Raw genomic sequence first — 57,671 nt, forward strand, 5'->3', positions numbered from 1 at the left:
GTTTTTTTGTTGCACTATATTTTACAATTTATCATACTTAAAAAGGTTATTCTTTACTAAAGAAGAACGGGGGTGCAAATTGTTTTAATTTGTTAAAACAGTCTTGTGCTTTTTGATTGTCCTCGCAGATAATTAAGCAGACATCATCACCGCAGACCGTTGCGACAATTTCGGAAAATTCTAGAGCATCTAAGATAGAGCCGAATGATTGTGCCAATCCAGGAAGAGTTTTCATGACAACTTGATGTTGAACAGGACGCAACATAATCAAGGCATCTTCCATATAGAGACGCAGGCGTTTTTCCCAGCGTGAAGGTGCCATGCTATTGATAATATAATAAGAAATATCTGCTTCGTGTACTTTTACTAAGTTCAAAGCTTTAATGTCTCGAGAAAGTGTGGATTGCGTCACTGTAACGCCATTTGCTGAAAGCAAATCTTGTAATTCTTGTTGTGTGTGAATTTTTTTCTCTAGGACAAGCGAGCGAATGAGTCGATGACGGCTTTCAATTTTATTCATATTTCACCTATTATTTTATAAACATAGCATCTCCAAAGCTGAAAAAGCGGTATTTTTCATCAATGGCATGTTGATAAGCGGAGAGCACCAATTCTCGCCCTGCAAAGGCTGAAACGAGCATGACGAGAGTGGACTTTGGAAGGTGGAAATTGGTAGAAAAAGCATCTACGATTTTCCAATCGTAGCCAGGTTTAATAAAGATGTTGGTCCAACCAGAGTCAGCTTTGATTTCCCCGTTAAACTTTGAACCAATTGTTTCTAGTGTACGGATAGAAGTTGTTCCAACTGCAACGACATGATGTCCACTAGCTTTGACTTGTCGAAGCGTGTTAGCTGCTTCTTCAGACAATGTATAGAATTCTGAATGCATCTCGTGTTCGTCTACATTGTCTACAGAGACAGGACGGAAGGTTCCTAGACCAACATGAAGCGTCAGATAGACTAATTTTACGCCTTTAGCTTCAATCTGAGCCAGCAGCTCTTTGGTAAAATGAAGCCCGGCAGTAGGAGCAGCCGCTGAGCCATTTTCTTTAGCATAAACAGTCTGATAGCGTTCACGGTCTTTTAATTTTTCATGAATATAAGGTGGCAAAGGCATTTCGCCCAGACTTTCAAGCACTTCCAAGAAAATCCCTTGGTAATGGAAACGTACAATTCGTCCGCCGTGTTCTAATTCTTCTAAGACAGTTGCTGTTAAGCGCCCGTCACCAAAAGATATAGCTGCTCCGACTTTTAAGCGCTTGGCTGGCTTCGCTAGCACTTCCCAATCATCTCCTGCGATGTTTTTCAACAGTAGTAATTCAACATGTCCGCCTGTTTCAGACTTTTCACCATGAAGGCGTGCTGGCAAGACGCGCGTATCATTCATAACCAAAGCGTCTCCAGGATGTAATTGATCAATAATGGCATCAAAGTGCGTATCTTCCATTTGACCAGTTTCGTGATTGACGATTAAAAGGCGGGAAGCATCTCGCTTTTCTAAAGGGGTTTGTGCAATTAATTCTTCTGGTAAATGAAAGTCAAAATCAGCAGTATTCATACATTCTCCTTAGGCTGTAATTAAAATCCATAACGAATAACAACAAGCAACAAGTGGCAGGCACATGAGTAAAATGCCTAAAATCAATAGGGTATAATACCAGATTCGCTTGGTTTTGAAAAGGAGCGCAGCGATAACAAATGCAACTCCCAGTAAAAATAAACAGAGTAAATAGACTAACATTCTTCTATTATAGCACGATTTTTCGTGCAAACAAGCTCGGATTTTTTAAAAAGAAACAAATTCTCTTGACAAAAATCGGTCTATACCATATAATGTAATTAAATAAGGAAAAGGAGTTTAGCGATGAGAATTATTCAAGTGGAAAATCAAGTAGACGGCGGTAGAGTAGCCTTTGAATTATTAAAAGAAAAATTAGCTGAAGGAGCTAAAACGTTAGGCTTAGCGACAGGGAGCAGTCCTTTGAGTTTTTACGAGCAAATTGTTGAAAGTGACCTTGATTTGTCAGGCTTAACCAGTGTGAATCTAGACGAGTACATAGGATTAAGTGGGGAAAATCCTCAGTCTTATCGTTATTTTATGCAAGAACATTTATTTAATCAAAAGCCTTTTAAAGAAAGCTTTTTACCAAATGGTGTTGCTGAAGATGCGGAAGCAGAAGTGAAACGCTACAACCAAATTTTGGTAGAACATCCTGTTGATTTGCAAATTTTGGGAATTGGTACAAATGGTCATATTGGGTTTAATGAACCAGGGACGAGCTTTGATAGCACGGTTCATGTAGTGGATTTGGAGCAATTAACTATTGAAGCGAATGCTCGTTTCTTTGATAAAATAGAAGATGTACCGACGCAAGCTTACTCAATGGGGATTCGGAATATTCTCGATGCAAAATCTATTATTTTATTTGCTTATGGTGCTTCAAAAGCTAAAGCGATTGCAGGAACAGTAGAAGGACCGATTACAGAAGAACTACCAGGAAGCGTCCTTCAAAAACATGAAGATGTTGTCATTATCGCAGATAAAGAAGCTTTAAGCATTTTGAAAAAATAAGAATCTATTTCCTATCTAATTTTTAGGTAGGTTTTTTGACATTTTGAAAAAAGTTCGTTATCTTATGGATAAAGTGTGCTATACTAGAAGATAAGTGAGAACTTAGGAGGATTCTAGTGAAAAAGCTGTTAGCTATTGTTTGTCTTTTTGTGTTGTATGTGGGAGTAACTGCTGCTCGTGCAGATGAGTTGGTTGATATGGCACAAAAAATGTATCCAAACGAGAAGATCAATCCAATCAATCGACCTAAATCGTCCTTGATTGTAGATGCTAATACGGGAAATATCCTTTGGCAAGACAATATTGATGAAGTTCGTGATCCTGCCAGTATGAGCAAATTGATGACCTTGTATTTAGTTTTTGAAGCAATTCAGCAAGGAAAGTTGAGCGAAAATACAGTTATCAAAGCAACACCACGTGATGAAGCAATTGCCAAAATTTACGAAATTTCCAATAATAAAATTGTGGCGGGAGTAGATTATACTGTCTCTGAATTGATTACGATGACAGCTGTTCCATCTTCAAATGCGACAACTGTTATGTTAGCCAATTATTTATCTAACAATGATCCAGATACATTTTTGGACATGATGAATGCCAAGGCAAAAGAATTAGGTATGACCAATACAAAATGGTTCAATGCTAGCGGAGCTGCAGCTGTTTCTTTCAAAGGCTTGTATACTCCACAACGGTATGATAACAATGCAGCCAATCAGACAACGGCGCGCGATTTAGCCATTTTAGGGTACCATTTCGTCAAGAATTATCCAAATATTTTAAATTACACCAATAAACCAGTCGTAACGGTAAAAAAGGGAACGCCGTATGAAGAAACCTTTGAAACCTATAATTACTCACTTCCCGGTGCCAAATATGGCATTGAAGGCGTCGAAGGTTTAAAGACGGGGTCAAGTCCACGAGGAGCTTTTAATTACATCGCAACGATTAAGCGAGGGGAACAACGTTTGATTAGTGTTATCATGGGAGTTGGGAATTGGTCTGACCAAGACGGAGAATATTACCGCCATCCATTTGGCAATGCCTTGATTGAGAAAGCTTATGCTGATTATGAGTACAAAAAAATTTTCAAGGCTGGAGAACAAACAATCAATGGAAAAAGATATAACCTGTCAAAAGATTTCTATGCAACAGTGAAAAAAGACACAGCAGCAAAAGCAGTTGTGGAAAATGACGTATTGAAAAATGATAATGGTTTGGAGCAACTTTCTTCGCTTATTTCAAACGGAGATAATGTCACAGAAGTAAAGAATACAGCAATTAAAAACAGTACAGCTAAATCAACTGTAAAAACTACAACAGCAAAATCTAGCGGAAAAAGTTTGAAGCAACTCTTTTTAGATTATCACATTCTGGTCGCAGTTCCGTTGCTTATTCTTTTGCTCATTGTCGTTTTTGAAGCAACGAAACGTAAGCAAAGAAGAAAACAGCGTACGACTAACGATACACAATTATCTCGTCGTCAGAAACGTTAATTACTCATTTGTAGAATAGAAAGCTCGATTGGTTGATCCAATCGGGCTTTGTCACCTTTTTAGGGAGAAGGAAAAATCATGTTTAGGAAATTTCAAAATAGCTATTTTGTTTATTTTTTGATGTATAATTTTTATTTTTTATCATACTCATTGTTTTCAACTTTAATTTCAGTTTATATGCTGGATAAGGGGTATTCGGCTAGTCAGGTTTCACTTGTTGTCTCTGCCTCGTTCTTTTCTTCAATGCTTGTACAGCCTATTATGGGTGTTTTGAATGACGCGATTGGCATTAAAAAAGTAACCATTTATAGCTTTCTTTTCATCATCGTTGGAGCAATTTTTTTCATGCAAGCCAATAATCTCTTGCTCTTGACAATTTGGTACGGCGCTGTTTTAATGCTAATCAACGGTGTGAATCCTGTTATGGACGTTCTAGCTGCTAGAAGCCCTTATACTTATGGGAAAATCCGTATCTGGGGGACTTTTGGCTATGCAATGGGCTCACAATTAGCAGGGCTGATTTATAAGTTCATCTCTCCGCAAGCGATTTTCATCGTGTTTATCGGTATGATGTGTGTGAGTATTCTTGGAGTGCTGGGAATTGAGCCAAAACAAGATCAGCGTCCTAAAAAAACGACACAAACGAAAAATGATTCCTATATTGGACAGATTTTTAAAAATAAAACATATTTGTTTTACCTCGTTATTGTAGCGCTCTATTCTGGAGTCGGGAATACTGGTCACACTTATATACCATCTATGTTAGAGCATAGTGGTTTAAGTGTCAATGTGGCGACGACTGTGGTAGCTATTTCTGTTATTTGTGAGTCGCCCTTGATCTTCTTTTCTTATCTTTTTATGGATAAACTTCCGATTAAAAAATTGCTTTATATTCCCCTGCTCATTTTGCTCTTACAGTATGTGATTTATGGTCTGGATTTGGGATTGACTTCCAAGATTCTTTTGACCTTGATGTCAAAGCACGCCACAGGAATGTTGTTGATTATGGTGACTTTAAAGATTGTTGCTAATGTAGTAGATGAAAAATATATGGTGACAGCTATTGCCCTTGTTCAAACAGCCCGAAATTTGGGAACCATTCTTATCCAAAATATTGCAGGAGACATTATTGACAAATCTGGCTATGAAATGATGAGCTTTTTCTTAGCTGGTGTGATGATTGTAGTGCTTGTTTTAGCCTTCTTTTTGAAAGTGCCAAACAAGCCAAATCAGAAATTATTCGGTTAAAATAAGAGAGGTATAAAAAATCTGGATTGAAAGTCTCCAGCTTCATAGCATATTGTATAATAAAGCAATGACGAATTAGTTACCGGATAAGGCTCATGAAACGAGTCTTAACCTTGTTTGCTTTTTAAGCTCGAAAAAACACTTTTGATGAAAACGTCGTTTTTGCCATTCACCATCTCAACAGTCTCTCAGGCTGTGGAGTGAGACAGAACTAAAAATTTTCAAATTTTAGTTCTGTTTCACTCTTTTTAATTTACTCATTTAGTTTTTTCTTAAATAAAAAGAGCCAAACATAGGCAATCAGGCTGACACATCTATAAACGACTAAAAATGGAAGTGTAATACTAACAGGCTTGATACCAAGTAGAAAAAGTCCTGTTTTTAAAACTCCGTCTATAAAACCAGCAAAGATAAAAGTAGAAACTTTCTTTTGCTGAAAGAAAGGAGGTAAGCTAAAAGGAAAAGTAAAGAGGGAAAGATAAAACGGGCGTGAATCAATGGGTAAAAAGTACAATAAAAAAGCTATCATAGTACAAGTTATAGCAATAATAGGTATATAAATCAAAAACTTTTTGTAATCATGAAAGAATTTTGTAATCATAGCGGAATGAGATGACCTTTCTTAGATAGAGAAACATAATGTAGATTTTATATTCTTTTCCTTCATTATAGAAAGAAATGAGCCGAAAAAGCAACCGCTTTCACAATCTTTGGATTTATTTTCCGCATTGCTGTGGCAAAAATATGGGTTTTAAAAGCGCTTTCTTAGGAGTATAATAAAAGTATCAAAATCAGGAGGACTTTAGACATGTCAACATTTAAAGACGGATTTCTCTGGGGTGGAGCAGTTGCAGCTCATCAACTAGAAGGTGGTTGGCAAGAAGGCGGCAAGGGCATTAGTGTGGCTGATGTGATGACAGCAGCTCGCCATGGGGTTCCGCGTGAAATTACGGCTGGAGTGTTGCCAGGCAAATACTACCCAAATCATGAAGCAATTGATTTTTATCATCTTTATAAGGGGGACATTGCTCTGTTTGCGGAAATGGGTTTCAAGTGCTTCCGAACTTCTATTGCTTGGACGCGGATTTTTCCTAAGGGAGACGAAGAGCAGCCCAATGAAGCTGGTTTGCAGTTTTATGATGACCTTTTTGATGAATGTCTCAAATACGGGATTGAGCCAGTTATTACTCTGTCGCATTTCGAAATGCCTTATCATTTGGTGACCGAGTATGGTGGCTGGAAAAATCGTCAGGTGATTGACTTCTTTGTCCGTTTTGCAGAAGTTGTTTTTGAGCGTTATAAGGATAAAGTCAAATACTGGATGACTTTCAATGAAATCAATAACCAAGCTAATTATCAGGAGGATTTTGCTCCCTTCACTAACTCTGGGATTGTCTACAAGGAAGGCGATGATCGCGAAGCAATCATGTATCAGGCGGCTCACTATGAGCTGGTAGCTTCTGCGCGAGCAGTTAAAATCGGTCATGAGATCAATCCTGACTTCCAAATCGGTTGTATGATTGCCATGTGTCCGATTTATCCAGCTACTTGCAATCCTAAGGACGTCCTCATGGCGATGAAAGCTATGCAGAAGCGTTATTACTTTACAGATGTGCATGTCTTTGGCCGATATCCTGAGCATATTCTCAAATACTGGGAAAGGAAGGGAATCAAGGTGGACTTTAGCGAGCAGGATCAAAAAGACTTGCTAGAGGGCACTGTTGACTATATTGGTTTTAGCTACTACATGTCCTTTGCTATTGACTCCCATCGGGAAAATAATCCTTACTTCGACTATATAGAGACTGAAGATTTGGTTAAAAATAACTTTGTCAAGGCTTCTGAATGGGAATGGCAGATTGACCCAGAAGGCCTGCGCTATGCTCTCAATTGGTTTACGGATCATTATCATCTACCGCTTTTCATTGTGGAAAATGGCTTTGGAGCTATTGACCAAGTGGAAGCAGACGGTATGGTACACGATGATTACCGGATTGACTATCTGGGTGCTCATATCCGCGAGATGAAAAAGGCCGTGGTAGAAGATGGTGTGGATCTCATGGGCTACACGCCTTGGGGCTGTATTGACCTAGTATCAGCAGGTACGGGTGAAATGCGCAAACGCTATGGATTTATCTATGTCGATAAGGATGACGATGGCAAGGGGAGTTATGAACGTTCACCGAAGAAGTCCTTTAACTGGTATAAGGAAGTCATTGCATCAAATGGAGAAACTGTAACTAGATAAGGGATTTTATGAGTAAAAAAATAACCTATGTCATCAAATTTTCTAAAGGAGTCGCTGTGCCAGACTTGGCTGCCAATCCAGCTATCACTCAGCATTTGACGATTAAGTTGAAAAATGCAGACGGCTTTTTCGTAGACAGTGACATCAATGATGCCAAGATTCGCGAATTGATTATGGAAATCTATGGTTTGGAAAAGAAGGATGTCCAGGTCCTGTTAAAATATCCAGGTATCATGAATGCCTACATCTGATGGAAAGACACTGATCCCAAAAGGAGTGGAAGAGGAATGGAGATTTTTCTTCCGCCCATTTTCTTTGAGAGGAAAATGTACTTTTCTTCGTCAAACTCTTCAAAATAGATGGTTGGTGGGTATTTCCAGTCAATAAAATTTGATACAAGTTGAAGAGTTTTTCGTAGACTATGCGTCACTTGGCCATAGGCTCATCAAGAGCGCTGGTCGTTACTTATTATTCAGGAGATAAACATGATTGGCAGTATTGCTGCTATTTTAACAACCTTTGCCTTTTTGCCCCAGGTTTTCAAAGTCATCAAGACCAAGGACACAGAGTCTATTGCGCTTGGCATGTATCTGATGCAAGTTGTTGGTATTGCTTTGTGGCTGTTTCATGGCTTGGTGATTAACGATCTGCCTTTGATTATGGCTAACAGCGTTTCTTTGGTTTTATCAGGAACTATTCTCCGTTATAAGTTAAAATATAAGTAAAAAAAGTGACTAAGGAAATGTTTCCGTTTAACTAAGGAAAAAAATAAGATGGAAGTTGAAATCGTTTTCATCTATAATGAGTTTATAAAATAAATTTTATTTATAAGGAGAAAATCTTATGGCTAAAGCATTGATTATCTGTGCAGCAGGTATGTCATCTTCTTTGATGGCAAAGAAAACAACGGAATTTTTAAAGAGCAAAGGGCATGACATTGAAGTAGATGCTATTAGTGCGACAGAAGGTGGAAAAGCCATTGCTGCTGCTGAATTTGATCTTTATCTCATTAGCCCTCAAACAAAAATGTATTTCAAGCAATTTGAGGATGCTGGAGCAAAAGTCGGCAAACCTATTGTACAAATTCCTCCGCAAGCCTACATTCCTATTCCAATGGGAATTGAAAAAATGGCAAACCTCATCTTGGAAAAGATTTAAATTTTCAGCTCAAAAAGGGTAAAATAGTTCTTATAAATGCGGAAGGAGAACTGTATTGCTACATCAGAAAGAAAAATTGATTCTTCAATCTTTGTTGGAAAATAAAGATCATTATATTACAAGTAAGGAATTAGCTAGTCAGCTTTCTTGCTCTGATCGTACGATAAGAACTTACCTGAAATCATTGATGGATTGGAAGCCTGATGAAACTGGTTGGAAGATTACAGCCAAGCAAGGTTATGGTTATCGACTTGAACTTCAAGATAAAGCTCTCTATCGAAACTTTATAGAAACAGAATTTTTTACAGAGCAAAACTCTGCTAAGACTGAAAATATAGAGGATCGTTACAATTACATTTTAAATAAATTGCTCTTTGAGCAGGAAAAACTTTATTGTGATGACTTAGCAGAAGAGCTGTTTGTCAGTCGTTCAACCTTGTCAGCGGATTTCAAGAAAATCAGACAAGACTTGGCAAAGTATGATTTACAAATCGAGAGCAAAGCCAATCGTGGTGTTTATGTAAAAGGCAGCGAACGCAATAAACGACGTTTTATCATGGATTACTTTTTTCGTGATAATTTCTTTCAAAGTTTGCACAATTACATTAACATTGAAGTTCTAGGACGGCAAATCAGCTTAGAAGAATTGACGATTATCGTATTGGACGAATGTCGTGAAGGTCACTTAAAGTTGTCAGATTTTGTGATTCAAAATTTAGTCATTCATATTGCCTTATCGTTTAAAAGGATTGCAGAAGGCTTCCAAATTAGCAAGATTGAAGACTGGGAACAAGGTAATTATCTGGCAGAACGAAAGATTGCTGAGAAAATTTTACACAGAGTGTATTTGGCAACTGGGCTGGAATTTCCCAAAGAAGAAGTAGACTATATCACGCTCCATTTGATTTCAAAAGCTTCTTGTCAAGAAAGCCAGAATACCAAAATAGACACCAATCAAGAAATTCGCAAGCAGCTACTAGAGGCGTTAGAGCAAGTCGAGCATGTCAAGGCTTATCAATTTCAGCATGATTTTCAATTAGTTGAAGGAGTTGTTGTTCATTTATCTACTTTCTATGTGCGTTTGCAAAATCATGTGATGCTTGAAAATCCCCTTTTACAGGATATTCAACAGCAAGCACCAGCAGTTTTGGAAATGACACGAGAAATTTTGCAGGAAATGCCGATTTTTTCTAAGGAAGACTTATCAGATGATGAAGTGGCTTATGTGGCACTGCATTTCATGGCTGCTTTGGAGCGATTAAAGGAAAAGCAAAAGTTTAACATTTTGGTGATTTGTGCTACGGGTTATGGATCGGCATTAATGCTAAAAAATCGGATTGTCAATGAGCTGGGTAACTTAGTTCACATTGTAGATGTGATTGGTTATTATGAGTTGGATGATGAACGTTTGAAAGATATTGATGTCATCATTTCGTCTATTGACTTGTCAAATTTAGTCTTTAGTGTTCCTGTTTTTACTGTTAGTATCTTTTTAAATGCAGAGGAATTAAAGTCCATCAAGCAAAAGGTCAGTCAGTTAAAGCCGATTGGAACCTGTTTGCCAGTTAAAGCGATGATAACATTTGATAAAGATAGTGAAAGGATTTTTGATGAATATTTCTCTCCATCTTGTTTTATTCTCATGCAGGATGCGACAAAAGAGCAGATTTTGCAAGAATTATTAACAAAAATGGAGCAGGGAGAAGAAAAGGATTTTGTTACACATATGCAAGAGCTAATCAAGCAGCGTGAAAAGATGAGTTCTGTCGTTTTTTCAGAACAAGTTGCGGTGCCTCACCCGATTAAGCCCCTTGCAAAGAATCATAAAATTGGTGTTGCCATTGTGAGAAATGGCGTGCAGTGGAATGAAGAAAGTCCTAAAATTCAACTCATTTTTCTCCCTTCTCCGTCCGTTTATGGGAATGAAGAAATGGCAACGTTGACATCAAAGATTGTTGATTTGTTAGAGCAGCCTGACCTGCAAGCAAAGATATTGAGCTGTCAGTCGTTTACAGAATTTAAAGCATTATTTTTAAACATAAAGTAAAGGAGATTGTCTATGAATCAGGAAGAATTACAAGTTGCAGCTTTTGAAATTATCCTGCATAGTGGTTCAGCAAGAACAACAGTTCATGAAGCATTTGCAGATATGCGCGAAGGGCATTATGATGAAGCTGCTGAAAAGTTAGAAGCTGCCAATGCAGAACTATTGGAAGCTCATCATGCACAAACAAATTTGCTACAAGAATACGCAAGTGGAACGGAAATCAAAATTGAAATTATCATGGTGCATGCTCAGGATCATTTGATGACAACTATGACCTTGCGTGAGGTAGCACTTGAAATGCTCAGTCTTTATCGAAAGATTGAAAAGTAAAAGATGAATGAAAGGGGAAAACATGACTGAAAAAGAGAAACAAGAACTAGAAGCAAGACGAAAAGAAGCAGCAATAAAAAACATGTACTACACGCGTTTCTTTTCAGTCCGCTACGCGACAGCATTTTTCTTCTTTGCTAATCTTTATTGGATGCTAATGCTGTATCTTTCAAAGGCTGGTTTAGTTTTGCTGTTGCCTTTGTTGCTAACTGTTCTAGCGGCGTTGGCAATGTGGGAACAAACACGAATGTACAGCGTTCATCAAAAAGAAGCGACATTAACGCGGTTCTTTTACAATATTTCTGCTTTAGCAAATGTTTTGCTACTGATAATTGTTTTTGTGGGACAGTATCATTTCCTCTTTCCATTTTTTTCGATTAGTACAACCACTGTAACCGTTTTAACGGTTGTACTTTTATTGGGGCTACTTTTAGCCATTCTAATGTTAAGAAAATTAAGTCGGATTCATCACCATACAGATAAGCAATATAAACGCATTCAAGAATATATTGCCACTGTTCAACGTTAGTTTATAAATTATATTTCAAACATCATAGGAGGATATATTATGAATAAATTGTTTGAATTTCTAGAAAAGTACCTCATGGGACCAATGGGGAAAGTCTCTACTTGGCGTCCTGTTCGTGCTATTGTTGCTGCCGGGATGGCCAGCATTCCCTTTACAATCGTAGGGTCTGCTTTCTTGGTTCTTAGTGTTATACCGCAAGCCTTTAATCTTCAATTTATTGTTGATTTGTGGGCGAATTCATTTGATAAGATTCAAGCTCTATACTTGTTAGCTTATAAGTGTACAATGGGGATTTTGTCTCTCTATTTTGCCATCGTTATTGGGTATGAATACACAAAAATTTATGTCGAAGAAGAAGGGCTCAACCTCAATCCACTCAATGGTGGTCTCTTAGCGGTATTTGCTTACTTTTTGACCATTCCTGAATTAACTTATTCTAAAGGAGTGATTTCAGCCGTTACAGGAAAAGCAACAATTGGTGGTTGGACTGTTGGCGGAGATAGTTTGACACGTTTATCTACATCAGGTATGTTTACTGCGATTCTGATGTCCATTCTCGCTGTGCAACTATATCGCCTTTGTGTGCAGAAGAATTGGGTCATCAAGATGCCTGAAGCTGTTCCAGAAGGAGTTGCTCGTTCATTTACAGCCCTCATTCCAGGTTTTGTCATTGCATTTGCAGTACTCTTCATTAACGGTATCTTTATCCTATTTGGTACAGATATTTATAAAGTTATTGCAATTCCGTTTGCCTTTGTTAGCCATATCACTAATACATGGCTAGGTATCGTTGTGATTTACTTATTGGTTCATGCTCTTTGGATTGTCGGTATTCACGGTGCTAATATCGTTATGGGACTGGTTAATCCGATCTTGCTTGCTAATATGGCACAAAACGTTGACGGCAAATTCATTGCTTATGCAGGTGAATTTACCAACTCTTATGTAACAATCGGTGGTTCTGGTGCGACCTTATTGCTTTGCTTCTATATTGCTTTCCGTGCGAAGTCAGATCAATTACGTATGCTTGGAAAAGCAGCTATGGGTCCAGCTATTTTCAACATCAACGAACCCCTTATCTTTGGTCTACCAATTGTGTATAATCCAATGTTGACCATTCCGTTTATTTTGGCTCCAATTGTCTCTGCTTCAATTGGTTACTGGTCTGTCCGACTTGGACTAGCTGGTAAAGCAATTGCCCAAACACCATGGCCAACACCTATTGGTCTTGGAGCTTATGTTGGTTCAGGTGGTAATATTGGTGCTTTCGTAGTTGCACTTGTCTGTGCTCTGTCTGCCTTTGTGATTTGGTATCCATTTATTAAGATGTATGATACGAAGTTGTACAAAGAAGAAATGGGCGGCGCTGAAGCGATTCAATAATTTTGTTTCCCCTTATAAAAAATTTGAAGCTGGAACGAAAGTCTCCAGCTTCAATTTATATAGTGCAATAAACCAAGGTCGCAGTAGCTGTTTGCTCAAAGCACTACTTTGAGGTGGAGGATGAGAGTGGGGCAGAAATCAGTAGTTTTGTAGAAACTTGATTTCATCGTCCCACCTCCGCACGGTTGAGTAGGGCTGTAAAAGTTGATTTATCAACATATTAGAGTCCACTCAACTACTGTGTCTTATAATTCTAACTATATAAACAAAGGAAGCTGAGCACTTTGCCCCACCTTCAAAGTTCTTCATTTTTCAAGCTCAGAAAAGCACTTTTGATAAAAACTTTGTTTTCTTTATCCACCAGCTCAACAGTCTGGAAGACTGTTGAGCAACTTTGCGGGGGTGAAACAGAACTTAACTTAAAATTTTTAAGATGAGTTCTGTCTCACTCTTTTTTTACGAATAATTTAAGTAAAAGGGGAAAATAATCTATGTTAATGGCTTGTCAGGAAAACGGAAAAATGCTAAATGCTGTGGAAGATACGGTAAATCCGTTGGATAGGTTTCTCTGCCCGGCTTGTAAGGAAGCGGTGCGATTTAAGAATGGCAAGGTGATGCGATCGCATTTTGCTCATATTTCCTTGAAAAACTGCCATTTTTCTACGGAAAATGAAAGTGCAGAGCACCTAAATCTGAAAACTGCTTTGTTTACTTGGGCTAGAAAATCCAATCATGCGATTCAAGTAGAAGCTTATTTACCAGAATTGCAGCAAATCGCAGATTTGTTAGTTGAAAAACAAATTGCGCTTGAAGTTCAGTGTAGCTCGCTTAGTCAAAAACGCTTAAAAGAGCGTACGGACAGTTATCGTCAGCATGGTTATCGCGTCTTTTGGCTCTTGGGAAAGAAACTTTGGCTGAAAGATTCCTTGACCAATTTACAAAAGGACTTTCTCTATTTCAGTCAAAATATGGGCTTTCATCTATGGGAATTAGACGAACAGCAACAGCTTTTGAGGCTTAAATACTTGATTCATGAAGATTTGCATGGCAAGGTTCAGTATAAGGAGAAAAGTTTTGCTTTTGGTAAAGGAAACCTTTTAGACATCTTTCGTCAGCCATTCTGCAAGCAGGAAATGACGAGTTTTCTGGCAAAAGAAGATAAAAATATTTGCAGTTATGTGCGCCAGCAGCTCTATTATCAGCAGCCCAAATGGATGAAATGGCAGGCAGAATTGTATCAAACGGGTGATAATTTATTAACCAAAACGGCTAGTGACTTTTACCCGCAAGTCCAACCTGTTCGTTCCAGCTCTTTCTGCCAGATTTTTCAAGATCTCACACCTTATTACCAGCAATTTTCAGCTTATTATGAAAAAGAAAAAAATAAAAATTTCCAAATTCTCTATCCTCCAGCTTTTTATGCAAAGATTTTTGGCAATATTTATGATAGAATAGGAAGGACGGAGGAAATTTTATGGCAAAACAAAGAAATGAAATTGAAGAAAAATACACTTGGGACCTAACAACGATTTTCACAACAGATGAAGCTTTTGAGGCAGAGTTAACTCAAGTTTCAAAAGAATTAAAAGAAGCCAGCAGCTTAGCAGGGCATCTTTTGGACTCATCTGACAGCCTTTTAAAAACAACAGAAATCCAATTGGACTTGATGCGTCGTATCGAAAAACTCTATTCCTATGCTCACATGAAAAATGACCAAGATACGCGCGTGGCAAAATATCAAGAATACCAAGCCAAAGGAATGGCCATTTATAGTGAGTTCGGACAGGCCTTTGCTTTTTATGAGCCAGAATTTATGGCAATCACAGACGAGCAATATCAGACTTTCTTAGCTGAAAAGCCCGAATTGCAAATCTATCAGCATTTCTTTGATAAGCTACTGCAAAAGAAACCTCACATCCTTTCTCAACGTGAGGAAGAATTGTTAGCAGGAGCTGGTGAAATTTTTAGTGCTGCGGGTGAAACTTTTGGAATCTTAGATAATGCTGATATTGTCTTTCCAACCGTGCACGACGAAGAAGGAAATGAAGTGCAATTGACGCACGGAAATTACATTAGTTTAGTGGAGTCGAAAAATCGTACAGTCCGCAAGGAAACTTATGAAGCGCTTTACAGCGTCTATGAGCAATACCAACATACTTATGCTAAGACACTCCAAACGAATGTTAAAGTTCATAATTACAATGCCAAAGTTCGTAATTTTTCTTCTGCGCGTGAAGCTGCTTTGTCTGCTAACTTTATTCCAGAAAGTGTTTATGATAGCTTAGTGTCTGCGGTCAACAAACACTTGCCACTCTTACATCGCTACATTGCCCTACGTGCAAAGATTTTAGGCCTTTCTGATTTGAAAATGTATGACCTCTATACACCATTGTCAGAAGCAGATTACAAATTTACTTATGAGGAAGCCTTGATGAAAGCAGAAGAAGTCTTAGCTATCCTTGGAGAAGATTATCTAGGTCGAGTAAAAGAAGCCTTTTCAGATCGTTGGATTGATGTTTATGAAAACCAAGGCAAGCGCTCTGGGGCTTATTCTGGTGGTTCTTACGATACCAATGCTTTTATGTTGCTCAACTGGCAAGATACGTTGGACAATCTTTTCACGCTGGTTCATGAAACAGGTCACAGTATGCATTCTAGCTATACTCGTGAAAATCAGCCATACGTTTACGGAGATTATTCTATTTTCTTAGCTGAGATTGCTTCTACGACCAATGAAAATATCCTGACGGAGAAATTATTGGAAGAAGTAGATGACGATCAAACCCGCTTTGCGATTCTGAATCATTTCTTGGACGGTTTCCGTGGAACTGTTTTCCGCCAAACTCAATTTGCCGAGTTTGAACATGCCATTCACAAAGCTGACCAAGAAGGTCAAGTCTTGACGAGTGAATTTTTGAATGATTTGTACGCAGATTTGAATGAAAAATATTATGGTTTGACGAAAGAAGACAACCCACAAATTCAATACGAATGGGCACGGATTCCGCATTTCTACTATGATTACTATGTTTTTCAATACTCAACCGGTTTCTCAGCTGCTTCTGCCTTAGCAGATAAGATTGTTAACGGAACGCAAGAAGATAAAGAGAAGTATCTCAACTACTTGAAAGCAGGAAATTCTGATTATCCGCTAAATGTCATTAAAAAAGCTGGTGTAGATATGGAAAAAGAAGACTACCTCAATGCTGCTTTTGCAGTCTTTGAACGTCGTCTTGATGAATTTGAAGCACTCGTAGAAAAGTTAGGACTGGCATAAAATGGTTGAATCCTATAGTAAAAATGCCAATCACAATATGCGTCGTCCCGTTGTCAAAGAAGAAATCGTCGATTTTATGCGGACACGGCAAAAGCAAGTTTCGGGCTCCTTAAAAGAGCTCGAAACTTTTGCTCATGCAGAAAATATTCCCATTATTCCTCACGAAACAGTTGCCTATTTTCGTTTTCTGTTAGAAACTTTACAGCCACAGAAGATTTTGGAAATTGGGACAGCCATTGGTTTTTCAGCTCTTTTAATGGCAGAACATGCACCGCACGCACAAATCACAACGATTGATCGAAATCCAGAAATGATTGCTCTTGCCAAAGCGAACTTTTCCAAGTTTGATAAGCGCAGGCAAATTACATTGCTGGAAGGAGATGCAATGGATATTCTTCCTCATTTGAAAGATTGCTATGACTTTGTCTTTATGGACTCTGCTAAGTCCAAATACGTTGTCTTTCTGCCGGAAGTTCTGAAGCGTCTTGCTTCAGGAGGGATTATCATCATAGACGATGTTTTCCAGGGTGGTGATATAGCGAAAGACATTAAGGAAGTTCGCCGAGGTCAACGAACGATTTATCGAGGGTTGCACCAATTATTTGATAAAACACTGAATCAGCCTGAATTGACTTCAACCTTGCTACCACTTGGCGACGGCATTCTGATGATTAGAAAAAAATGAGATTCTTAATATTTTCCTAAATTTTCAAAGTTTTTAGGAAAATTTAAGATATTAAATCTATTTTATGGTACAATAAGAAAGTGAATTAAAAAAAGGAGTTTTCATAATGAAGAAAAAAATTCTAGCAGGAGCCATTACGCTTTTGTCAGTTGTAACATTAGCGGCATGCTCGCAAGCTGGTGGTAAAGATATTATCACGATGAAAGGAAATACAATTACTGTCAATGATTTCTATGACAAAGTAAAAAATAATGCAGCTGCTCAACAAGTACTTCTCAATATGACCATTCAAGAAGTTTTTGAAAAGAGCTATGGTAAACATGTTACAGAAAAAGAAGTCAATGAAACGTTCAATAAGAGTAAGAGCACTTACGGAACTGCTTTCCAACAAGTATTGGCAAGAGCAGGATTGACGGAAGATACTTATCGTGAACAAATCAGAACCAATAAATTGGTCGAATATGCTGTCAAAAAAGCAGCTGAAAAAGAATTGACAGATGCAAACTATAAAAAAGCATACGAATCTTATACACCAGAAGTGACTGCTCAAATCATCAAGGTAGATAGCGAAGATAAGGCAAAGGAAGTATTGGAGAAAGCAAAAGCTGAAGGTGCTGATTTCGGACAAATTGCCAAGGAAAATTCTACGGATACGAAGACCAAAGATAAGGGTGGGGAAGTGAAGTTTGACTCAGCTTCAACAGATGTTCCAGATGCTGTTAAAAAAGTGGCTTTTTCCCTTGAAGCAAACGGTATTTCTGATGTTATCACCGTTAAATCATCAACCTATTCTTCAAGTTATTATATTGTGAAACTAAATAGTAAGTCTGAAAAATCAGCAAACTGGAAAGACTACAAGAAACAACTGAAAAATGTTATCTTGACACAAAAACAAAATGATCGAACCTTTATCCAAAAAATTGTTGCCAAAGAATTACAAGCAGCCAATATTAAGGTGAAAGATCAAGCTTTCCAAAATCTGTTCTCACAATATGTCAAGTCAGATAGCAAATCAACATCTAGCTCGTCATCTTCATCAAAATAAGTTGACGAAAAGCTCATAAGTGAGTATAATAGGACTATTGAGAATTGATTTTTGACCTCTTAGTTCAGAGAATTGGCGGTGCTGCAAGCCATGTAAGAACGAAAATCATGCTACTCAAAGGAAAAATTGCATATATAATGAGAATGACAAGTTCATTGAATGAAGGTGGTACCGCGGTTTTTCGCCCTTCGTCTAGTGGACTTGTCTTTTTGCGAGGAACCGTCATGAAGACTTATCTTGTAAAACAAAAATTTCGCTTTGGTGGTGAGAAATTTGACATCAAAGATGATCGTGGGAACATTGATTATCAAGTGGAGGGAAGCTTTTTAAAAATTCCCAAAACTTTTACGATTTATGATGACAAGGGTGAAGTGGTCAGCCAAATTCAAAAGACTGTGCTAACAGTCTTACCTCAATTTGAAATTCAATTGCGCAATGGTTCGAGTTTTTATATCCGTAAAAAATTCACTTTTTTACGAGATAAATATGAATTTGATAACTTAGATCTGCGCATCGAGGGGAATATCTGGGATTTAGAATTTCGTCTGCTGGATGCGCAGGGACAAGTGATTGCAGAGATTTCAAAAGAACTCTTGCACCTGATGTCCGCTTATCAAGTTGTAGTTTATGAAGATGCCTACGCGGATTTAGTGGTTTCATTGTGTGTGGCTATTGACTATGTAGAAGCTCTTGAAAGTAGTTCTTAAAACTCACATGGGCAATAGAAAAATCAGTTAGAGAAATGTTTTAAGGAGAAGAAAATGAAACAATTATCAAGTGCTCAAGTACGCCAAATGTGGCTAGATTTTTGGGCCTCAAAAGGACATGCTGTCGAACCGTCTGTTAGTCTAGTACCGGTCAATGACCCGACTCTACTCTGGATTAACTCTGGCGTTGCAACATTAAAGAAATATTTCGACGGGACTATTATTCCAGAAAATCCACGGATTACCAATGCGCAGAAAGCGATTCGGACGAATGACATTGAAAATGTCGGAAAAACAGCACGTCATCATACTATGTTTGAAATGCTGGGGAATTTTTCTATTGGTGATTACTTCCGTGATGAAGCGATTGAATGGGCATTTGAGCTCTTGACTAGTCCTGATTGGTTTGATTTTCCAAAAGACAAGCTCTACATGACTTACTATCCAGATGATCATGATTCTTATAATCGTTGGATTTCAGTTGGTGTCGATCCAAGTCATTTGATTCCAATTGAAGACAATTTCTGGGAAATTGGTGCAGGACCTTCTGGACCAGATACAGAAATCTTCTTTGACCGTGGGGAAGCATTTGACCCTGAACATCAAGGAATTCGTTTGCTTGCAGAAGATATTGAAAATGATCGTTATATTGAAATTTGGAATATTGTTTTGTCCCAATTCAATGCTGATCCAGCTGTTCCAAGAAGTGAATACAAGGAGTTGCCGCACAAAAATATTGATACGGGTGCAGGTCTAGAGCGCTTAGTAGCTGTTATTCAAGGGGCAAAGACCAACTTTGAAACAGACCTTTTCATGCCGATTATTCGTGAAGTAGAGAAGTTATCTGGTAAGAATTACAATCCAGATGGTGACAATATGAGCTTCAAGGTCATTGCAGACCATATCCGCTCTCTGTCATTTGCTATTGGCGATGGTGCGCTTCCAGGAAATGAAGGACGTGGCTATGTTCTGCGTCGTTTGCTCCGTCGTGCTTCGATGCATGGTCAAAAATTAGGAATCAATGAGCCTTTCCTTTATAAACTTGTTCCAACTGTCGGAAAAATTATGGAAAGCTATTATCCAGAAGTGCTTGAAAAGCAAGATTTTATCGAAAAAATCATTAAAAGTGAAGAAGAATCTTTTGCTCGCACGCTTCATTCAGGTCAACACTTTGCACAAAGTATTGTAGAAGAGTTAAAGGTAAAGGGACAGTCTGTTATTTCAGGAACGGATGTCTTTAAACTGTACGACACCTATGGTTTCCCAGTAGAATTGACCGAAGAAATTGCCGAAGAAGCTGGTATGACAGTAGACCGCGAAGGCTTTGAAGCTGCTATGAAAGAGCAGCAAGAACGCGCACGGGCTAGTGTGGTTAAAGGTGGATCTATGGGCATGCAAAATGAAACCTTGCAAAACATTACAACTGAAAGCCACTTTAACTATGAAAAAGAGGCTTTATCTGCGGAGTTGGTTGCGATTGTGGCAGATGATAAAGAAGTAGAAGAAGTGGCTTCTGGTAAAGCTTACCTCGTTTTTACAGAAACGCCATTTTATGCTGAAATGGGCGGACAAGTAGCAGACCACGGACAAATCTTTGACCTTGCAGGCAATCTCGTTGCACAAGTCGTAGATGTTCAAAAAGCGCCGAATGGACAACCGCTCCATACGGTAGAAGTGGTGTCACCACTCACGCTAAACCAAGAATATAAGCTTGAAATTGACCACAATCGTCGTCACCGTGTTATGAAGAATCACACAGCAACACACTTGCTTCATGCGGCTCTTCACAATGTTTTAGGCAAACACGCAACGCAAGCAGGTTCTCTCAATGAAGTAGAATTTCTTCGATTTGACTTCACTCATTTCCAAGCAGTTACAGCAGAAGAGCTACGTCGCATTGAGCAAGAAGTTAATGAAAAAATTTGGGAAGCGATTGACATCAAAACGATTGAAACAGACATTGATACGGCTAAAGAAATGGGTGCGATGGCTCTCTTTGGAGAAAAATACGGAAAAGAAGTTCGTGTGGTGACAATTGGAGATTACTCTATTGAGTTGTGTGGCGGTACTCACATGAAGAATACTTCTGAAATTGGTCTTTTCAAGATTATCAAAGAAGAAGGAATTGGCTCAGGAACTCGTCGTATCCTCGCTGTGACGAGCAAAGAAGCATTTGAAGCTTACCGTGAGGAAGAAGATGCTTTGAAAGCTATTGCAACGACACTGAAAGTCCCACAAATGAAAGAAGTTTCGCATAAGGTTGAAGCCTTGCAAGAACAACTTCGCCAATTGCAAAAAGAAAATGCTGAACTGAAAGAAAAAGCAGCAGCAGCAGCTTCAGGTGAAGTCTTCAAGAATGTTCAGGAAGCTAATGGACACAGCTTTATTGCCAGCCAAGTTTCTGTATCTGATGCGGGTGCTCTACGCACTTTTGCAGACACTTGGAAACAAAAAGACTATTCAGACGTTCTTGTCCTTGTGGCAGCCATTGGTGAGAAAGTGAATGTCCTTGTGGCTAGCAAGACAAAAGATATTCATGCTGGCAATTTAATCAAGGAACTTGCTCCAATCGTAAATGGTCGTGGTGGTGGTAAACCAAACATGGCTATGGCTGGAGGAAGCAACCAAGCAGCTATTCAAGAATTACTTGCAGTTGTTCCTGAAAAAGTATAATGTCATATACTTTAAGTGAGATAGATCTGTGCTTGTCTCTACAAGGATTTCAAAAAATGAAATCTAAGAGAGTTGCATAAAAATCATACAAAAAACGAACAGTTTCGATATTCTGTTAGTCAGAACATCGGAATTATTCGTTTTTTTATTTATACGATTAAGTTCTGGCGTTTTATAAATCCAAAAATAGCTTTCATATTTTTGATAGTTACAATTTTATAAAAATATGGTAAAATAGTTTTGGAGATAAAACGCTTTCATACAGCTAATTATGTTGCGATAAAAAGACAAATATTGCCAGTTAGCGTATGATTTTTTGTAAAAATTTACAAATTTATGATAAAGGAGATGATGTCGTTCAGTAGTACAGTTTAAGGTAGCGGAAACATGCTTTTTAAAGAGAGAAAGGAGATTCTTATGGGACTCATTAAAGCAGGAATTGGTGCCGTAGGCGGCGTATTGGCTGACCAATGGAAATAATTCTTTTACTGTGATGCCATGGACAAGTCCGTCATGGTGGTCAAAGGACAAAAGCAAGTATCTGGACGTTCATCTAATACGAAGGGCAGCGACAACATTATTTCGAATGGTTCTGGAATTGCTGTTGCAGATGGTCAGTGTATGATGATTGTTGAGCAAGGAAAAATTGTTGAAGTCTGTGCTGAGCCTGGTCAATTCACTTATGACACTTCTAGCGAGCCGAGTATTTTTACAGGTAATTTAGGTGATTCCATTAAGAAGACCTTCAAACAAATCGGAAAACGGTTCACTTATGGTGGTGACACAGGCAAAGATCAACGTGTTTATTATTTCAATACAAAAGAGCTGATTGATAATAAGTTTGGCACACCAAATCCGATTCCGTTTCGTGTGGTGGATTCAAAAATCGGCTTAGATGTGGATGTTTCTGTCCGTTGTTCTGGTGTTTATTCTTATAAGATTGCAGACCCACTTCTTTTCTATACCAATGTCTGTGGCAATGTCGAAAAAGAATATTTGCGTGAAGAATTAGAATCACAGCTAAAAACCGAATTTATCAGTGCCCTCCAACCAGCTTTCGCTGCATTATCTGATCTAGAATTGCGGCCAAATCAAATCGTTAGCCACAATACAGAACTTGAAAATGCTATGAATGAAGCACTCTCTAGCAAATGGGGCGAGCTTCATGGCTTGAAAGTCGTCAGTGTAGCTCTTGGTTCAGTAACTCTTCCAGACGAAGATGCTGAAATGATTAAGCAGGCTCAACGTGTGGCTATTATGAAGGACCCAACCATGGCAGCGGCTACCTTAGTCGGTGCACAGGCAGATGCTATGAAAGCAGCGGCTGAAAATCCAGGCGGTGCGATGACTGGCTTTATGGGAGTAGGAATGGCAGCGGGCGCAGGCGGCATGAATGCTCAAAATCTTTTTGCGATGGGATAAGAGCAAGCAGCTAGTCAGCAAACGCAAACAGCGAGTGCAACCTCTCAAACCCAAACTACTGCAGATAAATTGACTTGTCCAAATGGACATGAAGCTTCAGGTAAATTCTGTCCTGAATGCGGTTCACCAAAACCTGTGAGTGACAGCTGGACTTGTACTTGTGGGACTGTCAATAATGGTAAATTCTGTTCAAACTGTGGTCAACCGAAACCAGAAACCCGCCGTCAATATCGTTGTAGCAATTGTGGCTGGCAACCAGAAGATGCTTATAATCCACCTAAATTCTGCCCTGAATGTGGCAATGTATTTGATGAAAATGACCTTGTTTAAAAGCTTTTCTAACTATCTCATAGCTCGATGACAGTAGAAAGGAGGTCATCATGGCTGATTTACAAGAATATAAATGTCCAAATTGTGGTGGTGCTCTTGAATTTAATAGTTCAATCCAGAAAATGAAGTGCCCTTATTGTGATTCCGAATTGGATATGTCAAGTTTGAAGGAATTGGATGAACAATTAAAAACCCAGACTGATGAAAATATGACCTGGAGTACGCAGGCTGGTGGTGAATGGGATACGGGCGAGATTGATCAGCTATCAGTTTATGTCTGTAAATCTTGTGGTGGTGAAATTGTTGCTGACGAGTCAACAGCAGCCACTTCGTGTCCATTCTGCGATAATCCTGTTGTTATGATGGGGACGCTTTGCTGGTGATTTAAAGCCAGATTATGTGATTCCATTCAAATTAGATAAAAAGGCAGCAAAGGCGAATCTGAACAAGCATCTCATGGGGAAACGTCTCTTGCCAAAAGTTTTTAAAGACCAAAATCATATTGATGAAGTAAAGGGGGGGTATGTTCCGTTCTGGCTTTTTGACACAGAAGCAGATGCGGATGTTCATTATAAAGCAAGCAGGATTAGAACATGGAGTGATAGTGAGTATGACTATACCGAAACAAGCTATTTTTCAGTTATTCGTTCCGGTCAGTTAGCGTTTGAACATATCCCGGTAGACGGTTCAAGTAAATTGGATGATCAATTAATGGAATCCATTGAACCCTTTGATTTTTCAGAAGCTGTTGATTTTCAGACAGCTTACCTAGCAGGATACCTAGCAGATAAATATGATGTCGGAGCCGAGGAGAGCATTACTCATGCTAACAGCCGTGTCAAGCAAAGCACGGAGGAAGCCTTTGAAGATACAGTTACGGGGTTTTCTACCGTTACCCCAGAATCTTCGAATATTCGCTTGATAAATGGTTCAACTAAGTATGTTCTCTATCCAGTTTGGCTCTTAAATACGACTTGGAGGGGCAAAAAGTTTGTCTTTGCGATGAATGGTCAGACTGGTAAATTCGTCGGAGATTTGCCCTTAGACAAGCAAGCTTATAGACGTTGGCTAATCGGACTGGGCGTGGCGGCAAGTATAGTTAGTTATGCGGCTGTATGGCTGATTCACTTACTGTAAGAAGGGAGGATGAGATTATGTTGAAGAAATTCATAACATTACTGACAACTCTTCTTCTCTCCTTTCTCATGATTGGGACTGTCTGTGCAGAAGAAACCAGCTATATTCGTGATGAAGTCTCAGCCTTTTCAAGCAAGGAAATAACAGAGATTAACAAAGCGGCTAAAGCTATTGAAGAACAATATCATTTTAAAGTTTACTTTTTGGCAGCAAAATCAGTAGGTGAAGATGGTATTTTGTCTGATGCTGAAAAGGTTTATCAAGAATCTGCAGGCACAGCTGAAGGTATTCTCCTTGCTGTTGATAAAGAAAAAAAGAATGGATCCTATATTATGCCGGAAACGCTAAAGAAAAGCTAGGAGCAAAGAGTGACGACATACTTTGGAAAGCTTTTGAGAGTGGGAAAAATATTTATAGCGGTGTTCGGTATTATCTCAATAAAGTAACCAAATTGCTCAATGCATCGGCCAATCCATTACTGGTAGATGAAGCGGACTTGCTGAAGCCGGATCAAGAAAAAGCCTTGTTAGCAAAGCTCAAAGATGTTAGCAAACGCCAAAAATGTGATGTCGTTGTCGTGACCGTTAAGAGTCTGGAAGGAAAAAGTGCTCAAGACTTCGCAGATGACTACTTCGACTACAATGGCTACGGTCAAGGAAAAAATCATGATGGGGTGCTTTTCTTAATCAGTATGGCAGAACGGAAGTGGCATATTTCAACGACAGGCTACGGCATCACTGCTTTTACCGATGCTGGCTTAGACTACCTATCAAAGCAGTTCTTGCCTGATTTAAAAGATGGTGACTACAATGCTGCTTTTACAACCTACGCTGAGCAGTGTGATGAATTCCTCACTCAAGCACGAAAAGGGCAGCCTTATGATGTAAAAAAGTCTCCCTAAGGAGCCTTTAAGTTGGTACTGGATTCCTGGAGCATTGGCTATTGGCTTTGGTATCGCCTTTCTCATCGTAACAGGAATGAAAGGTCAGCTCAAATCTGTCTATCATCAAACCGGAGCCACTGATTACATCAAGAAAAATAGTCTCCAGATTACCAATGCTCAAGAATTCTTCCTCTACTCAAATGTAGATAAGAAAGCAAAACTGGAGCCTAGCAGCTCCAGTGATTCTGGGGGTAGTAGCACACATACATCTTCATCAGACAGAAGTCACGGGGGCAGTGGTGGAAGTTTTTAGATGGATAATAGTGGAAGTTAAAAAAGGTCAGGATATTTATGCTAGCCTTTTTATTACACTTCATTTTACAACGGGGCGAATTTTAAAATTTTCAAACGATGTTGTCCACAATAATTTTATTGCTAGTGAAATTCAACGAGGAATGGTAAAAGATATCAATTTGCTTTACATCATTTTCCAAGTCAGAAAGAATATCTTCATTTTTTGCACTTAGATTGTAAATTCAAGTACAAAAAAGTAGCAAACATCTTTCCTTTTATATTTGCATTGAAATCTGCAATGACTTTTGCATAAAAATAGCGTTTGCCTGCTAAACCTAAGACAATCAGCATATTTCCAAGAATTCCCAACATCAAGATTTGCCAGAGAATTTTTAAATTTTTCGTTTGAAAACTATCAATAATCATCCGAACGAGCGTTGGGTTTAAAACTGACTCAATCCATGTCAGCACGATAAACAGAAAGTAAATCGCTAGTAGTTTTTTTGAAATAAATCGTTTCAGCATATTTGATAAGTCCTATCTAAAATACGAATATTTAAAAACTCTCAAAAAGCTGTTTGAGAGTTTTAAGCGCGCCGTAGCAGTTTTTTAATCAAACTGAGAATTTTAAATTTAAGTGGTTGTGGATAATAGCGGAAGGTGCCCATTTTGCGAACAATGTAGCCATTGAAATTTTGCTTGAAACGGAGCACGCCGTCTGAGCCATCGAAAATTCCTGTAATACCAAGAAAATTGTAAAAGGGAATATGTCGCTTGATAGCTTCTTTCATGACATATTCTTGGAGAAGCGCTGGGGCATAAAATTTGTTAAATTCAGGATAGGAACCACTAAAGAGGTAGGTCGCTTCTTGTGGTGTATAGAGGAAGAGGCTGCCAGCAAGCACTTGGTCTTCCATTCCATATTTATCTATCAATTCTTGTGCTCCGGCTTTACGTGTTTCAAAGCTTTCAAATTGGCTGGAGAATTCACGCAGTTGATTGTGTTTTTTCTCTGACTGAGGATTTTTTTCTAAATCCGCTTTTAATTTTTTAATTTTTTGTTTTAGTTTTTCTTGATCATGTTGCAGATGTTGCAGATAATCTTGAAAATTAAGCGTTGCAATCATAAAGTCCGCTTGATTGCCAAAAGCATCGTAGAAATCTTGGTAATAATCCAAAGGTTTGTCACTATATTCACGCCGTTCGGAAGTGGCAGAAGTGATTTCCTTGAAAATATTTAATTCATCTCGCTTCAATTTTTTTAATTGAATGCCGAAAGTATTGGCTTTTTTTACAGTCGATTTACCATTTTTGCTGAAGGATTTGAGCAGATCTTTTTCAGTTAGTTCAGTCAGGTCTTTGACATAGTGCCAATCAGGTTCGCCGCCTGGATAACCTGTCTGCAATCCATCAAATTCATAACCTAAGTCTGTCAACTCTTTTATCAATTCTGTTTTTTCGGGCGAAGTAGGTTGACCATTGCTGTCAAATGTTTGATAAGTTTCATAAGGTTTGATAATTAGCTCTAAAGCACCATTTTCTTTGGCGTAGGTCTTGAGTTCACGGTAAAAAGCTTGTAGGTCGTGAGGATTTGTTGAAACAGGACCGCAATTGATTTCCATGTGCAGTCCGCCTGTCATGGGCATACTGTAGAGCACGGCTGAAACGGTTAATTCACCGTGTTCATCTGTGTGACCGACATATTGGCAAGTAAAACCGCGTTTCGCTAAGAGCATTTCCATTTCTACTGTTTGCATAAAAGAACGTTGAGTGCAAGACGCGCTATGGTTTACAAATTCTTCCTGACTAAGTCGTTTGAATGTCATACGATTCCTTTCTTAGTGTTTGCTGCGGAATTTCTTTCTCAAAGTATAGGCAAGGTTAGAGAGATGATAGAGTGGATTGGTTGGCAAGTTAAACTCACCGACAAACTCTTCAATGGTTGGATTGAACTTGGACTTAAAGTGATAAAGTCCGCCGTCTAAATCATTTTCAACACCACCCATGTTTTGCCAGTTCGCCCCACGGTCAAAGGCGTGCTTTGCTGTTTCATACCAAGTGAGGAGAGCTGGCTGGTAGCGGCGGTATTCTTCATCCATTCCAGCATAGATATTTTCAGAAGTGGCACCATATTCGAGAACCAAAGTTCCAGAGAGAGGAACAATAGTTGCTCCCTGTGCTATTTTTTCTGACAAGAAATCCATTTCTTCTTGCAGTCGTTTTTGTTCTTGCTTATTGTTTTCAATTTTACCAGGTTTAGTTTTTTCAGTGAATTTGCTGGCTTCTTTTTCAGCTTTGGCTTTTTGAGCTTGAAGACTTTCTAGACGCTCATTTAGGTCAATGCTTGCAAGTGTGATATAGGAATGCTCTGGGTAAGTATCAAGGAGTTTTTGATAATAGTCCTTCCCCCGCAAGTGAATACTCTTTCGATTCTCGGTTTTTTTCATCAAAGCAGAGAAATCATCCAAAAGTTCTTTGCCACCAAACTGGACTTGAATGCCTTTGTTTCGTGCAGTGCGAATGGCTTGGCGTGTACTTTTTGATAAAAGTTCTTCGCTGAAATTATCCTTATAAATATTTGCTTGAAAACGTGGCTGAATCGTTTCATCAAGTGATTCTGTTCGCCCCACCCAAATAGCTCCCGCTTTCTGGAGATTTTGAATCACGTCAAGTGTTTCTTGCTGTTCTTTTCTGTTTTCTCCGATTTGAGCCTGCACGAGGAAAAGACTCGGATCAAACTTGATAAAAAGGGCTTTTTTAGTTTTAGCAAATTGTTTCAAGGAAGTCAGGACAAATTGCAGTAATTCTTGATTCTGATAATCCATAATAAGACCGCGAGGAATATAAAGCATAGTCATACCGAGCGGCAAAGGCTTAATGAGAATACTAGCAGAAGCCACTAATTGGTTATTTTTGTAAAAGCCAATTCGTTCATTGTCCCAATTATCTTTGACCTTTGCCCAAGAAGCACTTTGAAGCAAGTTGGTTTGAGAACTTTTCTTAACAAAATCATCGTGTTCTTGAGCAGATATTCCTATTTTATAAGTGTACATTAGTTTAAAACCCACTCTCTAATAGCGTATGCAACGCCGGATTCATCGTTTGATTTGGTGATATATTTGGCAATTTTCTTCAACTCGTCAGTCCCATTTTCCATTACAACAGGATTTCCCACAACTTCTAGCATCGCACGGTCATTTTCTTCATCACCAATTGCCATGGTTTCCTCTTTTGTCAATCCTAATTTTTCCGCTAGATGCACGACTGCAGCCCCTTTATTGACGGATTTTTTGACAATTTCTAAGTAAAAAGGTGCAGATTTCACGAGTGTGTATTTGTCATACAATTCTTTAGGGAGTTTGGCGATTGCTTGATCTAAAATTTCTGGTTCGTCAATATACATGATTTTGACGATTTCTTTGTCTACCATCTCTTCTGGAGTGCGGTAGTAGACTGGCATATTGACCAGTCCGGCTTCGTAAACGGTATATTTTCCAATGTTACGGTTAGCAGTATAAATACCGTCCTTGGTGATAGCGTGCATGTGAACCCCTAATTTGCGACTGAGACATTCAATATCCAAATAATCATCGTAGGTTAGAGTTTCTTTGATATATTCTTCCCCTGTAACTGTATCTTGAACCAGCCCGCCATTGAAGGTAATGACATAATTACCTGGCTCGTTTAGGTGTAACTCTTCAAGTAAATTTCTCACTCCTGGAATGGGGCGTCCAGTTGCAATGACAATCTTTACTCCAGCAGCTTTGGCATCTTGTACAGCAGAAAAAACTTCTGGTGTGACTTCTCTTTTGGTGTTTAATAAGGTTCCGTCAATATCAACGGCAACTAGTTTAATACTCATGTTCGTATGCTTCTCCATATATAAATTGGTCGTTTTTGATATACGACAAGAAAGTTTTACTATTTTCACTAAAAAGTCCAGCTTCTTTCAGCATTTCTTTTGGGAAATAGAAACGGTTGTCGCCGTGCCTTGTGCCTGCTAATGTTTCGACGATAGGGGATAAAGTGGACAACTCCGCGAGACTGCCATCCTTTTGGATAATTTCAATCTGAGTGCGTGGTTTTTCGACATCTGGACGGTAAAAATCATAAGGTAAGTCAAAATTACGATGAATGGCAGTGTAATAATCAGGGTCAAAGCCAACTTCCGCAACTAAGCTCCGCATGACATTCAGATATTTCTCATTTTCTTTTGAAAAAATAATAGATTTAAAGACTTTGCGGTTGATGAAACGCTGTGCTAAGTCAGATAAAATCGTATCAGGACTCGTCATCCAGACCTGAAAATAAGTATTCATCACGCCGTCATCCAGTGCTAGATAATCTTTCAAGGTCACTCGCTTTTCAAAGAAAGGAATGAGGTTGGGAGAAGAGAGTGCAAAATAGTCTTTCTGCTTTTCGTAGAGAAATTTAGCTCGCTTGAGCAAGTTTTGCAAGAGCACTTCCATTGCCCGACTAGCAGGATGAAAATAAACCTGCATATACATCTGGTACCGACTGACGACATAGTCTTCCACGGCATGCATGCCGTGGCGTTTGAAAGCAATGCCATTTTCAACAGGACAAATAACGCGCAAAATCCGTGTTAAATCAAATTGTCCATAAGAAGCGCCTGTATAGTAGGAGTCTCGCAAGAGATAATCCATGCGATCGACATCAATCTGACTGGAAATAAGTTGCACCACCTGTTTGTTTGGATAGGTGTGGTTGATAACGCTGGCTACTTTTTCCGGAAAATCAGGCGAAACTTGAACCAGAACTTTGTTAATCTCTGTTTCAGGGTTTGTGATAATCTGGCGTGTAATTTCCTCGTGGTCGGTATCAAAGAGACGCTCGAAAGTATGTGAATAAGCGCCGTGACCGACATCGTGCAAGAGGGCTGTTGCCATGACAAGTAAGCTTTCATGACAATCCCAAACCTCTGGATATTTTTCGTCAAAGATTTTTGTAATTCGTCTTGAAATTTCATATGCTCCGAGGCAATGCGAAAAACGGCTGTGCTCGCCTCCGTGAAAAGTATAGCCGGAAGTTCCTAACTGTTTAATGCGGCGCAGTCGTTGAAATTCTTTGGTGTTTATTAAATCATAGATGACTTGGTGATCCACATGAATGTAATTGTGGACGGGATCACGAAATACTTTTTCAATCATGGCTCTATTATACCACATCTCGTCTAGCAGTCCAAATAACAAAGTAATCTATAACCTCTGAAAATAGCGATTCAAACTTGCTGTTTTAATTCAAAAATTCTCCCATTCAGAGCTATGGTAAAATAAAAGTATAAGAAAAAATGGGAGAAATATTTTTGATTTTCTGTTAAAATGAAAAAAGAAATAGGAAGACGAGGAAATTTAAAGAGTGAAAATTAGAATCCAAAATCGAATTCAAATGGATGAGCAAGTAGAGCAAATTGACCAAAGTTACGCTGTAGATTGGACTCAAAAGGGCGCTTATCATTATTTATTGTTTAAAAATGAAGAAGGAGAGAAGGTTGTGCTGAAGTTTCATGATGAAGAACTAGTCATGACACGCTTCTCTACTCATAAATCTTTGATGCGGTTTATCAAAGGAGGAGAAGCCTTGATTGGAATTCCCACACCGGTCGGCATACAGCAATTTATCACAAAAACAAGTCATTACCAGGTTGATTTGAAAAAGCAGACACTTGAACTGCATTATCAATTGAGAACACCTGATGGCGGTCGAGCTTTTGCGGATTATCAAATGGAAATTTCGTGGAGGTAGAAAGTGATGGGAAGAATCCTTTTTAGTTTAGTAATAGCGGCTATTTTTATTCTCAGCAGATTTATTTGGTTTTTTATAACAAGACAAAGCTTAATATGTTCTTTGACCTAACAGGGACACTTGTCATAGCGATTATTTTATTTATTGCGTCTTATTCTTTGTTGGGTAAAATAGATAGAAATTGAACTTTTTTTGCTTGAAAAAATTGAAGAATTTGATATAATAAAAACACTCAAGGGAGTAGCTAGCGGGATATCCGTTACAAGGTCGTCAATACGAAAGCAATTTCCGGCCTTGTATGAAACAGCGAGACTTGTTGCAATAAACAGGTCTCTTTTTGTTTGTCAAAAAGGGATCAAAGGAGGAAATATTTTGTCAAAAGAACAAAAACGCCAAGCGTTTTATACGCAAGGTTCGGAGGAAGTTTTAAAAAATTTAGAAACTTCTGAGCAAGGTTTATCAAGCAATGAAGCCGCTAAGCGTTTAGATGAATACGGACGCAATGAACTGGATGAGGGAGAGAAAAAATCCCTTCTGATGAAATTCGTTGAGCAATTTAAGGATTTGATGATTCTTATTTTGCTGATTGCGGCTATTCTTTCGGTTGTGACTTCAGGTGGTGAAGATATTGCAGATGCGATTATTATCCTAGCTGTGGTCATTATTAATGCCATTTTTGGAGTTTACCAAGAAGGTAAGGCAGAAGAAGCAATTGAAGCACTCAAATCTATGTCTAGCCCAGCTGCGCGTGCGCTGCGTGACGGGCATGTGACAAAAGTAGACTCAAAAGAATTGGTCCCTGGAGACATCGTTATGCTGGAAGCAGGTGATGTGGTACCTGCTGACATGCGTCTTTTAGAAGCAAATTCTTTAAAAATTGAAGAAGCGGCTCTGACTGGCGAATCCGTTCCAGTTGAAAAACATCTGACTGTTGATGTAGCTACTGATGCAGGTATTGGCGACCGTATCAATATGGCATTCCAAAATTCAAACGTTACGTATGGACGTGGAATGGGTGTCGTTGCCAATACAGGTATGTTTACAGAAGTCGGTCATATTGCTGGTATGCTCCAAAATGCTGATGAAACAGATACTCCACTCAAGCAAAATCTAAATGGCCTTTCAAAAGTGCTGACCTATGCGATTTTAATCATTGCAGCAATCACTTTTGTGGTCGGCGTATTCGTTCAAGGAAAAGACCCGCTGGGCGAATTGATGACATCAGTCGCACTTGCTGTGGCAGCAATTCCAGAAGGACTTCCTGCTATTGTGACCATTGTCTTGGCACTTGGCACACAAGTTTTGGCGAAGAGAAATTCCATTGTCAGAAAGCTTCCTGCAGTTGAGACGCTTGGCTCTACTGAAATTATTGCTTCTGATAAGACTGGTACATTAACTATGAACAAAATGACAGTTGAAAAAGTCTTTTATGACGGCAGTTTGCATGAAGCAAAACAAGATATTGACCTTGGACTCGACTTGCCATTGCTACGCTCGGTTGTCCTTGCTAATGATACTAAAATTGACCAAGACGGAAAACTCATTGGTGACCCAACAGAAACAGCCTTTGTTCAGTATGCACTTGATAAAGGGTATGATGTTAAAGCTTTCTTAGAGAAATATCCTTGTGTCGCAGAGTTGCCGTTCGATTCTGAACGTAAGCTCATGTCAACCATTCATCCTTTGCCAGATGGTAAATTCTTGGTTGCTGTAAAAGGTGCGCCAGATCAACTTTTAAAACGTTGTGTGGCTCGTGACAAGGCAGGCGATATTGCGCCGATTGATGAGGCAACGACTCAGTTAATTAAGGAAAATAACTCAGGTATGGCTCATCAGGCTCTGCGTGTGTTAGCTGGTGCCTACAAAATTATTGATGAAATTCCAGAAAACTTAACGTCTGAAAATCTTGAAAATGATTTAATATTCACAGGTATGATTGGGATGATTGATCCTGAACGACCAGAAGCTGCTGAAGCTGTTCGAGTGGCTAAAGAAGCGGGTATCCGTCCGATTATGATTACGGGTGATCACCAAGACACAGCGGAGGCTATTGCTAAACGTCTTGGAATTATCAATGATGATAGTAAAGACCATGTCATGACTGGTGCTGAGCTTAACGAATTGTCAGACGAAGAGTTTGAAAAAGTTGTTGGTCAATATTCTGTCTATGCGCGTGTATCTCCTGAGCATAAGGTGCGAATTGTCAAAGCATGGCAACATCAAGGCAAGGTTGTTGCTATGACAGGTGACGGTGTAAATGATGCACCAGCCTTGAAGACAGCCGACATCGGTATCGGAATGGGGATTACAGGGACAGAAGTTTCGAAAGGTGCTTCTGACATGATTCTGGCTGATGATAATTTTGCAACGATTATCGTGGCTGTTGAGGAAGGACGGAAAGTCTTCTCTAACATTCAAAAGACCATTCAATATTTGCTTTCAGCCAATACAGCAGAAGTGTTGACGATTTTCCTTGCAACTCTTTTTGGCTGGGATGTGCTGCAGCCGGTTCATCTTCTCTGGATTAACCTTGTGACAGATACTTTCCCAGCTATTGCACTAGGGGTTGAGCCAGCTGAGCCGGGTGTGATGACGCATAAACCGCGTGGTCGTAAGTCTAGCTTTTTCTCAGGTGGTGTCATGAGTTCGATTATTTATCAAGGGCTTTTGCAAGGTGCTTTGGTACTCGGTGTTTATGCTTATGCTTTGATGAATCCAGTTCATGTTGGTGACATGAGAGCTATTCATGCGGATGCGTTGACCATGTCCTTTGCAACGCTTGGACTAATCCAGCTTTTCCATGCCTTTAATGTAAAATCTGTTTATCAATCACTTCTAACAGTTGGGCCATTCAAATCTAAAACTTTCAACTGGTCTATTCTTGTTTCATTCATTTTATTGGCTTCTACCATTTTGGTTGAGCCACTAGAAGGAATTTTCCATGTAACAAAATTAGACCTCTCACAATGGGCAGCCGTTCTCATTGGAAGTTTCTCCATGATTATCATCGTAGAAATTGTTAAATTTGTTCAACGTAAATTAGGCATGGATAAAAATGCCATTTAAGACATAAAAGTCATCTTCGGGTGGCTTTTTTAATTGTCAAACTATAATAAAAAATTGCCGTGAATACGACAATTTTAAGTCCTTATTACAAGCCATAAATACGAACATCTGGATCTTGTTTCCAAAGTGGTTGAAGTCCAACAAAAACATCATTTTTGAACATATCACTTTGTAGATAATTTTGAGCGTGCTCAACAGAGTCAAAACCATGTAAAACTTGCACATCTTCTGTGCGAATAAGTAAGTTCTTGCTCACAGCCCCTTCGATAGTATCTAGAAATGGCTTGCGATAGTCATTATAAACTTTCGCTACGGCAGGACGACTTTCATCCAGAATATCTAGAGTGATTTGTAAATATGCTTTAACTTGAGACATAGTATTAAGTTCCCTTTCCTTTTATTTGAATTTATTATAAAATAGTGCTATTTTAAATGCAATATGTTACCAAATTAGTGAGTAACTAACTATAAGCAGAAATGCTAGATATTACAGATACTGTTCTCTCTAGAACTTTGAAAGAATTGATGCAAAATAATATGGTAGAAAGACGACAATATAATGAAATCCCTATGCGTGTTACTTATCAGTTAATAGAAAAAGCAGAGTCTGTGATACCAATTTTTGAAACGATATGTCAATGGTCAAAAAAGTATTTAGCGCCTGATGATATTAATAATAGTATTTATGGACAGTTTCCTAAACAGGATGGTGAGTTTTTCATCTTAGCCGAGGAATAAAATGGTAAGAATAAAAGATAGTTTACAGCAGAAGTTACTTGATAATCAAGTGCATTATGAAAGGGAAGAAATTCTTTGGATGTTAGATTATATCGGTCATCCTGATTATAAAATACGAGATGAGTTAATTTTTGTTACTCTAGCTAGAGCCATACAAGAGCAACTATTTACAAAGGAACAGTTTGATTTTGTAGCGATTGAGGCTCTAAAACGACAAGGACTCTTGTATAAAAAAGAAGAGGTTGGTCAAGCGACTCTGACTCGATCTTTTACGGCTTTATTATTCGCTAATTTGCTAAATGCAGATGCTAAGAAAAATTCACTTTATTTTAAAAGACTTTCTAGTCAGCAAAGAATGGCTCTATTTGAACAAGGAATGTCTTATTTGCTGTATGAAAATGATAGGACTGACTATTCTGAAGAATATGGTTGGGTGCATGCCTTTGCTCATGGTGCAGATCTTTTAGTTGAGATTATTTGTCACCCAGATTTTCCTATAACACGAGTAAATGAAGTTCTACAAGTATTAGAAAAGATGTTTAAAAGAGTGAATTGGCGCTTTATCAGTGATGAGGACTGGCGTTTGGCACGAGTCATCTATCAGGCTGTTTTAAATGAAAGACTCTCACAAACCAGAGTTGCAGCTTGGTTAACTTCACTTGACTTTCCACTAGAAAACTCAACAGACTTCTTACAATTTTCTAATGCTCGTTCGTGCTTGTTAGAAGTTTATCTTCAGTTAGACAAAGAAAAAGCTCTATCAGACGAGCTAAGAGAAGCTATTCAGTTGTTTTCGTACTAAATATCAAAAATGATAAGGGCATCTTCTAGTTCTTTTCGGAGGTGCTTTTTCTTATATGATTGGAAAAGAGATAAGTCTTGTACTGCATTATAGCGTTTGTGGAGACGGTACATTTGAGGGATTTTGTATTGAGGATAATCTTCAAAAAATTGCTGAGTCAACTGCCATTCGCGGATGTAACCAAGAGGTCTTGTATGATAGCAGACACCGTCAATCATTCGAGCGGAGTGGCGGTGGTGAAGATGACCAAAGACAACATCTTTCACACCATATTTGACAAAGAGATTATGAAAGGATTGACTACCCAGAAAAGAATTAAAGCGCTGAAAATAAGGGTGATTGTAAAGAAAATCTTTGTGAGGAACAAAATGCATAGCTAGGATAATAGGATCATTCAGAGAAGTCAAAATTCTCTTAAGTTGTTCTAGGGCCTGTTGAGTGAGTATAGGGTCATCAGTGTTGCGGTTCAATCGTCTATCAAACCAGAAAAATTGCTTGGTCCGTTTGTGTTCTTCAGGTGTTTTTTCGGGAACGAAGCCATAGTCATACCAACCTGCTAGGCTAATAAACTGAGTCTGTCCAAATGATTGTACATTGAAATTGTGCTGTTAAATGTCGTCTTCTGTCATTCCTAGCATGTCATGATTGCCTAAATTGTAAGAAACGGAGAAGGATTTTTTGAGCTTTTGTAAAAAAGGCAAACTAATGTGTTCAAAATCATTAGACAGATCCCCTGCAAAGTGAATGTGGTCAACTTTTTTCTTTTTTAGTAAATCAATCAAAATGGTGATGTCTTTATCGGTAAATTGGTTTGAATCCAAATGAAGATCGCTCATAAATGCTAAATTTGTCATGCTCCTAGTGTAGCATATTTGAGGTAAAATGAAAGAAATAAATTTTTCGTCAAAAATCATAGGAAAGTTTAAGTCTTTTGGTGTAAAATAGAAGTAAGTGGAGGTCTACGAATGATAAAATTAGTAGCATTTGACATGGACGGTACATTTCTGCGCTCAGACAATACCTATGATGTGGAGCGCTTTGAGAAAATTTATCGACCATTGCAAGAAAAAGATATAAAAGTAGTCGTCATTTCAGGCAATCAGTATGCCTAACTGGCTTCATTTTTCCCAAAATATCAGGATGAGTTAATTATTGTTTCAGAAAATGGAGCACTAATTTTTGAAGGCGAGAAGTTATTACGAGAAGAAAAAATCGCTAGAACAGAGATTGAAAAGGTTTTAGACGTGCTTGTGTTAGAAGGATTAGAAAATGCGACAACTCTTTGCAGGCTTCATTCTGCTTATTTGATCAAGTCAGCACCCAAACAGTACAAAGAAGAAATTGCAATTTATTATCATGCATTGAAAGAAATCTCTAATTTTCAGGATTTACCAGAAGATGATTTTGTCAAGTTAGCTTTATTGGTGCCAGAAGAAAAAACAGATCAACTCCTTGAAAAGCTAAATCAAGTTACTGGTCAACTCGTTCAGGCAGTTTCAAGTGGACATGGTTCGATTGATATCATCCAAAGAGGTGTTCATAAAGGCTCTGCTCTTGAATTCCTTAGTCAGCATTTTGGTATTGCACTACAGGAGATGATGGCTTTTGGGGACGGTGGAAATGACCTAGAAATGCTAGCTTATGTGGGTCACAGCTATGCGATGGCAATGCTCCTGAAAAGGTCAAGAAAACAGCAAAGTATCAAGCGCCAAGCAATCAAGAATCAGACGTTTTAGAAGTTCTTGAACAAGAGATTGTAACATAACTCATTACATACGCATCATTTTGGTATATCTATCCCCTTAATATTTTTAGCCAGACGGCAACCTATCTAACAATCATGTAACAAAGAACGAAATTTCTTGATTCAGAATTAGAAATTTTATACAATAACTATTATTGGACTCTGTCAGAAATTAGAAAAAAATACTGACTTGTGATATAATAAAACGATATGTGAAAAGAGGTAAGTATGGATATTTCAGAAATTCGTCAAAAAATTGACGCAAATCGCGAAAAATTAGCTTCTTTCAGGGGGTCTCTTTGACTTAGAAGGTCTGGAAGAAGAAATTGCAATCTTAGAAAATAAGATGACAGAACCTGATTTTTGGGATGATAATATTGCGGCGCAAAAAACATCTCAAGAATTAAACGAACTTAAGCAAACCTATGATAACTTCCAGCAAATGGCTGATTTATTTGACGAATCAGAGATTTTGCTTGATTTTCTAGCGGAGGATGATTCTGTACAGGAAGAGTTGGAAGAAAAATTAGCAGAGTTGGAAACAAAAATGACCAGCTATGAAATGACACTCCTCTTGTCGGAACCTTATGATAATAACAATGCTATCCTTGAAATTCATCCAGGCTCTGGTGGAACAGAAGCTCAAGACTGGGGGGATATGTTGCTGCGGATGTATACACGCTTTGGCAATGCTCATGGTTTCAAGGTTGAAGTATTGGACTATCAAGCGGGAGATGAAGCGGGAATTAAGTCTGTTACCTTGTCTTTTGAGGGCCCTCATGCCTATGGTTTGTTGAAGTCTGAAATGGGAGTTCATCGCTTGGTGCGCATTTCGCCATTTGACTCAGCTAATCGTCGTCACACTTCTTTTACTTCAGTGGAAGTCATGCCGGAGTTGGATGACACGATTGAAATTGAGGTGCGAGACGAAGACATCAAGATGGACACTTTCCGTTCCGGTGGTGCTGGCGGGCAAAATGTCAACAAAGTTTCAACCGGTGTTCGTTTAACCCACATACCAACGGGAATTGTGACACAATCCACTGTTGACCGCACACAATATGGAAACCGTGATCGGGCAATGAAATTGCTTCAATCGAAACTCTACCAAATGGAGCAAGAAAAAAAAGCAGCTGAAGTGGATTCCTTAAAGGGAGACAAAAAAGAAATTTCTTGGGGAAGTCAAATCCGCTCTTATGTCTTTACGCCCTATACCATGGTGAAGGATCATCGAACTGGTTATGAAGTAGCCCAAGTTGATAAAGTCATGGATGGCGATTTAGATGGCTTCATCGATGCCTACTTGAAATGGCGGTTAAACTAAACATTAAATTTACGAGAGTGGAATAAACAACCATAATTGCAATGCAATCATGGTTGTTTATTCCACTCCCTCAACTATCTTACGAAAGGAACTCTTAACAATAAATGTCAATTATTGAAATGAGAGATGTTGTCAAAAAATATGACAACGGGACAACAGCCCTGCGTGGTGTGTCCATTGAAGTAGAGCCAGGAGAATTCACCTATATTGTAGGTCCTTCTGGAGCAGGGAAATCAACTTTTATTCGAGTATTGTATCGTGAAGTGAAAGTTGATAAGGGAAGTCTGCAAGTTGCTGGCTTTAATCTTGCTAAAATTAAAAAACGTGATATTCCAATGTTGCGTCGTAATGTTGGCGTCGTTTTCCAAGATTATAAATTGCTACCCAAAAAGACGGTGTATGAAAATATCGCCTACGCTATGGAAGTTATTGGAGAACGCCGTCGGAATATCAAAAAGCGCGTTATGGAAGTGTTGGATTTGGTTGGTTTAAAACACAAAGTCCGTTCATTTCCAAATGAACTCTCAGGAGGGGAGCAGCAGCGAATTGCCATTGCTCGTGCGATTGTGAACAATCCTAAAGTTTTGATTGCCGATGAGCCGACAGGAAATTTGGACCCAGATAATTCGTGGGAAATCATGAATCTACTGGAGCGAATTAACCTGCAAGGGACGACGGTTCTAATGGCGACCCACAATAGCCAAATTGTAAATACTTTGCGTCACCGCGTTATTGCCATCGAAAATGGTCGTGTGGTGCGTGATGAAGCAAAAGGAGAGTACGGATACGATGAATAGTAGATTTTTAAGTCACCTGCTTGAATCGCTCAAAAGTTTGAAGCGAAATGGTTGGATGACAGTTGCTGCAGTCAGCTCCGTGATGATTACACTAGGGTTAGTCGCAATCTTTGTGTCAGTCATTTTAAACACGGCGAAGCTAGCAACAGATATTGAAAATAATGTGCGGGTTATGGTCTATATGCGACCAGATACAGCGGACAATGAAGAGACTATTACAAAAGAAGGTCAAACAGTCAAAAATGAGGACTACCATAAGGTATATGATGCCCTCAACAAAATGTCAAATGTGAAATCAGTAACATTTTCTAGCAAGCAAGAACAATTAAAGAAACTAACAGAAGTCATGGGTAAAGATTGGAAACTCTTTGAAGGAGATGCCAATCCCCTACATGACGCTTATATTGTCGATACAACCGACCCCAAATACGTCACGTCTGTCGCAAACAATGCGAAGAAAGTGGAAGGGGTTTCTGAAGTAGAATACGGTGGAGCCAATACAAAACGTATTTTTGCGTTAGCTAATTTTATCCGTACATGGGGAATTGTAGGAGCGCTCCTCTTAGTCTTTATTGCTGTTTTCTTGATTTCAAATACTATTCGGATTACGATTATTTCACGCAGTCGTGAAATTCAAATCATGCGTCTGGTGGGAGCAAAAAACAGTTACATTCGAGGTCCGTTCTTGTTAGAAGGAGCTTGGATTGGCTTGCTTGGGGCAGTTGTTCCAGCTGGCTTGGTCTATTTTATTTACGAAATGACCTATAAGTCATTTAATCCATCTCTTGCTAGTCAAAATCTTTCAATGATTGTACCCAAAACCTTTATTCCATTGATGATTTCTTTCCTTTTTGTAGTAGGAATTATCATCGGAGCATTTGGCTCGGTTCTCTCAATGAGACGATTCTTGAAAATTTAAAAAAGAAGTGATAATAAAAACCCTATTGAACCCTGACCCGAAAGTTAGACAGAAAAATCTAACTTTCGAGATGCAGTTCATTGAGGGCTTTTTTAATGCAAAAATGGATTAAACATTTTTTCATGAACAATGGTGGTTTGAGGACCATGACCAGGGTAAACATCATAATCAGGCAAGACCAGCAACTCGTTTTTGATGCTAGAAATGAGTTGTTCTATATTTCCAGTATAGAGGTCCGTTCGACCAATTGATTCGCAGAATAAAGCATCGCCAGTTAAAACAAAGTGCTCGTTAGGAAAGATGATTGAAACACCACCGATTGAATGTCCTGGTGTTGGTACGACGTAAAAATAAAAATCATCTAGACTGTAAGGACTATGATAGTCAAAAAAGACATCGGCAGGCTGGAGAATGATGTTATCAATATCTTGGTGGCGAGCTAGTCCAGATAGATTATACTCCGGAGTGTAAAGCCAAGTTGCTTCACTTTCAGCGACATAGACAGGTGGATGTCCAAAATGTTGACGAACTAAATCAACACTCATAATATGATCGTAATGAGTATGGGTCAGCAAAATAGCTGTAATTGGTTTATTGATTTCTTGGATTTTTGCTGCAATTTTATCCCAGTCACTACCTGGATCGACTACGATAAGATGATGCTCATTTTCTAAATAATAAGTATTTTCGTATGCTTGAGCGTTTAAAGTTTTATGAATCGTTATCATGAGAACTCCTTTCACTTCATAGTTTAGCAAAAAATATGAAAAATGACATAAAAGAAATATCAAGCTATTTATCAAGGGAAAATAAGGCGTAAAACGTGATACGAAATAGTTGGATTTATGGTATAATTTTTCTAATATGACACAAGAAAAAAGAAAATATGCTGTGGTGGATTTAGAGGCAACGAGTGCCAGCAGCAACGCAAAGATTATTCAAGTCGGGATTGTGCTGATTGAAAATGGTCAGATTGTTAAAACTTATGAAACCGATGTGAATCCTCATGAGAAGCTGGATTCTCATATTTGCCAATTAACAGGATTGACAGACAAGCGATTGAGCAGGGCGCCAGACTTTTCTCAAGTAGCTCGTGAGATTTATGAGTTGATTGAGGATGCCATTTTTGTGGCTCATAATGTGAAATTTGATGCTAATTTATTAGCAGAAGCCCTCTTTTGGGAAGGATTTGAATTAGTGACTCCGAGGGTAGATACAGTAGAGCTTGCGCAAGTCTTTTTCCCAACGTTTGAAAAATACAATCTAGGAATATTATGTGAACAGTTAGACATTCCTTTGAAACATGCGCATACAGCGCTTGCGGATGCCTCGGCAACGGCTACATTATTTTTAAAAATACAAGAAAAAATCCAAAAACTTCCGAAAGAATTAGTGGAATATTTGTTGAAATTTTCGGATAGTTTGATTTACGAATCACGCTTAGCAATAGAAGATGCTTTTAACCAAATGTCGGACATAACTTTCCACGATTTGATGAAGTGTCAGGGAATTTTTCTTAGAAAAAGTAAAAAAATTCAAAAAGCGCGAAAATTGTCCAAAAATTTCACTCATAACATCAATTTGCTGGATTTAGAGGAGCGAAAAGAACAAGATGAGTTTGCACATGATGTGGAACAGGCTTTAAAAAGTCAGCAACCAAGTTTTTTACAAGCTCAGACAGGTTTAGGCAAGACCTATGGTTACTTGCTCCCTGCTTTGGTTCAAACGAGCAAGCAAATTTTGGTAACGGTTCCTACGAAAGTGTTGCAAGATCAGATTGTGGCAAATGAAGGACAAAAGTTAGAAGAAATCTTTCATGTTTCTGTTCATAGCTTGAAAAGCCCTGCTAATTATTTAAAACTTGACTTCTTTTATGACAGTTTGCAGCAGGTAGATGACAATCGTTTGGTAAATCGTTGCAAGATGTTGCTTTTAGTTTGGCTCACAGAAACGGAATCTGGTGATTTGGATGAAATTAGTCAACGGCATCGCTATCAGACCTATTTTCAACAGGTGCTTCATGATGGCAAATTGAGCAAAAAATCCCTCTTTTATGATGCGGATTTTTGGCAAAAAGGTCAAGAAAAATCGAAATGCAGCCGTGTGTTAGTGACCAATCATGCTTATTTTTTGACGCGGCTAGAAGATGATAAATCTATAGTGGAAGATCGACTTTTGATTGTGGACGAGGCTCAAAAATTGTTTTTAGCTTTGGAAAATCTTTCTCGAAAATCTCTCAATATGACAAAATGCTTGCAGCAAATTCAATCAGAACTTGAAATAGCAGATACCATTTTGAAACGTCGTTTATTAGAAGATATTCAATTTGAGCTGGCTCATGCGGTGGAGCAATTCCAACACTACAAGAAAAATGAGTTAACGAAAGAAACCTGTTTCAAACTCCGACAAGATTTATCAGAGTCAGATCAAAGATCTCTTTCTGACTTACGCACTATTTTTGTCACAAAATACGACCAGTTCTGGTTAAAAGAAGAGCAGTTCGATGATTATCGAGTGACGGTGTTGGAAGCCGCTTGCCTAGAAGTGCTAGATTTTCGAGCTTTGCTGCCTGAAGAAGTTCAAGTCTTATTCGTTTCAGCCACGCTTGAAATCAGTAAAAAAGTGCATTTAGCGCATTTACTTGGTTTTGAAAATGCACCATTTTATCAGTTACCACAAAAGCAGAAACATCAGCAGAAAATATGGTTGGATAAGAATTTTCCAAATGTTGTAGACTTGGATGTGGACACTTATGCAGAATTGATTGTCAAATGGGTTCATAAATTAGCTACTCAGGAAGTTCCACTTCTCGTTTTATTTACATCGAAAGCGTTATTGTTAGCTGTTTCAGAACGCTTGCGCCTGCCTCACTTAGCCCAGTACAAGAATGGTGAAGCGGCTAATATTAAACGTCGTTTTGATAGAGGGGAAACGAGTATTTTACTAGGAGCGGGTAGCTTTTGGGAAGGGACAGATTTTTCTAGTCAGAAACAAATGATTGAAGTTATTACACGGATTCCATTTGACAATCCGAGTGATTTCTTTACGCAGAAGCTCAATCGCAAATTGCGGCAAGAAGGCAAGAATCCTTTTTATGATTATAGTTTACCTGTTGCGATTTTACGCCTAAAACAGGCTTTGGGACGTACAATTCGACATCAAGAGCAGCAGTCAGCAGTCGTCATTTTAGACAATCGCATGTTAACCAAACGTTACGGACGCCAAATTCAGACAGCCTTGGAAAAAATTGCTCCAATATCCGTCACAAGTATGAAAAAAATTCCAAAAGAAATCGAGCAATTTTTGAGGAAGAAATCTCCTTAACGTCAGCAGAGTAGAAGACTCAGTTAAAATGTAAACTGAGTTTTTTTGATAAAAGTACGAATTTCCTCCGCTGCTAGTTTTAAATTTTGTTATAATAGAAACAAAAAAGAAAGAAGGTTCAATATGTATCAAAAATATCTTCCAGGAGTTGGTTTTGCTTTTGTACTAGCAGCAGTAGCAACTGTCTTGGGAAATTTCTTTCCCTTGATTGGCTCTAGTGTTTTTGCCATTCTTTTGGGAATTTTAGCCAATAATCTTTTTCAGATAAAGAAGATTTATCATGCTGGTCTAGCTTATTCAGGTAAGAAATTACTACAGTATTCCATTATTTTACTGGGGTTTAGTATGTCTATTGGTCGGGTTTCTGCTACAGGCATCTCCTCTTTAAAAATTAGCATTTTAACTATACTGATTGCTTTTATTTCAGCTTATGTGGTAGGACGTCTGTTGGGAATGGGCAAAGTTCTAACCACTTTAATTGGATTTGGAACGGCTATTTGTGGTGGTTCTGCCATTGCAGCAGCTTCGCCGATTTTAGAAGCAAAAGATGAAGACATCGCTTTATCTATTTCAACAATTTTTTTCTTTAACATTTTAGCGGTCTTTATTTTCCCATTTTTAGGGCATCTGATGCATATGAATAATGCAACTTTTGGAACTTGGGCAGGAACAGCTATCAATGATACGTCATCTGTTGTAGCAGCGGGCTACACTTACAGTCAGTCAGCAGGAGATTTAGCAACGATTGTGAAGCTCAGTCGTGCTTTAATGATTGTACCAGCTTGTCTCATCTTTGCAGGAGTCCGATATGTACGCTCACAAAACAGTCATCAAAAAGTCGATTTAAAGAAAATTTTCCCTTGGTTTATTTTGTGGTTTGTTGTGGCGTCTATTGTTACTAGTGTTGGGATTTTTCCAAGTTCGCTCGTTCCTGCAACGAAGTTCTTGTCACAGTGGCTCATGGCAATGGCTCTTGCTGGAATTGGTGCAAGAGTATCCTTTGGGCAATTTAGAAAAGCAGGCGCAGCGCCGTTGTTGACAGGAGCATTTGCTTGGTTTGCAGTTGCTGTATCTAGCTTAATTATTCAATACTTTTTCTCGTAAAAGTGCTTTAAAAGTGACTGACATTTATTACGTATGTTGGAGGAGATATGCCTTATCAAAAACGCTCGATTGATTCACGAGTGGATTATAGTTTAATATTACCGGTATTTTGTTTGCTTTTTATTGGTGTTGTAGCTATTTATATCGCTGTTAGTCATGATTATCCAAAAAATGTTTGGCCAATTGTAGGGCAGCAGATTGCTTGGATTGCTCTGGGAACGGTCATCAGTCTGGTTATCATGCTATTTAATACAAAATTTCTTTGGCAAATAACGCCATACTTATATGTGTTCGGATTGGCATTGATGGTGCTCCCGCTTATTTTTTATAGTTCAGAACTAGTCGCTTCGACAGGAGCAAAAAACTGGGTGACTATAGGACATGTGACCTTGTTTCAACCATCTGAATTCATGAAAATTTCTTATATTCTTATGCTATCGCGAGCTGTTGTTCATTTTTTACAGCGTTATAAAGATAGAGAGCGAAAGGTTCAATTGGACTTCTTCCTGATTTTTGAACTAGCCCTTTATACTTTACCCGTTCTGATTTTGTTGGCATTGCAGAGTGACTTAGGGACAGCTTTAGTTTTTATTGCCATCTTTTCAGGAATTGTCCTTTTGTCAGGTGTATCTTGGAAAATTATTGTACCAGTTGCTTTGACCGTTCTGGTTGTAGGTGGCGGCTTTTTACTTATCTTCATTTCAAAAGATGGGCGAGCTTTTTTGCACCAAATTGGGATGCCAACCTATCAGATCAACCGTATTTTGGCTTGGCTGAATCCGTTTGACTACGCTCAAACCACTACTTATCAACAGGCACAAGGTCAAATAGCAATTGGTAGTGGTGGTCTCTGGGGACAAGGGTTTAATGTATCCAATCTATTGGTGCCTGTACGTGAAAGTGATATGATTTTTACTGTCATTGCAGAAGATTTTGGTTTTGTCGGTGCAACGATTGTGATTGCCTTGTACTTGCTATTGATTTATCGTATGTTAAAAATTACGCTGAAATCAAATAATCAATTTTACACCTATATTTCTACTGGTTTTATCATGATGTTACTCTTTCATATTTTTGAAAATATCGGAGCAGTGACGGGAATTTTGCCTTTAACAGGAATCCCACTTCCATTCATTTCTCAAGGTGGTTCTTCGATTATTAGTAATTTAATTGGTGTCGGACTCTTGCTTTCGATAAGTTATCAAAATAATCTCTCAGATGAGAAACGCTCACATTATCCTACAAGGCGTAAAAAAGTAGTATTAAAACAATTAAAATAAAGGAGAAGAAGTATGACAAAAGTAGCTGTTATGTTAGCCAATGGCTTTGAAGAAATTGAAGCATTGACGGTTGTGGATGTTCTTCGCCGTGCAGGAATCCTATGTGACATGATTGGCTTTGAAAAAGCGGTAACAGGTTCTCACGGTATCGCAGTTCAAGCAGATAAAGTTTGGGCTGGAAAGTTAGATGATTATGAAGTGGTGATACTGCCGGGAGGAATGCCTGGTGCGACAAATTTGCGAGATGATGATCGTTTGATGTCAGCTCTACAGAAGATGCAAGAAGAAGGTAAGTGGATAGCAGCCATTTGCGCAGCACCGATTGCACTCAATCGTGCAGGAGTCTTAAAGAACAAACAATTTACCTGTTATGATGGTATCGAGTCAGATATTGATTCTGGTACTTATATCAAGCAAACAGTTGTTGTTGATGGGAAAGTGATTACCAGCCGAGGTCCCGCAACTGCTCTAACTTTTGCTTATGAGTTGGTTCATCAGTTAGGTGGAGATAGTGAGCAGCTTGCAACTGCGATGCTTTACAATGAGGTCTATGGTAATTGATTTTCTGGGATACTGAAACTTATTTGGAATTAACCAAGTAAGTTTTTTTATGGGAATTCATATCTAAAATAAGCTATCCTATCCCTTTTTACCGCCATTTTTTACAAAAATATGTTATAATAAAGAATATGGATTATCAAGATTATATTTGGGATTTAGGAGGAACTCTCCTCGATAATTATGAGACTTCAACGGCTGCTTTTGTAGAAACATTAGCCAGTTTTGGTATTCAAGCTGCCCATGATGATGTTTACAAGGCGCTAAAGATTTCAACTCCTTATGCAATTGCTCAATTTGCGCCCAACATTCCTGCATTTTTACAAACTTATAAAGTGAATGAAGCAAGAGAGTTAGCTCATCCAGTATTATTTGAAGGTGCTGCAGACTTGCTCAGAAATATCGTTGTACAAGGAGGGCGTAATTTTCTGATTTCTCATCGGAATGATCAGGTTTTAGAGATTCTTGATAAAACAGGGATTTCAGGCTACTTTACAGAAGTGGTGACTTCTAATCGTGGTTTTAAGAGAAAGCCAAATCCTGAGTCAATGCTGTATTTAAAAGATAAGTATCAGATTGAGAATGGGTTAGTCATCGGAGATCGCTCAATTGACACAGAAGCGGGTCAATCAGCTGGCTTTGCAACTTATCTCTTTGATGATATGAAAAATCTCAAGAAATTTATAAAAATATAGAAAAGGAATCGTATGTCAGAAGAGAATAAAGAACTGCAAGCACAGGATTATGATGCCAGTCAAATTCAGGTTTTAGAAGGTTTGGAAGCTGTCCGAATGCGTCCAGGGATGTATATTGGCTCAACTTCAAAAGAAGGACTGCATCATCTTGTTTGGGAAATTGTAGATAACTCAATTGATGAGGCATTAGCTGGTTTTGCAACACATATTCAAGTGTTTATTGAGAAAGACAATTCGATTACCGTTGTTGATGACGGTCGTGGAATCCCTGTAGATATTCAAGAAAAAACAGGTCGTCCTGCGGTAGAAACTGTCTTTACCATTCTTCATGCTGGAGGAAAATTCGGCGGTGGCGGGTACAAGGTATCTGGAGGATTGCATGGTGTTGGATCTTCTGTGGTTAATGCTCTTTCTACTCAACTTGATGTTCGGGTTTACAAGAACGGTCAGATTCATTTTCAAGAATACCGTCGCGGACACGTCGTAGCGGATCTGGAGATTATCGGCGAGACTGATCGCACAGGAACAACTGTTCATTTTACACCAGACCCAGAAATCTTCACAGAAACGGTTGAATTTGATTTTGAAAAATTAAACAAACGGGTGCAAGAACTAGCATTCTTGAATCGTGGTCTGCGAATTTCTATTACCGATAAACGGGAAGGTTTGGAGCAAACAAAAGATTACCATTATGAAGGTGGGATTGCCAGCTACGTCCAATATATCAATGAAAATAAAGATGTTATCTTTGAAAATCCGATTTATACAGACGGAGAAATGGATGATATTACTGTTGAAGTAGCTATGCAGTATACAACAGGCTATCACGAAACTGTCATGAGTTTTGCTAACAACATCCATACTCATGAAGGCGGGACGCATGAACAAGGTTTTCGTACAGCGCTCACACGTGTCATCAATGACTATGCCAAGAAAAATAAACTTTTGAAAGAAAATGAAGACAACCTGACTGGTGAAGATGTCCGTGAAGGATTAACAGCTGTTATCTCTGTAAAACATCCTAACCCACAGTTTGAAGGACAAACAAAGACGAAGCTTGGAAATAGTGAAGTTGTTAAAATTACTAATCGTCTCTTTAGCGAAGCTTTCTCAGATTTCCTTTTGGAAAATCCTGCGGTTGCTAAGAAAATCGTTGAAAAGGGAATTTTGGCGTCCAAGGCTCGGATTGCAGCTAAACGTGCACGTGAAGTGACCCGCAAGAAATCAGGTCTTGAAATTTCAAATCTACCTGGTAAATTGGCAGATTGCTCTTCTAATGATCCGCATGAAACAGAATTGTTTATCGTGGAAGGAGATTCAGCAGGTGGTTCAGCGAAATCTGGTCGAAATCGGGAGTTTCAGGCTATTTTGCCAATTCGCGGTAAGATTTTAAATGTTGAAAAAGCCAGCATGGATAAAATTTTAGCCAATGAAGAAATTCGTAGTCTCTTTACCGCAATGGGAACAGGTTTTGGAGCAGATTTTGATGTGAGCAAGGCTCGTTATCAAAAATTAGTCATTATGACCGATGCCGATGTTGATGGTGCGCATATCCGAACCCTTCTTTTGACATTGATTTATCGTTATATGAAGCCTGTTTTAGAAGCGGGGTATGTCTATATTGCTCAACCGCCTATTTATGGTGTGAAAGTCGGCAGTGAAGTGAAAGAATACATCCAGCCCGGAGCCAATCAAGAAGAAGAGCTACAGTTGGCATTGGAGCGTTATTCTGAAGGGCGTTCTAAACCAAGTATTCAACGTTACAAAGGCTTGGGAGAAATGGACGACCACCAACTTTGGGAAACAACGATGAACCCAGAACATCGCTTAATGGCGCGTGTCTCAGTCGATGATGCAGCAGAAGCGGACAAGATTTTTGATATGCTAATGGGGGACCGTGTAGAACCTCGTCGTGAATTTATCGAAGAGAACGCCGTATACAGTACATTGGACGTTTAAAAAAATCTGAAAAAATTCACATTTACCAAGAAAATTATGATATAATAATCATGATTATTTTCAAGTAATATTTTGAAGGAGTTTTACATGTCTAATGGACTAATCATACTAATCATAGTGATAGCAGTTCTCTTGATTGTTGCTTACATAACTGCTGTCTTATTAAGAAAAAGAAATGATGCTTTACTTGCTAAGTTAGAAGATCGTAAAGAAGATCTTTATAATCTTCCTGTGAATGATGAAGTCGAAGCGGTTAAAAACATGCATTTGATTGGACAAAGTCAAGTGGCTTTTCGTGAATGGAATCAAAAATGGGTTGATCTTTCTTTGAATTCCTTTGCAGACATTGAAAACAACCTTTTTGAAACGGAAAGTTACAATAATTCGTTTCGGTTTCTAAAAGCAAAGCATGGTATTGATAAAATTGAGAGCCAAATTGACTTGATTGAAGAAGATATTACTGCTATTCGCAATGCACTTGCTGAATTAGAAAAGCAAGAGTCTAAAAATAGCGGTCGTGTCTTGCATGCTTTGGATTTATTTGAAAAGTTGCAAGTGTCTGTGGCAAATGATACAGAAAGTTATGGATCAGCGCTTTCTGAGATTGAAAAGCAATTAGAAAAAATTCAATCTGAATTCTCTCAATTTGTGACCTTGAATTCATCAGGAGACCCTGTTGAAGCAGCGGAAATTTTGGATAAAACAGAGGATCACATCCTTGCTTTGACACATATTGTTGAAAAAATCCCAGATCTTGTATCAGAATTAGATCAAAAGTTACCAGAACAGTTAGAAGATTTGGAATCTGGTCATCGCAAATTGCTAGAATCTGGTTATCATTTTATTGAAACTGATATTGAATCTCGCTTCCAACAGCTGCATACTAGTTTGAAACGCAACAGTGAAAACATTGCTAGTTTGGAATTGGATAATGCGCAATATGAAAATACGCAAATCCAAGAAGAAATGGATGCTTTATATGACATGTTCAACCGTGAAATCAAGTCACATAAAGTAGTTGTCAAATTAGTCAATAGTTTACCAGGTTATTTAGGTCATACAAAAGAAAACAATCAAAATCTTTTGACAGAGATTGCTCGCCTTTCAAAATTGTATCTCTTGACAGAAAGCGATACAAATCATGTTCGCCGACTTCAAAGTGAACTTTCTAGCTTGGATGATGTTGTTTTAGAAGCAATTGAAGATTCTTCAGAAAGAAAACAGGCTTATTCTGTTCTTCAAGAAAACCTTGAAACCATTCAAAAACGAGTCAAAGAAATTGAAGATGAACAATTAGTACTGAGTGAAAAATTGGCTAATCTTGAAAAAGATGATGCCAATGCTCGACAAAAAGTTACTATTTATATAAACAAATTGCACACGATTAAGCGTTATATGGAAAAACGCAATTTGCCGGGTATTCCACGGAGCTTCCTGACCACTTTCTTTACTGCAAGTGATAACACAGAAGCTTTAGTAGCAGAATTGGAACAATATCGTGTCAATATCGAATCAGTAAACCGTATGCTAGAGATTTTGACAAATGATATGAATGAACTGGAAAATGAGACTTATCGGATTGTTGAAAATGCTACTTTGACAGAGCAATTGTTACAATATTCAAATCGCTACCGTTCATTTGATGAGGGAGTTCAAACTGCTTTCAACCGTGCACTAGAGATTTTTGAAAATGACTTTGATTATCAAGCATCGTTTGAGGAGATCTCGCAAGCATTGGATGTAGTAGAACCCGGTGTAACCAATCGTTTTGTTACATCGTATGAAAAAACACGAGAAAATATCCGATTTTAAACTAAAACAATAAAGAGACAAGGTTTTATTCCCTTGCCTCTTTTTATTATGTTCTTTTCGTCAGTATCATGATGTTCGGTGTAAAATTGGAGACTAAAGTAGACAGTCGTGCTCCTTAATGCAATTACTTGCAAACGAATAGAATCTGGGAAGATGACATATAAGACAACAAAAAATCCCAACCATAGGCGATTGGGATTAGTCTCTTAAGAAGAGCCGATTAATGAGTAAAAGCAACACAAACACCTTCTGGAACAAAGAAGTCATGTGATAATTCTGTTAATTTTCCTGTTTCTGGGTCACGTTTGAAGACAGTCGCATTGTCTGAGTCTTGATGAGCTGCGATAATATACTGTTGATCTGGTGTAATATTAAAATCACGTGGATTTTTTCCATTAGTTGGTACGAATTCTACAAGTTCAAGCGTTCCGTCTCCTGCTACTTTGTAAACTGCAATTGAATTGTGTCCACGGTTAGATCCATAAAGGAAGCGACCGTCAGCAGATAAGCGAATAGCAGCTGTTCCATTAAATTCTGAAAAGTCTTCTGGTAAAGTGGAGATGGTTTGCAGGCGTTCAAACTGACCGTCACCATCGTAAATTAAAACTTCAATAGTAGAGTTTAATTCACAAATAAGATAAGCAATTTTGTAGTGAGGGTGGAACACAATATGACGTGGGCCAGCGCCGGGTGTCGCATGATAAGTCTCTAATCGATTTAGGCGTCCATAATCACTAATTTCATATGTCACAACTTCATCAGTTCCTAAATCACACGTAACCAGATACTTATCGGGTGTTAAATCTGCAAAATGCACATGAGCAGCAGCTTGGTTTTCATGAGGACCGTAGCCGATATGAACATCAGAATCAACTAATTTAAGGCTGCCATTTTCTTGTCGTCTATAAACTAATACTTGTCCTTTATGGTAGTTTGCCCCGTAGACAAGGCTTCTTGCTTCATCTACACTCACATAGCATAGAGGATCACCTTCGGCCACAACGTGATTGAGTAACTGTCCCGCTTTATTAAAGGCTGCAATGCCTCCCTCACCGTGTTCAGTTCCGACAGAATATAGGTTCTGTTGCTTGTCAAAAGCTAAATAAGTAGGATTTGGCTCTTTTGCAATAAGTGTTAAATTTGCCAGTTCTCCTGTGCTAGTATCAAAATCAGCTTTGTAAATCCCTTCTGAGCTACGACGTGTATAAGTTCCAAAATAAACTGTTTGTGTCATTATTCACCTCGAAATATTTGATACTTTTATTATAACACAAAAATAGATGAAATGGTTTTCACAAATGAAAGCCGCTGTCAGTTTTATGATGAAAAAATAGATAAAAAATAGATTCGAGATAGGATGGGAACAGATGACTTTGATACAATAAAAATAGATTTGCAGGTGGTTGTGCTAACAATTATGGTTGTCTGTTTGCCTTCTGAAAAATGTTTAGTTTTTTGGAAGAAAGTTTTTATCCTGCATCACGGTTCAATCTTTGTAAGTTCACTATTTTGTTGTATAATAAAAGTAATCTTTACATTGATTAGCAGTCATTTAATTTTATATCTATATTTTAAGGAGTAAGAAATGCATAAGATTTTAGTAGTAGAAGATGACACTACGATTAATCAAGTGATTTGTGAATTTTTGAAAGAAAATCATTATGAGGTGACACCAGTTTTTGACGGGGCAGAAGCCTTACGTGAATTTGAGGAAAAATCGTTTGACCTCATCATTTTGGACGTTATGTTGCCCTCTATGAGCGGTCTGGATGTGTTGAAGGAAATCCGGAAGACGTCGCAGGTACCAGTTATGATGTTAACTGCACTAGATGATGAATATACTCAGCTGGTCAGCTTTAATCACCTTATCAGTGATTATGTTACCAAACCATTTTCGCCACTTATTTTGATGAAACGCATTGAAAATATTTTCCGGAGTACTGTGACAGAATCAGAGATTGTCGTTGGAGACTTACGTGTTTCAATTGACGATTGTACAGTTTATTGGCAAGAAGAGAAAATGTCTCCTACTAAAAAAGAATATGAAATTATCCAAGCTTTAGCTAAAAGAAAAAATCATTTGGTGACTCGGGATCAATTGATGAATACAATTTGGGGTTATAGCGAACTGGATAGTCGTGTTTTGGATAACCATGTAAAAAATATTAGGAAAAAAATTCCTGGAATACCTCTTAAAACCATTACTGGTATGGGTTATCAACTTGGAGGAGAAGAAGAGTGAGAATTGCTAAAAAGCATTTTCTTTTGACAGGAACAATAATTTTTATTGTCGTGACAACGGTTTTAACAACACTCTATTTTGTGATGCCTGTTTATTATGAGCAAGTCAAGCATCGAGAAGCTAAAAGTGAGTTCTTTCAGATTGCTCAGCAAGTTCAAGGAAAACCGTCAGATGATATAGGAAAGCTTTTAAGTGACTACAATCGAAAGAATACACGCGTCTGGTTTAGTATATTAGATGTGAAAGGAAAACTTATTTATCCACATATTGATTTAGCTAATGAAAAGGGAGAATTCCAATTAACAATTTTACCTTCTGACATGAGTTTGAATAATCAAACTAAAAGTATGAGCAAGAAGATAAGAACGGCAGAAGGGACCACATTGACCTTACGTGGGGAATATTCGCTCCAACCAATATCGGATGCTACTTACGTGTTGTTAAGTCTTTATCCTTATATCTTATTCTTTTCGTTAACGTTAGGGGGTATAGTGGCTTTTCTTTATAGTCGATTTGCAACCAAACGCATTACAGATATTTCAGAGAGCACGCGAAAAATGGCAACTCTTTCTCCAGATGTGGCTTGTCCTGTCAAAGGGCGAGATGAAATTTCCACTCTCGCTCAAGATATTAACAGTCTGTATAACAATCTTTTGACAAGTATTGAAGCGCTGCGATTGGAAAATGAGAAAGTTGCTGAAAGTGAACGTGAGAAAGCAGAATTTCTACGGATGACTTCTCATGAGCTGAAAACGCCGATTACCAGCATGATGGGAATTGTGGATGGTATGATTTACGGTGTTGGTGACTTCAAAGATAAAGATAAATATCTGCATAAATGTCGTGAAATTTTGGAAGAGCAATCAAAACTTGTACAGTCTATCTTGGCAATTTCTAAGATTGAAATGCGAATAGAAGCTGAAGAAGAGGACTTTTCACTTAATCAGCTCTTGGAGGAAAACTTGAGCAGCTATAAAATGTTAGCTGATGTGAAAGGCTACCAATTTACTGTACAGTTAGAAGAGCTTCAAGTGCATGGCAACAAGACTTATTTGCTGAAAGCTATTAAAAATTTACTAGATAATGCTTTCCATTATACCTTAGCCGGCGGAGAGATTCTTTTAATGATTAAAGACAGTCAGTTAATCATTGAAAATGATGCAGAACATGTGTTGGATGAACAGCAAATCCAGCAAATATTTCAGCCATTTTATCGTCCGGATTACAGTCGTAACCGCAAAGATGGTGGAACAGGTCTGGGACTCTTTATCGTGCAACAGATTTTGGAAAATCATCATTTGCGCTATCGCTTTGAAGCTGTTGATGACAAACGAATGCGATTTACAATTTTTTTCTTAGATAAAGAAAGCTAAAAGTGGGAATCCGTTCATGAATTGAATGGATGACCGCTTTTGTGTTTGACTCGGGCGCAAGAAGGAAATTCATAAAGGACTACCCTTTCTTCAAGAATTTTTTAGTGAAAAATGCTACAATGAGATAAATAAAGAAAAGGATGTCTGTATGGAACACAAAAAGAAGGATTTCAGCCTATCATGGTTTTTTCGGTGGTTTTTAGACAATAAGGCAATCACTGTTTTTTTGGTGACCTTATTGTTGGGGTTGAATATTTTTGTATTAAGCAAAATTAGTTTTATTTTTATTCCTGTTCTAGAATTTATCGGAGTTATCATGCTGCCGGTGATTTTAGCAGGGCTTTTGTATTATCTCTTAAATCCAATTGTAGATTTTATGGAGAAACATAAGATCAATCGTTTGGTCGCGATTACGATTGTCTTTATCTTAATTGCTTTGCTCTTGATTTGGGGATTGGCTGTGGCAATTCCAAGTTTGCAGCATCAGATAGTTAGCTTTGCCAAGAATTTACCAGCTAATTTGCAAAAGTTGAATAAAATAATTCAGGATTTTTTGGAAAATCGAATTTCTGATGATGTCAAGCCTCAATTAGAAGAGATTGTGAATAATTTTTCAGTTCAAGTGACGACTTGGGCAAGTAATTTTTCATCGAAAGCAGTGAATTGGGTAAGCACATTGATTAGTACGGCTTCGCAAGTGATTGTAGCCATTATCATCATGCCTTTTATCCTTTTTTATCTTTTGCGAGATGGAAAAAACTTAAAATCTTATTTGACAAAATTCATGCCAACTAAGTTTCGTGAACCAGTCGGACAAATTTTGACAGATGTCAATACGCAGCTTGCCAATTACGTTCGTGGGCAAGTAACTGTAGCTATTATCGTAGCGATAATGTTCATCATTTTCTTTAAAGTAATCGGGCTTCGCTATGCAGTGACACTTGGGGTGACGGCAGGGATTTTAAATTTGATTCCTTATTTGGGAAGTTTTCTAGCTATGCTGCCGGCTCTTGTTCTGGGGTTAATTGCTGGACCAATTATGCTCTTGAAAGTCATTGTGGTCTTTATTGTAGAGCAAACGATTGAAGGGCGGTTTGTGTCGCCATTAATTCTCGGTAGCCAATTGAACATTCATCCAATCAATGTTCTTTTTGTCCTTTTGACAGCGGGATCTATGTTTGGTATCTGGGGCGTTTTACTGGGAATTCCCGTTTATGCGTCTGCAAAAGTTGTGATTGCTGCTATTTTTAATTGGTATAAGAAAGTCAGCGGCTTGTATGAAGAAGAATTGGTAGATGAAACAGGAGAAGAAATTGAACAACAGTAAGAAAATGGTCGCTTCTTTGCAAAAGCAGGATTTGGCGCATGCCAATAAATATTTTGAAAGAGCTCTAACAAATGATACAGAGGAAGAATTACTTGAATTAGCCGACTACTTAGAAAGTATCGGCTTTTTCCCTCAAGCGAAGCGAATTTATGAAACATTAGCTCCTCATTATCCAGAAGCCTACATCAGTTTGGCGCAGATTGCTAGTGAAGACGGGCAAGTGGAAGAAGCGTTTGCTTATCTGGAAGAAATTACTTCTGATAGTGACTGGTATGTGACAGCACTCTTGGTCAAAGCTGATCTCTATCAAATGGAAGGCTTGCCAGATGTTGCAAGGGAAAAATTAGCCGAGGCAAAGCAATTATCTGATGAACCGTTAGTGACTTTTGGCATGGCTGAAATAGATTTTGAATTGGGAAATTTCAATCAAGCCATTAAGGAATACGCTAGCTTAGACAATCGCATGATTTATGAGCAGACGGGTGTTTCTACTTATCAGCGGATTGGTGTTTCCTATGCAAGTTTGGGAAAATTTGAAGTGGCGATTGAGTTTTTGGAAAAATCTTTAGAGATTGAATACGATGATGCTGTAGCCTTTGAATTAGCGACTATTTTGTATGACCAGAAAGAATATCAAAAAGCTAATCTATACTTTAAGCAAATTGATACGATTTCGCCGGAATTTGAAGGTTATGAGTATGGTTATGCTTTGTCGCTTCATGCAGAACATCAGACAGAAGAAGCATTACGCCTTACGCAGCAGGGCTTGTCGAAAAATCCATTTGATACACGTCTTTTGTTGCTAGCTTCGCAGCTTTCTTATGAGTTGCACGATGAGCGAAAGGCAGAAGATTACCTTTTGAAAGCAAAAGATAATGCGGAAGACTTGGAAGAAATTGCATTGCGTTTGTCTAATCTTTACTTAGAGCAAGAGCGTTTTGATGAAGTTTTGAAATTTGAGGAGCAAGACATAGACAATGTACTGACTAAGTGGAATATTGCGCGTGCCTATCAGGCTTTGGAACAGACAACAGCAGCTTTGGAGCGATATCGACTGTTGCTCTCGGATTTAAAGGAAAATCCAGAATTTTTAGAGCAATATATTTATCTACTTCGTGAAATGGGAGATTTTGAAGAAGCAAAACACCAAGCAGAGCATTATCTTCACTTGGTTCCAGATGATGTGGAGATGCAGGAATTGTACAATAGTTTGTAAAAAGAGTAACAAGCACAATCCTATAAGACGCATGGGAATTATGATATAATGATGAGCGTGATATTCAGGAAGGATGAAGAAAATGACTGAAAAATTTGGTGCGGATTTGATTGTGGATAGTTTAATCAATCACAAGGTGGATTATGTATTTGGAATTCCCGGT

Annotated in this window: 50 protein-coding genes and 4 pseudogenes (1 of these 54 running past the window's edge); 42 read left to right on the forward strand and 12 right to left on the reverse strand. The window is 38.4% G+C overall.

Features of this window, described 5'->3' with window-relative positions; translation table 11 throughout:
* Nucleotides 1–46 precede the first annotated feature (46 nt).
* Both HMPREF2574_RS06070 and queA read right to left on the reverse strand, forming a co-directional pair.
* Nucleotides 47–520: an arginine repressor gene (locus tag HMPREF2574_RS06070; RefSeq protein ID WP_003031885.1), complete on the reverse strand. Its 474-nt coding sequence runs from the start codon at nucleotides 518–520 to the stop codon at nucleotides 47–49.
* Nucleotides 521–530: 10 nt separating this feature from the next.
* Nucleotides 531–1,559, reverse strand: coding sequence for a tRNA preQ1(34) S-adenosylmethionine ribosyltransferase-isomerase QueA (queA, locus tag HMPREF2574_RS06075; protein ID WP_024051965.1), 1,029 nt, complete (start codon nucleotides 1,557–1,559; stop codon nucleotides 531–533).
* Between the two features lie 306 nt (nucleotides 1,560–1,865).
* Between queA and HMPREF2574_RS06080 the strand changes: the two genes are divergently transcribed.
* The 3 genes from HMPREF2574_RS06080 to HMPREF2574_RS06090 all read left to right on the forward strand — a co-directional run bounded on the left by HMPREF2574_RS06080 (nucleotide 1,866) and on the right by HMPREF2574_RS06090 (nucleotide 5,314).
* Entirely contained in the window at nucleotides 1,866–2,573 is a 708-nt protein-coding gene (locus HMPREF2574_RS06080) for a glucosamine-6-phosphate deaminase (RefSeq protein WP_070241586.1), read from the forward strand.
* A 116-nt stretch (nucleotides 2,574–2,689) separates the two neighbouring features.
* Nucleotides 2,690–4,066, forward strand: coding sequence for a DUF1958 domain-containing protein (locus HMPREF2574_RS06085; RefSeq protein WP_024051963.1), 1,377 nt, complete (start codon nucleotides 2,690–2,692; stop codon nucleotides 4,064–4,066).
* A 78-nt stretch (nucleotides 4,067–4,144) separates the two neighbouring features.
* Complete coding sequence (locus HMPREF2574_RS06090; RefSeq protein WP_070812304.1) at nucleotides 4,145–5,314, forward strand: MFS transporter; 1,170 nt, start codon at nucleotides 4,145–4,147, stop codon at nucleotides 5,312–5,314.
* Between the two features lie 253 nt (nucleotides 5,315–5,567).
* On the opposite strand, the gene HMPREF2574_RS06095 is transcribed toward HMPREF2574_RS06090, so the two are convergent.
* On the reverse strand, nucleotides 5,568–5,915 hold the full coding sequence (locus HMPREF2574_RS06095) for a hypothetical protein (protein ID WP_070584228.1): 348 nt from the start codon (nucleotides 5,913–5,915) through the stop codon (nucleotides 5,568–5,570).
* 207 nt (nucleotides 5,916–6,122) lie between these two features.
* Between HMPREF2574_RS06095 and HMPREF2574_RS06100 the strand changes: the two genes are divergently transcribed.
* The 19 genes and pseudogenes from HMPREF2574_RS06100 to HMPREF2574_RS10915 all read left to right on the forward strand — a co-directional run bounded on the left by HMPREF2574_RS06100 (nucleotide 6,123) and on the right by HMPREF2574_RS10915 (nucleotide 25,481).
* Nucleotides 6,123–7,562 (forward strand): 6-phospho-beta-glucosidase, encoded by a 1,440-nt coding sequence (locus HMPREF2574_RS06100; protein ID WP_070812305.1) that lies wholly within the window; start codon nucleotides 6,123–6,125, stop codon nucleotides 7,560–7,562.
* An 8-nt stretch (nucleotides 7,563–7,570) separates the two neighbouring features.
* Nucleotides 7,571–7,813, forward strand: a complete 243-nt coding sequence (locus HMPREF2574_RS06105) for a hypothetical protein (RefSeq protein WP_024051959.1) — start codon at nucleotides 7,571–7,573, stop codon at nucleotides 7,811–7,813.
* Nucleotides 7,814–8,047: 234 nt separating this feature from the next.
* Complete coding sequence (locus HMPREF2574_RS06110; protein WP_024051958.1) at nucleotides 8,048–8,287, forward strand: SemiSWEET transporter; 240 nt, start codon at nucleotides 8,048–8,050, stop codon at nucleotides 8,285–8,287.
* Between the two features lie 118 nt (nucleotides 8,288–8,405).
* A complete protein-coding gene (locus HMPREF2574_RS06115) occupies nucleotides 8,406–8,720 on the forward strand; it encodes a PTS cellobiose transporter subunit IIB (RefSeq protein ID WP_003073302.1) in 315 nt (104 codons plus the stop codon).
* Nucleotides 8,721–8,775: 55 nt separating this feature from the next.
* Complete coding sequence (locus HMPREF2574_RS06120) at nucleotides 8,776–10,767, forward strand: BglG family transcription antiterminator (RefSeq protein ID WP_070812306.1); 1,992 nt, start codon at nucleotides 8,776–8,778, stop codon at nucleotides 10,765–10,767.
* A gap of 12 nt (nucleotides 10,768–10,779) precedes the next feature.
* The gene (locus HMPREF2574_RS06125; RefSeq protein ID WP_021001470.1) at nucleotides 10,780–11,097 is read left to right on the forward strand and encodes a PTS cellobiose transporter subunit IIA; all 318 of its coding nucleotides are present in this window, start codon (nucleotides 10,780–10,782) and stop codon (nucleotides 11,095–11,097) included.
* A 22-nt stretch (nucleotides 11,098–11,119) separates the two neighbouring features.
* Complete coding sequence (locus HMPREF2574_RS06130) at nucleotides 11,120–11,626, forward strand: hypothetical protein (protein WP_024051956.1); 507 nt, start codon at nucleotides 11,120–11,122, stop codon at nucleotides 11,624–11,626.
* A 39-nt stretch (nucleotides 11,627–11,665) separates the two neighbouring features.
* Nucleotides 11,666–13,009, forward strand: a complete 1,344-nt coding sequence (gene celB / locus HMPREF2574_RS06135) for a PTS cellobiose transporter subunit IIC (protein WP_024051955.1) — start codon at nucleotides 11,666–11,668, stop codon at nucleotides 13,007–13,009.
* A gap of 491 nt (nucleotides 13,010–13,500) precedes the next feature.
* The gene (locus HMPREF2574_RS06140; protein ID WP_024051954.1) at nucleotides 13,501–14,532 is read left to right on the forward strand and encodes a competence protein CoiA; all 1,032 of its coding nucleotides are present in this window, start codon (nucleotides 13,501–13,503) and stop codon (nucleotides 14,530–14,532) included.
* Nucleotides 14,484–16,286 (forward strand): oligoendopeptidase F, encoded by a 1,803-nt coding sequence (pepF, locus tag HMPREF2574_RS06145; RefSeq protein WP_070241593.1) that lies wholly within the window; start codon nucleotides 14,484–14,486, stop codon nucleotides 16,284–16,286. The genes HMPREF2574_RS06140 and pepF overlap by 49 nt, the downstream gene beginning before the upstream one ends.
* Nucleotide 16,287: 1 nt before the next feature.
* The gene (locus tag HMPREF2574_RS06150; RefSeq protein ID WP_070812307.1) at nucleotides 16,288–16,971 is read left to right on the forward strand and encodes an O-methyltransferase; all 684 of its coding nucleotides are present in this window, start codon (nucleotides 16,288–16,290) and stop codon (nucleotides 16,969–16,971) included.
* A 106-nt stretch (nucleotides 16,972–17,077) separates the two neighbouring features.
* Entirely contained in the window at nucleotides 17,078–18,016 is a 939-nt protein-coding gene (gene prsA, locus HMPREF2574_RS06155) for a peptidylprolyl isomerase PrsA (RefSeq protein ID WP_024051951.1), read from the forward strand.
* A gap of 137 nt (nucleotides 18,017–18,153) precedes the next feature.
* On the forward strand, nucleotides 18,154–18,723 hold the full coding sequence (locus HMPREF2574_RS06160; protein ID WP_081333904.1) for an LURP-one-related/scramblase family protein: 570 nt from the start codon (nucleotides 18,154–18,156) through the stop codon (nucleotides 18,721–18,723).
* 54 nt (nucleotides 18,724–18,777) lie between these two features.
* Nucleotides 18,778–21,396: an alanine--tRNA ligase gene (gene alaS / locus HMPREF2574_RS06165; protein WP_024051949.1), complete on the forward strand. Its 2,619-nt coding sequence runs from the start codon at nucleotides 18,778–18,780 to the stop codon at nucleotides 21,394–21,396.
* A 417-nt stretch (nucleotides 21,397–21,813) separates the two neighbouring features.
* Nucleotides 21,814–23,148: pseudogene (locus HMPREF2574_RS06170) on the forward strand (SPFH domain-containing protein).
* Between the two features lie 50 nt (nucleotides 23,149–23,198).
* Nucleotides 23,199–24,285, forward strand: a pseudogene (locus HMPREF2574_RS06175) (hypothetical protein).
* Nucleotides 24,286–24,302: 17 nt separating this feature from the next.
* Nucleotides 24,303–24,644 (forward strand): TPM domain-containing protein, encoded by a 342-nt coding sequence (locus HMPREF2574_RS10905; protein ID WP_224783946.1) that lies wholly within the window; start codon nucleotides 24,303–24,305, stop codon nucleotides 24,642–24,644.
* A 92-nt stretch (nucleotides 24,645–24,736) separates the two neighbouring features.
* Entirely contained in the window at nucleotides 24,737–25,186 is a 450-nt protein-coding gene (locus HMPREF2574_RS10910; RefSeq protein ID WP_224784983.1) for a TPM domain-containing protein, read from the forward strand.
* A gap of 34 nt (nucleotides 25,187–25,220) precedes the next feature.
* Complete coding sequence (locus HMPREF2574_RS10915; protein WP_224783671.1) at nucleotides 25,221–25,481, forward strand: hypothetical protein; 261 nt, start codon at nucleotides 25,221–25,223, stop codon at nucleotides 25,479–25,481.
* 197 nt (nucleotides 25,482–25,678) lie between these two features.
* Here HMPREF2574_RS10915 and HMPREF2574_RS06185 read toward each other — a convergent pair whose 3' ends face one another.
* From HMPREF2574_RS06185 to HMPREF2574_RS06205, 5 genes are all read right to left on the reverse strand, one after another.
* On the reverse strand, nucleotides 25,679–25,987 hold the full coding sequence (locus HMPREF2574_RS06185) for an ABC transporter ATP-binding protein (protein ID WP_224784982.1): 309 nt from the start codon (nucleotides 25,985–25,987) through the stop codon (nucleotides 25,679–25,681).
* A 62-nt stretch (nucleotides 25,988–26,049) separates the two neighbouring features.
* Entirely contained in the window at nucleotides 26,050–27,288 is a 1,239-nt protein-coding gene (locus tag HMPREF2574_RS06190) for an aminoacyltransferase (RefSeq protein WP_070812308.1), read from the reverse strand.
* Between the two features lie 12 nt (nucleotides 27,289–27,300).
* Nucleotides 27,301–28,515 carry an aminoacyltransferase gene (locus HMPREF2574_RS06195; RefSeq protein ID WP_070241595.1) on the reverse strand — a complete coding sequence of 405 codons (1,215 nt, stop codon included), beginning with the start codon at nucleotides 28,513–28,515 and terminating at the stop codon, nucleotides 27,301–27,303.
* Complete coding sequence (yidA, locus tag HMPREF2574_RS06200) at nucleotides 28,515–29,324, reverse strand: sugar-phosphatase (RefSeq protein WP_024051939.1); 810 nt, start codon at nucleotides 29,322–29,324, stop codon at nucleotides 28,515–28,517. The genes HMPREF2574_RS06195 and yidA overlap by 1 nt, the downstream gene beginning before the upstream one ends.
* Nucleotides 29,314–30,633 carry an HD domain-containing protein gene (locus tag HMPREF2574_RS06205; protein ID WP_042753997.1) on the reverse strand — a complete coding sequence of 440 codons (1,320 nt, stop codon included), beginning with the start codon at nucleotides 30,631–30,633 and terminating at the stop codon, nucleotides 29,314–29,316. The genes yidA and HMPREF2574_RS06205 overlap by 11 nt, the downstream gene beginning before the upstream one ends.
* Nucleotides 30,634–30,841: 208 nt before the next feature.
* Between HMPREF2574_RS06205 and HMPREF2574_RS06210 the strand changes: the two genes are divergently transcribed.
* Nucleotides 30,842–31,228, forward strand: a complete 387-nt coding sequence (locus tag HMPREF2574_RS06210; protein WP_024051937.1) for a YwiB family protein — start codon at nucleotides 30,842–30,844, stop codon at nucleotides 31,226–31,228.
* Between the two features lie 372 nt (nucleotides 31,229–31,600).
* Nucleotides 31,601–34,294, forward strand: a complete 2,694-nt coding sequence (locus HMPREF2574_RS06215; protein WP_070812309.1) for a cation-translocating P-type ATPase — start codon at nucleotides 31,601–31,603, stop codon at nucleotides 34,292–34,294.
* 85 nt (nucleotides 34,295–34,379) lie between these two features.
* Here the strand turns inward: HMPREF2574_RS06215 and HMPREF2574_RS06220 are convergent, their stop codons facing one another.
* A complete protein-coding gene (locus HMPREF2574_RS06220) occupies nucleotides 34,380–34,670 on the reverse strand; it encodes a hypothetical protein (protein ID WP_070812310.1) in 291 nt (96 codons plus the stop codon).
* A gap of 101 nt (nucleotides 34,671–34,771) precedes the next feature.
* Here HMPREF2574_RS06220 and HMPREF2574_RS06225 point away from each other — a divergent pair, with 101 nt between their 5' ends.
* A complete protein-coding gene (locus tag HMPREF2574_RS06225) occupies nucleotides 34,772–35,032 on the forward strand; it encodes a winged helix-turn-helix transcriptional regulator (protein ID WP_024051934.1) in 261 nt (86 codons plus the stop codon).
* A 1-nt stretch (nucleotide 35,033) separates the two neighbouring features.
* Complete coding sequence (locus HMPREF2574_RS06230) at nucleotides 35,034–35,834, forward strand: DUF2785 domain-containing protein (protein WP_024051933.1); 801 nt, start codon at nucleotides 35,034–35,036, stop codon at nucleotides 35,832–35,834.
* Here HMPREF2574_RS06230 and HMPREF2574_RS06235 read toward each other — a convergent pair.
* A pseudogene (locus HMPREF2574_RS06235) lies at nucleotides 35,831–36,688 on the reverse strand (metallophosphoesterase). The gene HMPREF2574_RS06230 and the pseudogene HMPREF2574_RS06235 overlap by 4 nt on opposite strands.
* Before the next feature lie 135 nt (nucleotides 36,689–36,823).
* On the opposite strand from HMPREF2574_RS06235, the pseudogene HMPREF2574_RS06240 reads away from it, so the two are divergent.
* The 4 genes and pseudogenes from HMPREF2574_RS06240 (at nucleotide 36,824) to ftsX (ending at nucleotide 40,618) form a co-directional block, all read left to right on the forward strand.
* A pseudogene (locus HMPREF2574_RS06240) lies at nucleotides 36,824–37,570 on the forward strand (Cof-type HAD-IIB family hydrolase).
* A gap of 236 nt (nucleotides 37,571–37,806) precedes the next feature.
* A protein-coding gene (gene prfB / locus HMPREF2574_RS06245) for a peptide chain release factor 2 (RefSeq protein WP_101749654.1) occupies nucleotides 37,807–38,902 on the forward strand; the annotation gives its coding sequence in 2 pieces (ribosomal slippage) (nucleotides 37,807–37,878 and nucleotides 37,880–38,902; 1,095 coding nt in all).
* A gap of 104 nt (nucleotides 38,903–39,006) precedes the next feature.
* Nucleotides 39,007–39,699: a cell division ATP-binding protein FtsE gene (ftsE, locus tag HMPREF2574_RS06250; RefSeq protein WP_070654347.1), complete on the forward strand. Its 693-nt coding sequence runs from the start codon at nucleotides 39,007–39,009 to the stop codon at nucleotides 39,697–39,699.
* Complete coding sequence (ftsX, locus tag HMPREF2574_RS06255) at nucleotides 39,692–40,618, forward strand: permease-like cell division protein FtsX (protein ID WP_024051927.1); 927 nt, start codon at nucleotides 39,692–39,694, stop codon at nucleotides 40,616–40,618. The genes ftsE and ftsX overlap by 8 nt, the downstream gene beginning before the upstream one ends.
* A gap of 92 nt (nucleotides 40,619–40,710) precedes the next feature.
* Here ftsX and HMPREF2574_RS06260 read toward each other — a convergent pair whose 3' ends face one another.
* Nucleotides 40,711–41,346, reverse strand: a complete 636-nt coding sequence (locus HMPREF2574_RS06260) for an MBL fold metallo-hydrolase (protein WP_024051926.1) — start codon at nucleotides 41,344–41,346, stop codon at nucleotides 40,711–40,713.
* Between the two features lie 136 nt (nucleotides 41,347–41,482).
* Here HMPREF2574_RS06260 and HMPREF2574_RS06265 point away from each other — a divergent pair, with 136 nt between their 5' ends.
* The 7 genes from HMPREF2574_RS06265 to ezrA all read left to right on the forward strand — a co-directional run bounded on the left by HMPREF2574_RS06265 (nucleotide 41,483) and on the right by ezrA (nucleotide 51,350).
* Nucleotides 41,483–43,942 carry a bifunctional DnaQ family exonuclease/ATP-dependent helicase gene (locus HMPREF2574_RS06265; protein ID WP_070654348.1) on the forward strand — a complete coding sequence of 820 codons (2,460 nt, stop codon included), beginning with the start codon at nucleotides 41,483–41,485 and terminating at the stop codon, nucleotides 43,940–43,942.
* 123 nt (nucleotides 43,943–44,065) lie between these two features.
* Nucleotides 44,066–45,046, forward strand: coding sequence for a YeiH family protein (locus HMPREF2574_RS06270; RefSeq protein WP_006267241.1), 981 nt, complete (start codon nucleotides 44,066–44,068; stop codon nucleotides 45,044–45,046).
* A 47-nt stretch (nucleotides 45,047–45,093) separates the two neighbouring features.
* Nucleotides 45,094–46,326, forward strand: coding sequence for an FtsW/RodA/SpoVE family cell cycle protein (locus HMPREF2574_RS06275; RefSeq protein WP_070812311.1), 1,233 nt, complete (start codon nucleotides 45,094–45,096; stop codon nucleotides 46,324–46,326).
* Nucleotides 46,327–46,338: 12 nt separating this feature from the next.
* On the forward strand, nucleotides 46,339–46,887 hold the full coding sequence (locus HMPREF2574_RS06280) for a DJ-1 family glyoxalase III (protein ID WP_070812312.1): 549 nt from the start codon (nucleotides 46,339–46,341) through the stop codon (nucleotides 46,885–46,887).
* 128 nt (nucleotides 46,888–47,015) lie between these two features.
* The gene (locus HMPREF2574_RS06285) at nucleotides 47,016–47,579 is read left to right on the forward strand and encodes an HAD-IA family hydrolase (protein WP_024051922.1); all 564 of its coding nucleotides are present in this window, start codon (nucleotides 47,016–47,018) and stop codon (nucleotides 47,577–47,579) included.
* A 12-nt stretch (nucleotides 47,580–47,591) separates the two neighbouring features.
* Entirely contained in the window at nucleotides 47,592–49,538 is a 1,947-nt protein-coding gene (gene gyrB, locus HMPREF2574_RS06290; protein ID WP_003025329.1) for a DNA topoisomerase (ATP-hydrolyzing) subunit B, read from the forward strand.
* A gap of 87 nt (nucleotides 49,539–49,625) precedes the next feature.
* Entirely contained in the window at nucleotides 49,626–51,350 is a 1,725-nt protein-coding gene (ezrA, locus tag HMPREF2574_RS06295; RefSeq protein ID WP_070812313.1) for a septation ring formation regulator EzrA, read from the forward strand.
* A gap of 220 nt (nucleotides 51,351–51,570) precedes the next feature.
* On the opposite strand, the gene HMPREF2574_RS06300 is transcribed toward ezrA, so the two are convergent.
* Nucleotides 51,571–52,584, reverse strand: coding sequence for a lactonase family protein (locus HMPREF2574_RS06300; RefSeq protein ID WP_070812314.1), 1,014 nt, complete (start codon nucleotides 52,582–52,584; stop codon nucleotides 51,571–51,573).
* 351 nt (nucleotides 52,585–52,935) lie between these two features.
* Between HMPREF2574_RS06300 and HMPREF2574_RS06305 the strand changes: the two genes are divergently transcribed.
* The 5 genes from HMPREF2574_RS06305 to alsS all read left to right on the forward strand — a co-directional run.
* A complete protein-coding gene (locus HMPREF2574_RS06305) occupies nucleotides 52,936–53,592 on the forward strand; it encodes a response regulator transcription factor (protein WP_003025323.1) in 657 nt (218 codons plus the stop codon).
* Nucleotides 53,589–54,965 carry a sensor histidine kinase gene (locus HMPREF2574_RS06310; protein ID WP_070812315.1) on the forward strand — a complete coding sequence of 459 codons (1,377 nt, stop codon included), beginning with the start codon at nucleotides 53,589–53,591 and terminating at the stop codon, nucleotides 54,963–54,965. The genes HMPREF2574_RS06305 and HMPREF2574_RS06310 overlap by 4 nt, the downstream gene beginning before the upstream one ends.
* Nucleotides 54,966–55,113: 148 nt before the next feature.
* Nucleotides 55,114–56,292 (forward strand): AI-2E family transporter, encoded by a 1,179-nt coding sequence (locus HMPREF2574_RS06315; RefSeq protein WP_024051917.1) that lies wholly within the window; start codon nucleotides 55,114–55,116, stop codon nucleotides 56,290–56,292.
* Nucleotides 56,279–57,508, forward strand: a complete 1,230-nt coding sequence (locus HMPREF2574_RS06320) for a tetratricopeptide repeat protein (protein ID WP_042754028.1) — start codon at nucleotides 56,279–56,281, stop codon at nucleotides 57,506–57,508. The genes HMPREF2574_RS06315 and HMPREF2574_RS06320 overlap by 14 nt, the downstream gene beginning before the upstream one ends.
* An 82-nt stretch (nucleotides 57,509–57,590) precedes the next feature.
* Nucleotides 57,591–57,671, forward strand: partial view of an acetolactate synthase AlsS gene (alsS, locus tag HMPREF2574_RS06325; RefSeq protein ID WP_024051916.1) — the start only. 1,584 nt of this gene lie beyond the right edge of the window; only the first 81 of its 1,665 coding nucleotides appear in the window; its start codon is at nucleotides 57,591–57,593; its stop codon lies off the right edge, out of view.

Source organism: Streptococcus sp. HMSC034E12 (assembly GCF_001835915.1).
GTDB lineage: Bacteria > Bacillota > Bacilli > Lactobacillales > Streptococcaceae > Streptococcus > Streptococcus vaginalis.

Excerpts from the sequence above, each read along its gene's own strand:
- HMPREF2574_RS06125 (WP_021001470.1), top strand. The coding sequence starts at position 10,780 with ATGAATCAGGAAGAATTACAAGTTGCAGCTTTTGAAATTATCCTGCAT.
- HMPREF2574_RS06190 (WP_070812308.1), bottom strand. The coding sequence starts at position 27,288 with ATGACATTCAAACGACTTAGTCAGGAAGAATTTGTAAACCATAGCGCG.
- HMPREF2574_RS06285 (WP_024051922.1), top strand. The coding sequence starts at position 47,016 with ATGGATTATCAAGATTATATTTGGGATTTAGGAGGAACTCTCCTCGAT.
- HMPREF2574_RS06275 (WP_070812311.1), top strand. The coding sequence starts at position 45,094 with ATGCCTTATCAAAAACGCTCGATTGATTCACGAGTGGATTATAGTTTA.
- HMPREF2574_RS06185 (WP_224784982.1), bottom strand. The coding sequence starts at position 25,987 with ATGCTGAAACGATTTATTTCAAAAAAACTACTAGCGATTTACTTTCTG.
- yidA (WP_024051939.1), bottom strand. The coding sequence starts at position 29,324 with ATGAGTATTAAACTAGTTGCCGTTGATATTGACGGAACCTTATTAAAC.
- HMPREF2574_RS06315 (WP_024051917.1), top strand. The coding sequence starts at position 55,114 with ATGGAACACAAAAAGAAGGATTTCAGCCTATCATGGTTTTTTCGGTGG.
- HMPREF2574_RS06160 (WP_081333904.1), top strand. The coding sequence starts at position 18,154 with ATGAGAATGACAAGTTCATTGAATGAAGGTGGTACCGCGGTTTTTCGC.
- HMPREF2574_RS06110 (WP_024051958.1), top strand. The coding sequence starts at position 8,048 with ATGATTGGCAGTATTGCTGCTATTTTAACAACCTTTGCCTTTTTGCCC.
- HMPREF2574_RS06100 (WP_070812305.1), top strand. The coding sequence starts at position 6,123 with ATGTCAACATTTAAAGACGGATTTCTCTGGGGTGGAGCAGTTGCAGCT.
- HMPREF2574_RS06080 (WP_070241586.1), top strand. The coding sequence starts at position 1,866 with ATGAGAATTATTCAAGTGGAAAATCAAGTAGACGGCGGTAGAGTAGCC.
- alaS (WP_024051949.1), top strand. The coding sequence starts at position 18,778 with ATGAAACAATTATCAAGTGCTCAAGTACGCCAAATGTGGCTAGATTTT.
- ezrA (WP_070812313.1), top strand. The coding sequence starts at position 49,626 with ATGTCTAATGGACTAATCATACTAATCATAGTGATAGCAGTTCTCTTG.
- HMPREF2574_RS06205 (WP_042753997.1), bottom strand. The coding sequence starts at position 30,633 with ATGATTGAAAAAGTATTTCGTGATCCCGTCCACAATTACATTCATGTG.
- HMPREF2574_RS06225 (WP_024051934.1), top strand. The coding sequence starts at position 34,772 with ATGCTAGATATTACAGATACTGTTCTCTCTAGAACTTTGAAAGAATTG.
- HMPREF2574_RS06265 (WP_070654348.1), top strand. The coding sequence starts at position 41,483 with ATGACACAAGAAAAAAGAAAATATGCTGTGGTGGATTTAGAGGCAACG.
- HMPREF2574_RS06140 (WP_024051954.1), top strand. The coding sequence starts at position 13,501 with ATGTTAATGGCTTGTCAGGAAAACGGAAAAATGCTAAATGCTGTGGAA.
- HMPREF2574_RS06115 (WP_003073302.1), top strand. The coding sequence starts at position 8,406 with ATGGCTAAAGCATTGATTATCTGTGCAGCAGGTATGTCATCTTCTTTG.
- celB (WP_024051955.1), top strand. The coding sequence starts at position 11,666 with ATGAATAAATTGTTTGAATTTCTAGAAAAGTACCTCATGGGACCAATG.
- ftsX (WP_024051927.1), top strand. The coding sequence starts at position 39,692 with ATGAATAGTAGATTTTTAAGTCACCTGCTTGAATCGCTCAAAAGTTTG.
- HMPREF2574_RS06300 (WP_070812314.1), bottom strand. The coding sequence starts at position 52,584 with ATGACACAAACAGTTTATTTTGGAACTTATACACGTCGTAGCTCAGAA.
- prsA (WP_024051951.1), top strand. The coding sequence starts at position 17,078 with ATGAAGAAAAAAATTCTAGCAGGAGCCATTACGCTTTTGTCAGTTGTA.
- ftsE (WP_070654347.1), top strand. The coding sequence starts at position 39,007 with ATGTCAATTATTGAAATGAGAGATGTTGTCAAAAAATATGACAACGGG.
- HMPREF2574_RS06230 (WP_024051933.1), top strand. The coding sequence starts at position 35,034 with ATGGTAAGAATAAAAGATAGTTTACAGCAGAAGTTACTTGATAATCAA.
- HMPREF2574_RS06270 (WP_006267241.1), top strand. The coding sequence starts at position 44,066 with ATGTATCAAAAATATCTTCCAGGAGTTGGTTTTGCTTTTGTACTAGCA.
- HMPREF2574_RS06260 (WP_024051926.1), bottom strand. The coding sequence starts at position 41,346 with ATGATAACGATTCATAAAACTTTAAACGCTCAAGCATACGAAAATACT.
- HMPREF2574_RS06220 (WP_070812310.1), bottom strand. The coding sequence starts at position 34,670 with ATGTCTCAAGTTAAAGCATATTTACAAATCACTCTAGATATTCTGGAT.
- HMPREF2574_RS06105 (WP_024051959.1), top strand. The coding sequence starts at position 7,571 with ATGAGTAAAAAAATAACCTATGTCATCAAATTTTCTAAAGGAGTCGCT.
- HMPREF2574_RS06095 (WP_070584228.1), bottom strand. The coding sequence starts at position 5,915 with ATGATTACAAAATTCTTTCATGATTACAAAAAGTTTTTGATTTATATA.
- HMPREF2574_RS06280 (WP_070812312.1), top strand. The coding sequence starts at position 46,339 with ATGACAAAAGTAGCTGTTATGTTAGCCAATGGCTTTGAAGAAATTGAA.
- queA (WP_024051965.1), bottom strand. The coding sequence starts at position 1,559 with ATGAATACTGCTGATTTTGACTTTCATTTACCAGAAGAATTAATTGCA.
- HMPREF2574_RS06070 (WP_003031885.1), bottom strand. The coding sequence starts at position 520 with ATGAATAAAATTGAAAGCCGTCATCGACTCATTCGCTCGCTTGTCCTA.
- HMPREF2574_RS06195 (WP_070241595.1), bottom strand. The coding sequence starts at position 28,515 with ATGTACACTTATAAAATAGGAATATCTGCTCAAGAACACGATGATTTT.
- gyrB (WP_003025329.1), top strand. The coding sequence starts at position 47,592 with ATGTCAGAAGAGAATAAAGAACTGCAAGCACAGGATTATGATGCCAGT.
- HMPREF2574_RS10905 (WP_224783946.1), top strand. The coding sequence starts at position 24,303 with ATGTTGAAGAAATTCATAACATTACTGACAACTCTTCTTCTCTCCTTT.
- HMPREF2574_RS06150 (WP_070812307.1), top strand. The coding sequence starts at position 16,288 with ATGGTTGAATCCTATAGTAAAAATGCCAATCACAATATGCGTCGTCCC.
- HMPREF2574_RS06305 (WP_003025323.1), top strand. The coding sequence starts at position 52,936 with ATGCATAAGATTTTAGTAGTAGAAGATGACACTACGATTAATCAAGTG.
- HMPREF2574_RS06090 (WP_070812304.1), top strand. The coding sequence starts at position 4,145 with ATGTTTAGGAAATTTCAAAATAGCTATTTTGTTTATTTTTTGATGTAT.
- HMPREF2574_RS06130 (WP_024051956.1), top strand. The coding sequence starts at position 11,120 with ATGACTGAAAAAGAGAAACAAGAACTAGAAGCAAGACGAAAAGAAGCA.
- pepF (WP_070241593.1), top strand. The coding sequence starts at position 14,484 with ATGGCAAAACAAAGAAATGAAATTGAAGAAAAATACACTTGGGACCTA.